Origin of the sequence: Solibacillus sp. R5-41 (assembly GCF_002736105.1) — a bacterium.
Lineage (GTDB): Bacteria > Bacillota > Bacilli > Bacillales_A > Planococcaceae > Solibacillus.
This window is the reverse complement of the sequence record NZ_CP024123.1, coordinates 4,025,343-4,083,013: the sequence shown is the minus strand read 5'-3', so window position 1 is coordinate 4,083,013 and position 57,671 is coordinate 4,025,343. Positions and strand designations below refer to the sequence as shown.

Sequence of the window (57,671 nt, the reverse complement as noted above, 5' to 3'; positions counted from 1 at the left end):
AACCAGTTGGACTGGACAAATGGTCGGTAGCAGAAGTAATTGGTCATTTTAAACCGTGGGATGAATTTATACTCAATCAACGCGTACCTTATTTATTTCAACAAGCTGGTTTACCAAAAGCACCGGATACAAATATTTTAAATAATGAATCCGCAAAAATTTCCAGAGAAAATACAAAGGAATTCATCATTAAAGAATTTGTAAATGCTCGGAAAAGGCTGGTAAAAAATCTAACAGAGGTAAAGGATGAGTTTTGGGAAGATGAATTTATGCTTGGTTCATTCGAATTTACGTTAGCAAGTTATTTTAATGGATTAAAGGAGCATGATATAAAGCACTTTCAACAAATCGCAGGAGTAGTGGATATTGAATGGTAAAAAAGAGTACTAAGTTTATAAATTTTTTCCGAAAGTATGAAATTGCTGGGTGAAAATAATATAGTTAATTGATGGACGGTATGAGTATTTTTTTCATTTCATCTTTTCTAGACCTAGCATCGTTAATGTATGGAGAGGGTGGTGCAAGTAGCTAAAAAATCTATACAGTTAAGGGATTCCCCTAATTCCGCCAGTGTGCAATCCCGACCAAAGTGCAACACAGCCCCTTAAATTAGAAATTCTACAAAAACATTCGTATAATTTACTTAACGACGTTTTGAAAAGGAGTTTAGTAAATGAAAACATTTAGCTTTAAGTTATTTGGCGGTTACAACATTTACATAGATCAAAAAGAGATGAAGATTGAATATTTGGGTGAGAAATGGTGGATTATTACAAAGGCAAAGCCACGTACGAAAGTGATTCCGTTTGAAGGAATTTCACGAGTAGACTATAAAGAGTCTGGCATGACATTCGGTTATGTGCGTCTAATTACGAATGAAAATATAGAATATCCAAGTAGCTCCTATGTGGCGCAGCATGATGAAAATGCATTTATGGTCGAAAAGGATGAACTGGCCAAGTTAAACGAAGTGTTGGATTTACTGAAGAAGCATAATAAAAAAATAGAGTTTGCCCATTTAAAAGCGTAGCCTAGTGCTAGGCTTTTTATTTTGGTATGTAAAAATGATGATAGTCATATTGAGGGGGGGGGATGGACTTATATAAAACGTAAAAGGGAGACCTTTACTGCTTATTCGCAAGCAAGGGACTCCCTTCATAGTTGAACGATTACATATTAGTGTTAAAATCTTTAATCATTTGTTCAATCATTTGGCTCGCGTTTTCAGCTGCTACTCCGACGAAGTCAACATATTTAACATTCGATTCACCGTTAGCATCATCTGAAATTGCACGAATAATTACAAATGGGATGTTATTTAATTGCGCAACATGTGCAATCGCTGCACCCTCCATTTCTACTGCATATGGAGCAAATGTTTTTGCGATTTTTTCTCGTTGTTCATTACTTGCAATAAATTGGTCCCCACTTGCGATTCGGCCTTTGAAAACATGAATATCCTCAGATAACGCTTTTGCTGATTCTTCTGCTAGTTGAATTAATTTCTCGTCAGCTGTAAATACACTTGTTTCCATTCGAGAAATAACACCAGGCTTTTCCCCTAGTGCAGTAATATCTACGTCATGTTGAATAGCATCAGTAGATATAACGATATCTCCTACTTTCACATCCGGGTTTAGTCCACCGGCAACACCTGAGTTAATAAGGTAGTTTACACCGAAATGATCCGCTAACACTTGTGCACATGCCGCTGCATTGACTTTTCCAACACCCGATTGCACTAGTACGATATTTTCTCCATCTAATGTACCTTGATAAAACTCCATTCCTGCAATCTTTTTAGTATTTTCAATTTCCATTTTCCCGCGAAGGATTTCAACCTCTTCACTCATCGCACCAATAATACCAATTACTTTTTCATTCGTTTGTTTGTTTTCACCTATAGTTGTATCTGCACCCTTTTCGCTTACTGAAGATTCATCGTTATTCTTCACATTGTCTGAACAACCAACCATCATTAAAACCAACATTAAAAGAGTGACAACATATTTAACATTTGATTTATTCTTCATTAAAATTCATTCCTCCTAATACACCTAAAACACGAACATTAAAATCATTTGATGTAAAGAATGTTCGCATTTCCTTCGATAGTATATAACAGCAATTGAATAGTTGCAATAGATTATTATCATAAAACTACTTAAATTTATTAACTTTTTCCAACAGAGGTTCTCTACTTTTATAAGTGCAGCTTCAAACCCTGGCTAACACCTCAATGAGTAATGAAGTTCTATCATGTGTAGAGAAAATATTTCTCATATGTAAGGGTAAATATAGTTAATTAACCAATATGTAGGGGAATGTGGGCGTTTATTGTTGAATTTAATATTGCGAAGCCACATTTCTCTATTGCTCCTGAAGGCGAGGGGATTGACTGTTTCGATGAAGAAATTATGCAAGCCGGCTATGAACATAGAAAGAAATATATTAAGATTAAGTGGGATAAAAATGGAAATTGTCCGAACAACCTGTTGAGAATTTTAATTTGGCAATAACAAAAGTTTGGGAGGAACCTACCTTTGCTTGGGAAGGTAGTGAGTCCAATATTACTGCCCAAAAACGGGGAGTTAGGGCTACTCTAAAAATAATAGAAGCTTATAAAGGTAAAAATATTGTTATAGGAACGCATGGTAATATACAAGTTCTTATTATGAATTATTTTGATAGAAAATATGATTTTAAATTCTGGGCTAACCTTGATATGCCGGATATTTACAAACTAACTTTTGAAAATGAAAAGCTAAAAGAAGTTAACCGAATATGGTATAGGGGATAATTGATTGCCCCAATCTAGTGCATATAATAATAAATCTTAACTATGGGGATGGGAATAATGGAAATAAAACGAGTTTTAGAAAATAAAAAGCAGTTTATAGAGTTGTTGCTGCTAGCTGATGAGCAAGAAAGTATGATTGATTGTTATTTGGATAGAGGGGATCTATATGTTTTAGAGGATGATGGAGTGAAGGGCGTATGTGTTGTGACAGATGAAGGGGACGGTCATTTTGAAATCAAAAATCTTGCTACGGACCCTTTACATCAAAGAAAAGGCTATGGCAGGAAAATGATTCAAGCTATGTTTGCTCATTATCAACAAAAAGGGCATACGATGCTTGTTGGAACAGGGGACAGTCCTTTAACAATACCTTTCTATGAATCATGCGGTTTTATTATTTCACATCAACTTGAAAACTATTTCATAAAAAATTATGATCATCCTATTTTTGAAAATGGCAAGCAATTAAAGCATATGGTTATATTGAAAAAGGACTTAAAATAAATCCCCCATTATTTCAATTATTTGTACGGGAGAGAGAAAATAATTCCTAAGTTGATGGTTCAAATTGTTGTGGTATGTTTGTTTTTAACAGGAGCGATGGCCACTGTGCAGGCGCAGCTTTTTACAGATGACTTCAATCAATACATTAATTTCCAATCAAATAACGATAGGTTTTGAAGATGGGAAATTTCATCCAGAGGCATCGTTAAAAGATTGTCTATAAAATTTGAAATTATGTTATGTGAATAAATTAGCAAGTTCCAGGGGAAATGTATTAAGATAAAGGAAAATGCAAAAGGAATGGGAGGCGTTTTGATGAATGTGTGGCTTTTAGCGACAGTCATTGTTCTTATAGTGGCAGTCATTGTGTTTGTAGGATGCATCGTCGCTGTTATTTTTCCATTAAAAAATGTAATTACCGTTATTTTGGCGCATATGCAAGGCATTCAAAAGCAACTTGAGGGAATCCAAACGCAAGCAATTGCATTGACTGCGACGATGGATAAAATGAAAACGGATATAGACTATAAAAAGCAATCGTTTCAATCCGTTGTCCAATCAGTAAAAGATGTTGGAACGGCATTGAATGAGCTAAATGATTCCTCGCAAAAAGCGACAACAGCTGTTGTGAAGCAATTTCAAAGTGATGAGGAAAAGCAAGCGCAAGTAAAACGATGGACGGATACAGCAATAAGCTTGTTAAATCGCAAGGCGAACTGAAAAACTGACTGTTCGAAAAATCGACATAAACAATTGAATAAAAAATGCCACATCAAGTGTAAAAATGATGTGGCATTTTTTAGTGTGTATAACGAATTTAGCACCATAAAAATTGAATAATTAAGGAAAAGTGGATCGATGAAACCTCTTGCGTTCTGTACTACAACAGAAGTTGCTCGTTTGGGAAGTAATTTACTAAAAATGAGCTTTAGACCTTGAAAATACTGATGTCACAAAGTGTTCAAAGAAAGTGCTACAAATATGAATACATTGTGAAATTGTCAACAAATCACTTTCTTTTTATAAAAATCGGAGTAGAATAGGAATCAAGAAACATGTTATATAACAATTAACAAAGTCATTGGGTAATGTAAAAGTGTTCTAGTACACAATTTGGATGTAAAAGGAGAAATGAATCATGTGGATAGTAACGGTATTTAATAATCAAAACGATATTCGTATGTTCGAATACACAAGTAAAAATGAGGCAGCACAAAAATTAGCAAAATACACAAACGCGGTATTATCATATACAAACTAAAAGGAGCGAATACACATGTGGGTAGTAACAGTATTTAATAATCAAAACGACATTCGTATGTTCGAATATACAAGTAAAAACGAAGCATCACAAACATTAGCGAAATATACAAACGCAGTATTATCTTTTACAAACTAATTACGAGAAAGACCTGAGTTCGAAATTCGAATTCAGGTCTTTTTTTAACTTGACTATGAAAGCAAAGCAAGACGATTGAACGGCTCACAATGATAAGGCTGCTTTGCATGTGGCAAATTCCCAAGTATTTTGTGTATCAATTCTGCCAAATGCAAATCAAAATCTTGCTCATACATTTGAATTGCACGCTCAAATTTTTTCATCTCCGTTTCATTATTTAAAATGCTGTATACCTCTAACAAGGAATGGTCGCAGTCGGTAGTTTGAAAAACGAGCTGTGCAGGAACTAAATAATCCATATTAATTTGCTCTTGACCAGGTAATTCGGATTCGATGAAAGTCGGAATTTTTTTCGAAAGAGCCTCTGCTACTGTTACACCACCAGGCTTTGAAATAATGGCATCGACCTGATCATAAAGAGCGTTCATCTGTTCGCGGCTCTCAATATAAGAGAGTGGTGTCACGTTAGGGAGTGAAAGATTTTGAAGCTCCTGTAATAATTTTCTGTTGTTTCCACATAGTACGGAAAACTGAGTATTTCTTAGCCCACAGCATTGGTTGACGAGCGATTTGATATTGCCTAATCCACTATTACCGCCCGCGATTAAAATATGTAACGGGTGCTTTACTTTACGTTTTGTAACAGGACGAATTTCTGGGTGAATGGGAATGCCTGAAATGACGATTTTTTCTTCTGCCACATGAAATTGTTCCATTAAATGTTTGGCTACATGTGTAGAGGGTGCTAAATGTAAATCAACACCATCCTTTGCCCAAACACCACTAGTAAAGAAATCTGTATAGGCATTAATAATCGGAACTTGGGTTTTCCCGGCCTGCTTAAGACGACTAGCGGCATGAGATGGAAAGCTATGTGTACAAATGATTGCCTCTGGTTGTTTTTCCAAAATGATTTTCTCAAGTGCCTGCTGCATCATATATTCAAATGGCTGAAATAACCGAACTTGATAGTCATTTGCATTAAAATTCTTCTTATAAAAACGACTGTAGGAATTAGGATATTGCTGAATCCATGTTAAATAGCATTTAGAAACAATCCGTTCCAATCTTGGCAATGTGTAATGAAAAATATCAATTTTTTCTACGCTAACATGTGGATTTTGCTGATAAATATGCGCTTCTAATGCATCCGCCACCTGATGATGCCCAGATTTCATTTGCATAAAGGGTAGAATTAGAATCATCATTTTCACGTCCTTTTACGAATTAAGATTTTTTTTTTAAGAAGATAGTAAATTCCGAACAGTAGCGCAATCCCAAGCCCGATAAGTGGTAAATATTTATATGGAATATGAAATAAATTGCCGGACATGTAGCCTAATGTAATAAATGGCACTGTCCAAAGAAGTGTCCCAATGAAGCTATAAAATAAAAAGGAAAGCACAGGAATATGAGATAACCCTGCAATATAAGGGTTCATCTGCCTAGCGCCTGGGATAAAAAAACCAATGACTAGTGCCTTTTTATAATTACTTTGATATTTTTCTTGCCAAGCCTGAGCTTGAAATGTATTGAGTTTTAATTGTTTTACCACTTTTTGAAATACGGGCGCCCCTGCATAACGCCCAATGCAATATGCGACAACCATGCCGAGATATGCGCCTAAAAGTGCACCCATAACTGAGGTCATGCCATTCAATTTTTGCGAGTGAATGAAAATCCCAATAATGAATAACAGTGTTTCTTCAGGGGCAGGGATGCCAACAATACCAAAGAACAAACAAATAAAGATGATAATTGCCCCGTATTGCTGTATAAGATTGAGAACATTTTCAACTGTGAACATACTGCCTCTTCCAATCATGCGGATTTGTAAAAGCTTGTCCTTCTTGCATAGCTTGCTCTAAAAAGTGATGTAATGTTTGTAGCATATGGGCAGGTGCATCTTGATCCGCTCCGAAAGTTTGACCGCAATCATGTAAAACATAAATCGCCCCATCGCATCTTGCCTGATGAAGCTGCTGGAGTAATGAGGTTTTGCATGTTTGCACTTTCCAATCACCGAAAATAGAAGTCCACATCATGATTTGAAAATTATTTGCGTTTTTAAGTGTTGCCGCATTGAAATGCCCCCAAGGCGGACGATAAAGTGAGACATGCTCATTTGTAATGCTCTCTAGGATTTGCTTGCTCTTAAATAATTGTTTTATTTGCATAGCTGGTGTCATGAAAAAGCTTGATTGATGCGTATAGTGATGGATGCCAATAACATGTCCTTCTGCCTGCATTCGTCTAATGAGTTCTGGATGTTGTAATGCTTTTTTTGCAACAACAAAAAATACTGCGTTAATTTTATACGTTTTTAGTAAATCTAATAGTAGCGGTGTATATTGTGGGTTTGGACCATCATCAAACGTCAATAATAGACCATTTTGTGATGTAGTTTTTACAATTCGTTTAGAAAAAGTTCGAATGAAAATAGTTGGTAATACGGTGTAGCAAGCCACACTACCGAATGCACCTAGGCCTAGTATGATTTTTTTCATTTGCACCCCCTGAATTTCTATACCCATTACAAGTGAAAGTATGAGTAGCCTGAAAAATCCTTTCATGAAGTCATGTACCAATAATTTGTTTATATGTATGTATATGAAAGAAAATTCTAAATTTACCGTATTATAATGTAAAAATATGTTACAATTTCTATCAACTTACAGGAGGAGGGGTTTGGATGTTTACATACAAAATAGATGAGGAGCTAGCATTAAAGCTCGTAACAATTCAAGATGCACCGAGAATTTTTGAATTAACGGACGTATCTCGCACTTACTTAAAACAGTGGCTCCCATGGCTTGATACAACGAAAACGGTACAAGATACGGAAAATTACATCAAATTTACACATCAAATTTTTGCGAATAATAAAGGGTTAAATACAGCGATTATCTATAAAGGAGAAATCGTTGGTATTGCAGGATTTAATGACATAAATTGGTCGAACCGTACAGCATATATTGGCTATTGGTTAGGGGAGCCTTATCAAGGTTGTGGCATAATGACGCGTGTTGCGAAAGCACTAACGGAGTATGCATTTTCAGAGTTGAAATTGAACAAAGTCGAAATTCGCGCGGCAGAAGGTAATAGTAAAAGTCGAAGTATTCCGGAACGATTAGGCTATGTAAATGAGGGTTGTATCCGAAGTGCAGAATGGTTATATGATCATTACGTCGATCATGTCGTATACGGGATATTGGTAAATGAGTGGAAAAACCAATAAACTACCAAAAAATATTAACAAATAAACTCTCCATTTTCAAAAGAGTTAGTAGTAAGTGAGAATGGAATAAAGAATTGTCCTAATTTATACTGGGCAGTTCTTTTTTTTATTGAATAAAAAACAAAATATCAACAATTCAAACTGTATTGACAGAATATCGCCTTTTAGTAAGAAAATTTAACTTTTATTAGAATATTCTTGTTCGATTGCAATTTAAATGTCGGATTCTCAATTGAAGTTGTGTATAAAAAAGGCACTGTTGTCACAGTTTATTCTTATATAATCAACGATTTTGGTGATTTGAACACTGAAGGTTGACGAATAATCGATAATATAAGATAATTTTAAACGGTAATAATAATTATTTTATAATAATTATAAATACGATAAACTTTTCTATTATTAGGAGGAAATAACACATGGCTTTAATCGGTAAAGAAATTCAAGCATTCTCAGCAAAAGCTTTCCAAAAAGGTGAATTCATCGACGTATCTTCAGAAAACTTCAAAGGACAATGGTCAGTAGTATGCTTCTACCCAGCAGACTTCACTTTCGTTTGCCCAACTGAATTAGAAGATTTACAAAATGAATACGCTGCATTAAAATCTTTAGGCGCAGAAGTTTACTCAGTATCAACTGATACACATTTCACGCACAAAGCATGGCATGACACTTCTGATGCAATTGGTAAAATTGAATATATTATGATTGGTGACCCATCTCACACAATTTCTAAAGCTTTCGATGTTTTAAATGAAGAAGATGGATTAGCAGAGCGCGGTACGTTCATCATCGATCCAGATGGCGTTGTACAAGCATTAGAAATCAACGCAGGTGGTATCGGCCGTGATGCTTCTACTATTTTAAACAAAATTAAAGCAGCACAATACGTTCGTAACAATCCAGGTGAGGTTTGCCCTGCTAAATGGGAAGAAGGTAGCGCAACATTAACTCCAAGCTTAGACTTAGTAGGTAAAATCTAAGTTCTTTCGATAAGAAAATAAATCCTGTAGCAACACTTTAGCTACAAACAAAGCAAGCGGCAAAGAACAATCATTGTGATTGATTTTTGTCGCTCTGTTTTTAAATGGATAACATCCCGTATCATTTTGTGCTAGAAGAGGTATTCTAATTCTTAACAAAGTTCTATTTTTTTTAGGTATTACTCTCTGCCTTTATTTTGAATTGAAATGAGGTGAAAAGCTGACTGTATAGAGAGTGAGGTACTACTGATTCCTTTAAATTGCCCAAATAGTAGGGGCGTGAAAATAAAAATAATCGGTGGAAATCATGCAGCAGCGAAAACATGTTAGATAATCAAATTAAAGCACAATTACAACAATATTTAACAATGCTTGAAGGCGATTTAGTGTTAAAGGTAAGTGCGGGAGATGATAAAGTTTCTCAAAACTTGCTTGAATTAGTAACGGAGCTTGAGAAAATGTCTCCACGTATTACACTCGAGCATACAATTCTAGAGCGTACACCAAGTTTTAGTGTGAATAAAAAAGGTGAAGAAGATTCTGGTGTTGTATTTGCAGGCTTACCACTTGGACATGAATTTACGTCATTAGTACTAGCATTACTACAAGTTTCAGGTCGTGCGCCGAAAGTAGATGAATCGGTTATTAAACGTATACAAGCGATTAAAGAGCCGATGCATTTTGAAACTTTTGTTAGCTTGACGTGCCACAACTGTCCAGATGTTGTACAAGCATTAAATATTATGTCTGTATTAAATCCGAATATTACGCATGTAATGGTCGAAGGTGGCGCGTTCCAGCATGAAGTAACAGAGCGTGACATTATGGCTGTACCAACTGTATTTGCAAATGGTAAGAACTTTGCAGGTGGTCGAATGGATATTGAAGAAATTTTAAATCAAATTGGTAGTAAATCAGATGGCTCTGAATTTGCTAACGTTGAACCGTTTGATGTGTTAGTTGTTGGTGGTGGTCCTGCGGGAGCTGCAGCGGCCATTTACTCAGCGCGTAAAGGAATTCGCACAGGAATCGTATCAGAGCGCTTCGGTGGGCAAGTAAATGATACATTATCAATTGAGAATATTATTGGGACAAAGGCAACAGAAGGCCCAGCATTTGTTTCAAACTTAGAAGCTCATGTTGCCGATTATGCGATCGATGTGATGAAATCTCAGCGTGCAGCGAAAATTGAGAAGAAGGATTTCGTGGAAGTAACGTTAGAGAATGGCGCGGTATTAAAAGGGAAAGCAGTGATCCTTTCTACAGGTGCGCGCTACCGTCAGCTTGGTGTACCTGGTGAGCAAGAGTTTAAAAATAAAGGTGTTGCATACTGTCCACACTGTGATGGTCCTATTTTTAAAGGGAAAAATATTGCGGTTATTGGTGGCGGTAACTCTGGCGTTGAAGCGGCAATCGACTTAGCGGGTATTGTTAACCACGTTACTTTACTACAAGGCAGTGAAGAACTAACAGCGGATAAAGTTTTACAAGAACGTGTACGTAGCTTGAAAAACGTAACGGTTATTACGAATGCTTTCACGCAAGAAATTACAGGTACTAATAAAGTAAACGGTTTAACATATATAGACAAGGTTACAGGCAAGGAACACCATGTAGAACTAGAGGGTATTTTCGTCCAAATCGGTTTACTACCAAATACAGAATTTTTACAAGGTGCAATTACAATGAACGCACATGGTGAAATTATTGTAGATAAGCACGGCGCAACAAATATGCCAGGTGTCTTTGCAGCAGGTGACTGTACAGATGCAGCTTATAAACAAATTATTATTTCAATGGGCTCTGGTGCTACAGCAGCACTTGGCGCATTCGATTATATGATTCGCCATACATCAGGTGAATCCGAATTAATGGGCGTATAATTGAATAGAAGTAGTGGGAGCCTTCGTAAAGAGGGTTCCTTTTTTTCCTTCATTGTCCAGACATTTGATATGATTGTTGTATCAGTACTAGTTACATAAAAATAAGTTGAGGTGACGAATATGATGAAATCCGAAAAAACAGTAAGAACATGCCCACAAGGACATAATTATTATAAAAGCAGTGACTGCCCAACATGTCCTGTTTGTGAAGCAGCGAAAAAACCAACAGCGGGATTTTTAGCAACACTTTCAGCACCTGCAAGAAGAGCGTTGGAGCATGAAGGAATTACGACGTTAGAACACTTATCGGGGTTTTCAGAAAAGGAAATTTTGAAGCTACACGGTGTTGGACCGGCAACAATGCCTACATTAAGAAAAGCACTACAAGATGCCCAACTCGCTTTTCTAACTAAAAAGTAGATGTTGACTAAGGGACCGAAAAAAAATTTAGCGTTAAATGAAAGACAGATCAAGCGCTATTAAGTACGAGATATGTTTTTTCCTTTACGTGAAGTTCACCAATTTTCCACAACAATTTCAGACAGTTTGATTTACAATGAGTTGGATAAGGCTAGAAAGGGGATATTTTAATGAAGATTAAATTATTATCAGTAGCATTGCTCGCGGTAGGTATACTCGCAGCATGTGGTGAGGAAAAAGGGACAGAGGGAGGACAATCTCCAGCACCAGTAGAACCTTCTACGTCACAACCTGAAACTAAAGAACCTACAACGACACAAGGGCAAACAGAGGATATTAAGGCATTAGTAGCAAGTTATAGCTCGAATAAAATAACAGATGAGCAAGCTTCGATTACATCAACACAGTTAATCGTAACGGATAAAGATGGTAATGAGACGACATATGATTTACCAGAGGAAGAGTTTTTCGTTTCGATTGCACCGTATATTAATCAAACACATCCATGTACAAACCATAGCTTAACAGGGTGTCAAGGTGAATTAGTCAGTAAGGAATTTGATGTATTTATTGAAAATGAAAAAGGAGAAATCATTGTAGACGAGAAACTTACGACGTTAGAAAATGGTTTCTTCGATTTATGGCTACCTCGTAATCAGGTATACATTATTCAAATCGAGCATGACGGTAAAAAAGTAGAGGGTGGATTTACAACTTTTGAAGAAGATGGTACATGCATTACAACATTACAGCTTTTATAATGGGGATATAGCCCGTTTAAGAAGCACACAAAAACGCTCGGAGAATATCCGAGCGTTTTTTGGTTATTTGTTTGAAATTCCAGATTGCATTTCATAATTCCTTACGAGCATGCCGTTTGATTTTATCATTCCAAAGTTTTCATAGTAAGGAATTAAGTTATCATCACAGCACAGATCAATCATATAAATATCATCAAGTTCTTTCAACAAGCGTTTTACTAATTCCTTGCCAATACCTGTGTTTTTATACGCTGGTAAAACTTCAAGGAACGGAATGTAGGCTGATAGAACGCCATCACTAATTGCAGTTATAAATCCAACAACTTGATTTGTATCTTCATCGAACGCAATGACCACTTTATTGCTATTTTTCAATAGTTTTAAGTGCGTTTGTGGATTTGGAGGATTAGGCCAATCCACGAAAAAGCCATTCAACATAGTAGACGAAATGCCAACAACATCATTTTTGTATATCATCATATATCAGCTCCTAATTAATTAATACAATTATGAGATAGATGATATATTTCAAAAGTACAGTAACAAAATGTAACCTCCAAACATTTCTTAGACTATTTTAAAGTGAAAGTCTCAAAAATTTAATTTAAGCAAGTGCCCCAGATTGTAAACGATACATCAGCTCATATTTCCCACCTAATGCAACGAGTTCATCATGTGAACCTTGCTCAACAATTTCACCGCGGTCTAACACTAAAATCTTATCTGCATTTTTAATCGTTGAAAGTCGGTGTGCAATGATAAATGTTGTGCGTCCTTGCTTTAAAACGTCCATCGCATGCTGAATAATTTCCTCAGTTTCGGAGTCAATATTTGATGTCGCTTCATCCAAAATTAAAATTGCTGGATCAAAGGCAAGCGCACGTGCGAATGAAATAAGCTGACGCTGACCAGAAGAAAGCGTACTTCCTTTTTCAATAACTGGCTCATCTATGCCATGTTCTAGTTTTGCTAGAACACGATCTCCACCAACTGCAGCAAGTGCTTTTTCCACGGTTTCACGCGAGATACGTTCATCATTTAAGCTAACATTCGTTTCAATCGTACCTGTAAACAAGTAAGGGTCTTGTAAAACGATCCCCATATGCTGGCGAATTGCTTGACGAGGAAGCTTTGTAATATCCTGCCCGTCAATAATGATGCGACCTTTTTGTGGATCATAGAAGCGGAATAATAAATTCATAATCGAACTTTTTCCTGAACCTGTATGCCCAACGAGTGCAATTGTTTCCCCTTGTTTTGCCTCGAATTGGATGTTTTTTAATACGTATTCATCGTTTTTATAAGCGAATGAAACATTATCGAACACAACATTCCCTGTGTAGCGTTCAATACGTGTTTCACTTACATTTTCCCCGGGTTGCTCTAACAGCTCAAATACACGAGAACCAGCAACAAGTGAACGCTCTAGCTGTGAAAATTGGTTCACTAAGTTTGTGATGGGATTAAAAAGACGTGTAATGTAATCAACAAAAGCATATAGCGTTCCTGCAGAAACAGCTTCTGGTAACGTCATCGATTGTGTACCAAAGTAAAATACAAACACAGCAAACATCGCTAAACGTAAAATATTTACTAAGTTATGAGAAGTAGCCGAGTCTAGGACAAGTAATTTACGATGGTATTCGTAATGTTCATTGTTCATTTCATCAAACTCATGCTTCATTTGTTCCTCACGACGGAATGCTTGAATGATTGTCATGCCGTTAATCGATTCATTAATCATGGCATTAATATCCGCAATTTTTGTGCGGATAACATGATTGTATTGAGAGGCATATTTACGGTATAAAATCATCCATGCATACACAATCGGAATTAAAATAAGTGCAACAAGTGCCATTTTCCAGTTTAAGATAAACAGTGCCACATAAACCCCTGCAATAGTAATGAAGCTTGTAGCAAACTGGGAAAGTACTGTCACATAAAGATTACGAATTGCTTCTGTATCGTTCGTAACACGGGCAACAACTTTTCCAGCAGGCAAGTTGTCAAAGTACTCGATTGGAAGCTTTTGAATATGTCCAAAAACATCTTTACGCAATTGCTGTACGACACGGTTAGCCCCGCGCTGTAAGTAGATGTTCATAAAATAACGGAACACCGCTGTCATTACAGCAAGCAGGAAGAATACAGAAAGTAGCCAAATAATCGGTTCAGCCTGTAAGCTACCAGGCGCCATATAGTTGTCAATGATATATTTCGCAATGAACGGTCCCATGATATCCGCTACTACTGCAAGCGTTAATAAGATTAAACCGATTAGTATCGGTGATTTAAATTTTATAGCGTATAAATACAATCTTTTTGATGTACTCATTCGCTCACCTCCTCTAGCTGCTGGCGATCAAATTGCTCTTTATACCAACCACCTAAAGTAAGGAGCTGTTCATGTGTACCACGTTCTACAATCATGCCATCATCTAGCACAATTACCTCGTCGGCATGTTGAATACCTGAGAGACGGTGTGTTGAAATAATCGTCGTTTTACCAGCACGCTCTGTTTGAATATTTTCGATAATTTTTGATTCCGTTTTCGCATCAACAGCAGATAATGAATCATCTAAAATTAAGATTTCCGGATCTTTAATTAAGGCGCGAGCGATCGAAACACGCTGCTTTTGTCCGCCGGATAGGGAAACCCCTTTTTCACCAACAAGCGTTTCAATACCCATCGGTAAATTCGTTAAATCCTTTTTAAAGTCAGCAAGTCGGATTGCTTCATTAATTTCCTCAGATGTTGCATCTTCCTTACCAAACAATATATTTTCACGAATGGTACGTGAGAATAGTGTGTGATCTTGTGGAACATAGCCAATCCAGTCTAAAACTTGTTCTTTCGTCATATTCGAAATGTTCGTATCATTGATGATGATGTTTCCATCACCAAGGGGATACTCACGTAGTAATTGACGAATGAATGTCGTTTTACCCGCACCTGTTTTTCCGACAATGCCAAGCGTTTGCCCTTTTTTCAAGTTCAGTGAAATTTGCTGTAAATTTTTCATTTGAGATAGTGGATATTGGAATGTGAAGTTATCAAATCCAATTGAATTTGGGATCGCATATGATTTTGGCGATGCTGGATTTTGAACATCTGCCTCATACTCAAGCGTCTCTTGAACCCGGTCTAAAGAAGCACTCCCTTGCTGCATCACGTTAATAAGCTCACCAATTGCGAACATTGGCCATACCGCCAAACCTAAATAAACGTTAAATGAAACAAGCTGACCTACTGAAAGCTCCCCATGAGAAACTAGTACAGCCCCATAGCCAAGTGCAATGACATAACAAATACCTGTTCCGATTTTCGTGATCGGCATAAACATCCCGTTAATATAGGCAACGTGCATGTTTTTATTGAAAACATCCTCACTCATATCAGCGAAACGTTGTTCATCCTCTTTTTCTTGAACATAGGCACGAATAACACGTGTACCAGCAACAGATTCTAGAACATTATCGTTCATCTCACCAAATGCATGCTGTGCAGTCATATAACGTTCATGTACGATTTTCCCTAAATATTGAATGATGACGGCCATAATTGGAATTGGTAGCATCGCAAAAAATGTCAGCTTCCAAGAAATAAAGAAGCCCATTGCTAAAATAATAAGCCCCATAAAAACAGTGGAATCAATTAGTGTCATAATCCCGAAACCAGCTGTTAAAGTGACTGAGTTTAGATCATTTGTTGCTTTGGCCATTAAGTCACCCGTACGATTTTTTTCATAAAACGTAGGTGTCATATTTAAAAATTGTTGCATCAACCGTTTACGTAAGATTCGATCGAGTGTAATGGAGCCACCGAATAATTGATATTGCCATACATAGTTAAGTGCATAACTAATTAAAGCTGCCCCTAAGATAAATGCGATATATTTAGCTAAAAGTTCACTTGTCATTTCACCTTCTGTCATTGCATCGATTGCCTCACCTAAAATCCATGGAGGCAATACTTCGACTACACTCGCAATCATAAGTAAGGTGATAGCAATCGTATATTGCTTTCGGTATTGTTTGAAAAACCATTTTAATTTAAAAAGTACGCTAAACATGTTTTAACCTTCTCTCCCCGTAGTTGTAAATGTGCTACCCATCATCTGTTCGATCGTTTCTTAATAGTTTTCTTTGCATACAATTTTTCATAGCAGAGCCCTCCTAAAGTGTTTTTACACTAATGTAGCGTCGAGTAATTTGTTGAATCAATGATTTATCCAACAAAAAAGACACCAATCCGATTTTCCGAATAGGTGTCAAAACGAAAAAGGGCACAGGTAAGTCCATACCTGTGCTACCTTCTGATTACGCGCTTATGCATAACATAATAAGTAGTTTTGGCTTGGACGATATGAAATTGTATAGTTGTGTTGCGAGTTAACAATTACTGTATTCATCATCGTCATAGCCTCCTTTTCCTTTTTACATTATTTAGTGTCCCTTAATATTAGTTGAATGGATTATAACTGTCAATATTTTTTGAAAATATTTTATATTCTGTTTGTATTGTGTTTTACTTTTTATTTTTCTAACATTGTTTTTGAGAGGGGTGAATTTCTTGGAACCAATATTTCATGGAATTATTTTAGCATTTGGATTAATTTTGCCGTGGTGTACAAAATGTGTTTGTTTTTACGCAAGGTGTGATGCAGCCAACGCTTTTACGCGCGTTACCAGCAGCGATTACAGCCGCCATTAGTGATACAATTTTAATTGTGTTAGCAAGTCTAGGTGTATCTTTAATTGTGCTGCAATTCGAATGGTTACGTCTTATTTTATTAATTGGAGGTATTTTATTTCTAGGCTATATAGGATTTATTATTTGGCGTTCTGATCCAGCAAAGATTGAAAATCAGCAGGCGATGCCGATAAAAAAACAAGTACTTTTTGCATTGTCCGTGTCATTACTAAATCCACATGCATTACTTGATACAATCGGTGTGATTGGTACGAATGCTGTGAAATATAGTGGAAATGAACAATGGCTATTTATTTTGGCCTGTGTGCTCGTTTCATGGCTATGGTTTTTGGGTTTAATGTCCACAGGGGCGCTACTAAAAAAGATGAAAATTTCTATGACTGTTTTTGCCTTATTTAATAAAATTTCTGCGCTATTTATTTGGGGAACAGCGATTTATCTTTTAAGTGGCATATTTTAAAGAGGACAGTAATGTTCACGTATTTGAAAAAGTATGATGAATTCGCTATGGTTATTAATAGAAAATTAAATAACAAAAGGAGTTGGATAGTATGAAAAAGTTAGTAATGCTAATGATGGTCATGTTGTTATTGGTGGCTTGCGGAACGGAATCATCGGAGCCAAAAGATAACACACAAGGAAGTGCTAAAGATAAAACAATTGTATTATACAAATCGGATGCTAATGCCGAGTTTACGATGCCGTTTGAAGAAAAATATCCGAGTAAAGATAAAGATTTGGTGAAATTTATATTTGATAAAGTGAATGAGCATGAAGTCGCGCTTATTGATTACAAATTTGAACAAGATAATAAAAGTTTAGTATTAAATTTAGGTGATGATATTTACACAATTCAAGGCTCAGCAGGGGCAAGTATGTTTGTAGAGACATTAGTCAAATCTTATTTTGAAAACTTCCCAAAATTACAGGAAGTCACATTTATTCATAAAGGCTCATACGAATCGATTTTGGATCACATGATGATCGGCGAACCGTATAATCGAGAAAACTTCAAAATGGAGTAAGGGGACTAAGGAAATGAACCAACTTTGGACAAATGGCATCATTTATACAATGGAAAGTGAATTTTCAACAGTAGAGGCGGTCCTTGTAGAAGAAGGTGAAATTCGAGCTGTGGGAACATTTGAAGCATTGAAAAATCAAGCGGATGAAGTTATTGATCTACATGGTGCAACGATGTATCCAGGTTTTGTGGATAGCCATTTGCATATGATAGCCCATGGTGAAAAGCTACAACGTCTCGATTTATCACAGGCAACATCCGCCGAGCAAATACTAGCACTCGTAAGTGAAGCTGCAAAAACACTAGAAGCAGGACAATGGCTATTGGGTGAAGGCTGGAATGAAAATAATTTTTATGATGGGCTTATTCCTACAAAAGAAGAGCTAGATAAAATTTCAAAAGTTCCGATACTATTGACGCGTGTCTGTCATCATGTTGTGCTAGCGAATTCAACTGCTTTAGCTGCCGGCCATATAACAGCGCAAACAAGTGATCCCCTTGGTGGTAAAATTGGACGTCATGCGGATGGGAATTTAAATGGTTTACTGTATGAACTTGCGATTAATATAATAACGGATGCGATACCAAAAGAAGGAGAAGCTTATATAAACTCCTTGGAAACAGCATTGTATCAAGCGGTGGACAATATGCTTTCTCACGGATTGACGGGTGGACATACCGAGGAAATGAGCTACTTTGGTCCCTATACAAACCCATTAACCGCGTATCAGCGCGTCATAGGAAATGTGCAAAACTTCCGTGTTCATCTACTTCGTCATCATAATGTGTTCCAAGAAATGATGGATGCGTATGAAGATGTTCAAGAGTCTTTTGTAGAACTAGGTGCAATGAAAATTTTTGCAGATGGATCTTTTGGTGGTTCGACAGCGGCGTTGCTATCACCCTATGCAAATGATGAAAATAGTAAAGGGATGCTCATTCATACAGATGAACAAATGGAGCAACTTATTAAGCTTGCTCGAGACCATCAGGAAGCTGTTGCGATTCATATGATTGGAGATGCGGGTGTAGAGCAAGTTCTTGCATTGTTAGAAAAGCACCCGGTATTTCCTGGGAAACGTGATCGACTCATTCACTGTTGTTTAGTCACACCAGAACAAATCGAACGAATGAAAAAGTTACCAGTTATTTTAGACTTGCAACCAGCGTTTGTGCCTTCTGATTTTCCGTGGGTGTTAGAAAAAATTGGTTCACAACGCACGTCCTTAGCTTATGCTTGGAAGACATTTATAGATGAAGGTCTTATGTGTGCTGCGGGAACTGATGCGCCGATTGAAGCGATTAGCCCGATGGAAACAATTTATGCTGCCGTAGAGCGTAAAAAATCGGGTGATACCCATGATGGATATATTCCCGAAGAAAAAGTATCGCGCTTTGAGGCAGTAAAAATGTATACAGTAGGCAGTGCGCAAGCTATTTGTAAGGAGCATAAGCGCGGCCAAATTAAAGTGGGTTATGACGCGGATTTCACTATTTTTGACCGCGATTTATTTGCAGGTACGACAGAAGATATGCGGCAAGCCAAAGCATTAAAAACCGTAGTAGCGGGTAATGTTGTCTTTAATAGAAACACAAATTAATAGAAGGTTAATCACAACTTTATTTTATACAGTAAGGTTGTGTTTTTTTAATATTAAAACAAAGTAAGTCTATACAAATTATGTGAAAATAATATTGTAATGCTTAGAATAAATAGGTAAAATATAAAAAACTGAAAATTCAGTTTTAAAAAGGGGGAATGAGAGAATGAAGCTAAATCGTATAGGCATGCTATTATTTATGGTTGTATTCGTTTTAATGTTGGCTGCATGTAACGATGATAAGGATGACACTAAAACAGGGGAAAAATCGGATTCAAGTGTCCAAACTGATACAAATGTTGACGAAACTGTCGAATCAGGCGGCGAGTTAATTGTAGAAGTATTATCAGAAGCAGTTGAGTTAGATCCACATGGCTCGAATGACGTTCCTTCTAATAATGTTCAGCGTAACATCTTTGAAACACTAGTTATTCGTAATTTTGAAACAGGTGATATTGAGCCGTTGTTGGCAGAATCTTGGGAGTACATTGATGAATTAACTTTACAGTTAAAGCTTCGTCAAGGTGTAAAATTTCATGATGGAACAGATTTTAATGCTTCAGCAGTAAAAGCGAACTTAGATCGAATTCTTGATCCAAACATCGCATCTCCTCGCCTTTCAAACTTTGAACCAATTAAAGAGATTGTAATAATAGATGATTACACTGTGCAAATTAAAACAGAAAAGCCATATGGTCCATTATTGTTCACATTAACACACCCAGGTGGAAATATGATGAGCCCAGCAGTTATTGAAGAAGACTACAAGCGTATGGAAAGCGGCGGAGAAGCTCGCGCATACGGAAATGAAAATCCAATCGGAACAGGTTTTGTGAAATTAGATAAGTGGATTCCGGGTCAAGAAATTCGTTTAGTGAAAAACACAGAATATTGGGGCGAGCAAGTAGCCTATGATTCGGTTGTATTCAAAACAGTTCCTGAAAGTCAAACACGTGCAGCAGATTTAGAGGCTGGCTATGCACATATTATTGACCCAGTACAGCCAACTGAAGTACCACTTGTAGAAGGCTTTGCAAATATGATTAATCAACCTTCTGTATCTATTTCATATTTAGGTTTTAATACAGAAAAAGCACCATTTGATAATGCAAAAGTTCGACAAGCTATTTCAAAAGCTTTAGATCGTAAATCTATTATTGATGGTGTTTACGATGGCTTCGGTGTTGCAGCATTTGGTCCATTATCTCCAATGGTTTGGGGCTATACAGAAGATGTGACACACCAAGATACTAATATCGAAGAAGCGAAAAAGTTATTAGAAGAAGCAGGCTTTAAAGATGGCTTCAAAACAACAATTTGGACAAATGACAATCCTCAACGTCAACAAATTGCGATTATATTACAAGAAACATTAAAGCAATTAAAAATTGACGTTTCCATTGAGGTAATGGAGTGGGGTGCATATTTAGAAAAAACATCTAAAGGCGATCATGATATGTTCATGCTTGGCTGGGCACCGTCAACTGGGGATGCAGATGGCGCGCTTTATCCATTATTCCATTCATCGGACATCGGTAATAACAACCGTACACGTTACTCAAATCCAGAGCTAGATAAGCTATTGGAAGCAGGACGGGTGGAAACAGATGATACAAAACGTGAGTCAATTTATAAAGAGGCACAAGAAATTATTAATGCAGAAGCACCAGCTGCATTTGTTCACCATCAAGCTTATTTAACAGGCTACAGTAAAAATGTTTCTGGTTTCTCTGTGGATGCTACGGGAATTTATCAGTTGCACAAAGTGAAAATTTCAAAATAATAATTCCAAAAGCTGTTTTTCATCAGCCCATAGAAAATGCTATCTTGATTTCGATCAAAGATAGCATTTTTTCACGATACAGCCGATTAACTGAAAAATCGATGTGCAATTTTTGTATACTAAATGTATTAGAAAGGAAATGATTCGATGCAGCCCATAGAAAATGTATTACCACCCATTGTTAATCAGCAGACGAAAATACTAATTGTGGGCTCTATGCCTAGCCAGCAGTCTTTAGAAAAACAACAGTACTACGGCAATCCACGCAATCATTTTTGGCCAATAATCGGGGAAATTTTGAAAGTAGTCATTCCTAAAGATTATGATCAGCGCATTCAATTGCTATGTAAGCATCACATAGGTTTATGGGATTCAATTCAAAGCTGCGAACGTAAAGGGAGCTTAGATGCTACGATCAAAAATGAAATACCTAATAATTTTGAATTGCTCTTTTCGCAGTATCCGCAAATCGAACTTATCTTATTTAATGGTGGTAAATCTTTTGATGTTTATAGAAAACGAGTTGGACTTGCGACCTTAAATGGGCGTGCGTATGAAAAAATGCCATCAACAAGTCCGATTCCAGGAAAGAATATTAAAACATTCGAGCAAAAAATAATGATATGGAAGAGCATGGAGCCATATTTATAGCGAAATTAATTGGATTTCGCTATGATTAGAATATTCAATATTGAGGGAGATGATATGTTTGTATCGTAACACAGAAGACTTTATTTCAGATTGGAACGCATCAGCAAAAGGCACGTTAAAGGTAATGCAGGCAATTCCAAATGACAAAATGGATGTTGCCATTGTAGATGGGCATAATTCACTTGGTTGGTTATCTTGGCATTTAGTAGGGGTAGCGGGTGCATTTGGTCATTTTGCAGGACTACAAATTCCAGCACCAGGACCAAATATGAAGCAGCCAGAGACAATGGCTGAGATTATTGAAGCCTATGAAAAAGTTATGGAAGCATACAAAGTTGAGGTTAGCGCATTAACAGCAGAACAGCTTGTGGAAGAAGTTTCAGCGTTTGGTGGGATGATGAAACGTGGACAACTACTACGAGTATTAGTTGATCACCAAACACATCACCGTGGACAAATGACGGTTTTACTTCGCCAATCGGGATTAACAGTACCTCCAGTTATGGGCCCAACTCAAGAAATGCAATAATTATTATGGAACTCCAGGCTAAATTGGCCCGGGGTTTTTGTTTATAGTTTAGTAGAAATTGATTTTGCCTAAACGAGCAGTAAAACTCCCACTTCAATTCAAGCAAGTGTGGGTGGGAGTTTAACTTGCATGTCGCGGATGTAAATATAGGAAGCTAGATTATTTTAAAAAATAATTATATGCATTTTTTATAAGGAGCGTTACAGTAACAACGATAAACAGGATACGTACATAGCCGCTTCCTCGTCGAATCGCAAATTGGGAACCTACAATGGCCCCTGCAATTTGCGCTGCTCCCATAATAAAACCAGCGGCATAATTAATTTGTCCGAGGCTAATAAACATTAAAAGAGCCCCTATATTACTGCCAAAGTTTAATAACTTGGCATTTCCGGCAGCCTTTAGGAAATCATAGCCTACGATTAAAAAAGCAAAAATTAAAAAAGTACCTGTACCTGGACCTAAAAAGCCATCATAAAATCCGATGAGGGTAATAACGATCAAAAATAAAATAAACTTTGTTTTTGAGAGTTTCTTTACCGCTGATATATTGCCCCAATCTTTTTTGAAAATAGTAAAAATAGCAACCGAAGCTAACATAATAAGCATCAATGGCTTGAGTAAATTGGGATCAAGTAAATGAACGATCCATGCCCCAATCATTGCACCGAAAAATGTGAGTGGGAAAAACTTGATGACGGATTTAATATCGAGTTTTCCCGAGCGATAAAATGAAATGGTACTTGTTAAAGAACCCATCGTACCTGCCAGTTTATTCGTTGCGACCGCGGCAGAAGGACTCATTCCAGTGAATAGTAAGGCAGGTAAGGAAATAAGCCCGCCGCCGCCAACAACTGAATCAATAAATGCAGCAAGAAAGCCAAAGCAAATTAAAATAATGATAAGCTGTGGATCTAATTCAAACCCCATATGTAATACCTTCTTTCTATGTAATCCATTGCACCTTAGAGTAATTGATATTATTCTAATATAGAATGTTTGCTAGAGTTCCACTAAGTGAAGATAAAGAAATGCTATCTGAAATATAGAATAAAGTAAATAGAAACAGTGCAAATAGTTGAACGATTTAAAAAATAAGATAACTTTAATAAGTTAGATGATTGGAAATGGAGATATAAAATGAAACAATATGAATTTTTATTATTTGATTTAGATGATACATTGCTCGACTTTAATGCGGCGGAACAAATCGCTTTACCGAAATTGTTTGAAGCACATCAATTCCCACTTACAGAGGAAGTTCGCCAAGTGTATAAAGGAATTAATGCAGAGCTTTGGCAGGCACTTGAAGAGGGACAAATTACGCGAGAAGAATTAATGGAAATTCGATTTGCGAAAACGTTTGAGTATTTCGGAGAAAAGGTAGACGGTCGTGCGTTAGATGCAGAGTTCCGTAGCTATTTAACAGAAAGTAAAGTGTTTGTTGAAGGTGCGTTTGAATTGATTCAATCCATTGCACCGAATTATGAGCTATATATTACATCCAATGGTAGTTCAGATACTCAAGTAAAACGTATGCAAGTAACGGGGCTTGCACCGTACTTTAAACAAGTGTTTGTCTCGGAGGATACAGGCTATCAAAAGCCGATGAAACCATTTTTCGATTATGTTTTTGAACGCATTCCACAATTTGATTCTGCGAAAACGATGATCATTGGAGATTCTTATAGCGCGGATATTATAGGTGGAGCAGGGGCGGGAATTGATACATGCTGGTTGAACCCTACACGTAAAGAGGCGCATGCTATGATTCAACCAACTTATGTGATTGATACACTATCACAATTATATCCAATATTAGAAGGGGCAAACTCTCTACAAAAAATTACGGGAAAACAGTGACTTTTTGATTGTCTCACAAGATTTATTTGTCAAATGACCGAGAGAATGTAGTCCATAGGAGCATAGTAAAGGGTTAAGATATTTGATAAACTAATGGATAACTATGCATATAAGGAGTGAGCACGATGACGTTACTTTTTATGGTCGTACTTATTGCTATTTTAGGCTTTTTTGCGATGAAGACTTATCAACATGACAATACAACCTTTTATAAATTGACGGGTTATTCCTATTTAGATGTGTGGACAAATAAAAAAGTTCGTACATCACATAAGCTTGTAGGGATATTGGATGAAGTGAAAGGTCCACATAAAATAGTAGTAAATGTACAACTTCCTACAAATGAAGCATTACAACCAATTGATGCTGTGTTTATTCATGAAACGGGTATTTATGTAATCAATATACTAGAAATGTCCGGTTGGATTAATGGGCGTGAACAAGATCTTCAGTGGACGCAACTACTACATAAAGATAAATCAAAATTGTTTAATAATCCGGTACATGAAACGAAAAGATTAAACTTTGCTTTACGGGATTATTTAGCTGAAGTGAATGAAGAAGTATTTGAATCACTCGTTTTATTTTCAAATGATTGCTCTTTCCAAAATATCGAGCTCTTTTCTGAGAATGTAGACGTGATTAAATCGTCGGCCATTAAAAAGTGGACGAAAAACTTGCAACAGCAGCGTTTAAGTGAAACGGACATTCAAACAATTTATTCTGCTTTAGAAGGCATGATGCAAGTGAAAAATAACGCACCAAAAGTAAAGAAAACCGTTCTTTCTTCAAATTAAATTTAGCGTAACCAAGTAGATTATAAATAATTTACTTGGTTTTTTTGTGTAAAAAAGGAATTTTTATGATAAATGTTTAATAGAGGGAATTAGTAAGCATTTCTTTGAGGAGGTTTTTTTCGTGAGGTTACAAGATAAAGTTGCCGTTGTAACGGGTGCTGCATCAGGAATGGGAAAAGCAATTGCCATTCTGTTTGCGAAAGAGGGAGCAAAAGTAGTTGTATCGGATTTAACACTTGAAGGGGCGGGCAATACAGTTGCTGAAATTACAGCTTTTGGTGGAGTAGCAACAGCTGTAACCGCTAATGTAGCGATAGAAGCGGATATTCATAAGCTAATTAAAGCCGCACAAAACAGCTATGGTACATTAGATATTTTAGTGAATAATGCCGGTATTATGGATGACTTCTCTCCAGTTGGTGATATAAAAGATGAACTATGGGATAGAGTTTTTGATGTGAATGTAAAAGGGGTAATGCGTGCTACCCGCCAAGCGATGCCAATTTTCCTTGAAAAAGGCGCAGGGACAATTATTAATATTGCCTCTGTTGGTGGTTTATATGGATCACGTGCTGGAGCAGCTTATACAGCAGCTAAGCATGCAGTTGTTGGATTAACGAAAAATACCGCTTTTCAATATGCAACGGAAGGTATTAAATGTAATGCGATTGCACCTGGAGGCGTGAATACAAATATTAGTGCAAGCTTCCAAAATCCTAATGAGCACGGAGTATCACGTGCGATGGCGGGTGCTAATTTTAATCCAAGAAATGGCGAGCCAGAAGATATTGCTCGTGTCGCGTTATTTTTAGCGTCGGCTGATTCTGATTTTGTAAATGGTGTTGTCATTACAGCAGATGCTGGGTGGACAGCGTATTAAAATGTTTTTTTGCTAAACAAATATGTAAGAAGAAAATCGATAAATGAAGGGTGTCATTTTGATAGAAAATCAAGATGGCATCCTTTATTTTATAGGATGTTGGTAAAACATAATTTTTTTTGCTCTATTATCAACTTTTTGACCTCTTGATACGTCTAATGGGTAATACATATTCGGAGGTCAAAAATGAGTAAAAAAATTGGGGCATTTGTTGCGATGCTCGGATTAATGTTTGTAGTTTTTCTACAAATAGACATAGAAGCAAGCCCGCAACCGCAGGGAAATGCACTAAATCTCACACATCCAAGCTTAACCCAACAGCTTGCATTTCTCGCATTTTTAAACGACTCAGCAGATACTATTGATGCGAAACAAATAGCAATCCGTCAAAGTGAAGTAGCACGGATTCCCTTCTATGAGCTGAAGGAATATCGCAACCCAACTGATGTTATCGAAAAAAAGGAAATGGAAGAGCCGCAAAAAAATCCAGATGAAGTTGATCGTGAAAAGAAGAAAATAGCGCTGACATTTGATGATGGCCCTCATCCAGAAGTGACGGAGCAAATATTAGCAGTGCTTCTTCAGTATGATATAAAGGCAACCTTTTTTGTACTCGGACAAAATGTTGAAAAACACCCACAAGTCGTAAGTCGAGCGGCAGAACAAGGTCATGAAATAGCCAACCATTCCTGGAGCCATGCCAATTTTACGAAGCTCTCAGATGAACAAATTACAGAAGAGCTAACTAAAACGAATGAAGCAATTTACAAAGTAACAGGAAAATATCCGAACATGTATCGCCCACCATATGGAGCGACTAATGCTAGTGTGCGCAGCCAAACATCAATGGAAGCCGTCATGTGGAGTGTTGATACAATGGATTGGAAACATCGTACACCAGAGAAAACCGTTGCTTACGTAAAAGAGCAAGCAAAAGACAACGGAATTATATTAATGCATGATATTCATAGTGAAACGGCGGAGTCTTTAGATGCGGTCATTAACTATTTAATCAATCAAGATTATGAATTTGTAACAGCGAGTGAAATAGTAGAATTACAAACATAGTTAATAGCCATCACTTACGGTCCTTCAAGACAATTTATAAGTGATGGTTTTTTTCGTTTGAATTTTTGGTAATGTCCAGGATTATGGTACGATAAAATCGAACAAGTATTAAGGAGAATTTATCATGGGTCTATTATCAAAACGAGAATTAACGATTCAACAAATTAATCAACAAATTCAACTATTTGCCTGTCCTATTTGTAAACAACAAATGGCGATGAGTAAAGAAGGAAAAATGAGTTGCCCAAATAATCATTCATTTGATGTAGCAAAGCAAGGATATATTAACTTATTGCATCGCCCAGTCAATTCGATGTATAGCAAAGCGCTTTTTGATTCACGCCATGCAGTCATTGAAAGTGGATTGTATAATATGGTACAAAAAGCCCTTGCTGAGGAAATTACAGCGCCTACCCCAATTATTTTGGATACGGGTTGCGGGGAAGGCTCTCACCTACATCGAATTTGTCAGCAGCTTGAACAGGCAACAGGTGTCGGCATTGATATCGCAAAAGAAGGCATTATGGCAGCGGGGAAATACTATACAGATGAAATATGGTGTGTTGGTGATTTAGCAAATAGCCCTTACAACGCACAGTCGTTCGATGCCATTTTAAATATCCTCTCACCAGCAAATTATGAGGAGTTTAAACGGCTCTTAAAGCCAGGTGGTAAAGTACTTAAAATTGTCCCACAGAAAAATTACTTAAAAGAATTGCGTATGCAAGCTTTTGCGGATTCTACGAAAGAAAGCTATACGAATGAACAAACGGTCGCTCGCTTTAAGGAAAGCTTTGCAAATACTGTAGTCAAAAGAATTACGTATACGATGCCCTTAAAAGAAGAGCTTGTATCCAAATTGCTTGAAATGACACCAATGGGCTGGCATATTGAACAGAAAGAGAATATTCAGCTTAATGAAATTACGATTGATTTCGATTTATTAATTGGCATGGGGGAATAGATGATGAAAAAGATTTTAGTACTCGGTGGCACACGATTTTTTGGTAAGAAATTAGTGGAGGAATTATTGAAACAAAATCATCAAGTAACGATTGTGACGAGAGGTGTTTCTAAAAACCCATTTGGTGACAAGGTCGAGCATTTGCAAGTAGATCGCCAAGATGAAGATGCGTTCAAAGCTGCTGTAGCAGGTCGCCACTTTGATGTTGTTTACGATAATATTTGCTATTCACCGAATGAAGCGAAGGCATTTTGTAATATATTTAACGGCTCGATTGGCAAGCTCGTATTTACTTCGACACTTTCGACGTATGAAGCAAATGGAAAGCCGCATGCTGAAGGGGATTTTGATCCGTATCACTATGAAATCGTTATGGGAGATACAGCAGACTTTACTTATGGGGAAGGCAAGCGATTAGCAGAGGCTGTTTTTTATAAACATGCAAAATTCCCTGTTGCAGCTGTACGTTTCCCGATTGTCATGGGGGAAGATGATTATACGAGACGCCTACATTTCCATATTGAGCGTATTGTAAATAATGAACCAATTGGCTTTGTGAATATGGATGCTGAAATGTCATTTATTCAAGCGTCCGAAGCAGCAAAATTTTTAGCTTGGGTTGGATTGAATGATATAGAAGGACCAATCAATGCAACGGCGAATGGGAGCATTTCATTAAAACGATTAATTGAACTCATTGAAGAAACAACAGGCGAACGTGCGAAAATAGCGCTGCTTGGAACAGAAGAAATTCGTTCTCCATATGCGATTCCTGCAACATGGTATATGACAACGGAAAAAGCACAGCAAGCCGGTTTCACATTTAGCGAGTTAAAGGATTGGCTCCCTACTTTAGTAGATGCGATTGTAAAGACGACGCCAAAAAAGTAGACATTGTATTAAAGGTCATTTTTCGCTTACAATAGTGGGAGAATAAATATAAGGTAGGATTCGAACGTGTATAAATTTATCGCAAGTATTATCAAAGCAATTTTAGGTGTCAATGGAGCAAAAGCTAAAGTTTATGGCCTTGAAAATGTACCAAAAGAAGGCGGATTTGTTATTGCCTGTACACATAATGGCTATATTGATATATGTAATTTAGGAATATCAGTATTGCCTCGTGAAATTCATTTTATGGCAAAAAAGCAGCTTTTCGATATTAAAGGGTTAGGCTGGCTCATTACAAAGTTAAATGCTTTTCCGGTAGATCGTGAAAATCCAGGTCCAAGTGTTATTAAAGTACCGCGCCAGTTAATTAAGGACGGTAAGATTGTAGGTATTTTCCCGAGTGGCACACGTAGCTCAGAAAATACGGAATTAAAAGCGGGCGCAGTGACGATTGCACAGCTTGCAAAAGCACAAATTGTCCCAGCAGCTTACATTGGTCCGAAAAATGTGAAAGCAGTATTTAAGCGTGAAAAGGGCTATCTCGTTTACGGGAAACCATTTTCTGTTGAAGGTGGTAAAGAAGGACGTGAAGAATCAATCCGTCATTTAGAAGCTGAGCTAGAACGTTTAACTAATGAATTAAAAGCCAAACATGCATGAGCACTCTCAATTTAGAGAGTGTTTTTTCTTATGATTAATACGAATATCCCATTCACCATAAAAGTTGGAATTTTCTGTTGAACGTAGATAAATTTTTGCGTAGTAATTTATCTTTTTTTACTCTTTATGTATAATAATAAGTATAAATAATATTTTACCTTGCTTCAGCAGAAGTCTTCTTCCACAATAAGTGTGGGATGATTGCAATATGCACTAAATTCGGTAGGGGTTCAAACTCCAGCTGAATCAAGTTAATGCCTCGGTGGTTGTCATAGATTTTTAAGGGGAGCTTTTCGAGCGTGCTCGAAAAATCTGGACGCAATTACGCCAAGGCGTAGTTGGTTAACTGTTTTCAAAAAGGGAAACGTTACTTTATATATTAAGGAAGAGAGTGAATAATGTGGGCCGTAAATGGAATAACATTAAAGAAAAAAAAGCAGGTAAAGACGCAGCAACAAGTCGTATCAACGCTAAATTTGGTCGCGAAATTTATGTAGCAGCAAAATCGGGTGAGCCAAATCCAGAATCAAACCGCGCACTAAAAACAGTATTAGAGCGTGCAAAAACGTATTCTGTACCGAAACATATTATTGAAAAAGCGATTGATAAAGCAAAAGGTGGCGGCGAAGAGCAATTTGACGAGCTGCGTTATGAAGGCTTTGGTGTAGGCGGTACAATGGTAATCGTTGATGCATTAACGAATAACGTTAACCGTACAGCTTCTGAAGTACGCGCGGCATTCGGTAAAAACGGAGGAAATATGGGTGTCAGTGGTTCTGCAGCTCATATGTTCCAAGCAACAGCTGTATTTGGAGTAGAAGGTAAATCAGAAGATGAGGTACTAGAAATCTTAATGGAAGCCGATTTAGATGCGCGCGATATTATAGATGAAGAAGGTACGATTATTGTGTATACAGAGCCGGATCAATTCCATGCAACACAAGAAGCCTTTAAAGCAGCGGGTGTGGAAGAATTCGCCGTTGCTGAATTGACAATGTTACCAATGACAGAAGTAGAATTAGCGGGCGATGACTTAACAAAATTTGAAAAAATGGTCGATGCGTTAGAAGAGTTAGAAGATGTGCAACGTGTTTACCACAACGCCGATTTAGGCGAATAAGAAAATACTCCTAAAAATCCGGAAGTGTATTTACATGCTTCTGGATTTTTTTTTAGATATTACATTTTCAATCACGGTTGAGCAATAACATAAGTCTCGGAAAAGTGTAGTGTGATTTTTTATATAGTTTTGTAAATATAACTAAGATATACTAATTTGTAATTTGTCAAATTAATAGAAAAATTCAGCTTCCGTAGGGAAAAATCTATTGTATTGCAAATGATACATACTAGAGGGGAATAATACAGTTTCGATAGGATGAGGGGTGGAAGGATGGCGATTCACCTTGTAGGATAAAGTTATACAAGAAAATATTTGCAATTATTAGATTAATAATGAATAATTAAGGTGATTTCGGATTCCGAATAAATTAATGGGGTGACATGATGAATACATTTGAAAATTTTGAATATAAACGTCCAAATCTGGATGAGATGAAAAAGGATTCAGCGGCGTTAATCGAACAGTTTAAAGCGGCATCAACAGTAGAAGAACAAAGCGTAGTGATTGAAAACTTTAATAACATGCGAAACGGATTTTCAACGATGGCAAATCTTGTTTATATTCGCGCGTCGGTTGATACGAACGATGCTTTTTATCAAGCAGAACGAGATTTTTTTGACGAGGTAAGCCCCGTAGCAGAGGAGCTAACTTTTAACTATTATACGGAACTAGTAAAATCACCATTTCGCGAGCAGTTAGAAGAGAAATGGGGCACGCAATTATTTGCACTAGCTGAAAATTTATTAAAAGGTTTCTCGCCAGAAGTGATCGAGCTATTACAAAAGGAAAACAAATTAACTTCTGAATATAGCAAGCTTGTGGCCTCTGCGCAAATTGAATTTGATGGGCAAACATTAACGCTGGCACAGTTAGGGCCTTACGGAGAATCAACAGATCGCAGTATGCGTAAAGCTGCACGTGAAGCAAGCGCGGACTACTTTGCAGGCAATAAAGAGCAGTTTGACTCAATTTACGATCAATTAGTAAAGCTACGTCACGAAATTGCGACAAAGCTAGGCTTTAAAAACTATGTGGAATTAGGTTACGTGAACATGAATCGTATTGATTATGATGCAAGCATGGTAGCCAATTTCCGAGAGCAAGTGCGCCAATTCATTGTGCCAATTGCTACGAAGCTATACGAGCGTCAAGCAGAGCGTATTGGAGTAGATGACTTTAAGTTTTACGATGAAGGCTTATCATTTTTAACAGGGAATGCTACGCCTCAAGGGGATGCAGACTGGATTGTAGCGAATGGTAAAAAGATGTATGAGGAACTTTCGAATGAAACAGGGGAATTTTTCAACTTTATGATTGACCATGATTTAATGGATTTAGTTGCGAAAAAAGGAAAAGAAGGTGGCGGTTATTGTACATTTATCGAGGATTATAAAGCGCCTTATATTTTCTCAAACTTCAACGGAACATCTGGAGATATCGATGTTTTAACACATGAAGCTGGGCATGCTTTCCAGGTATATTCAAGCCGTGATATTGGCATTCCAGAATATTTATGGCCAACGTATGAGTCTTGTGAAATTCATTCAATGAGTATGGAATTTTTCACATGGCCGTGGATGGAATTATTCTTTGAGCATCAAACAGAAAAATATAAATTCACGCATTTAAGTAGCGGCTTATTATTTTTACCTTATGGGGTTGCGGTGGATGAATTCCAACATGTTGTTTATGAACATCCAGAAATGACACCAGCAGAGCGTAATGCGGCATGGAAAGAAATTGAACAGAAGTATTTACCGCATCGTAAATATGATAGCCATGCGTATTTAGAATCGGGTGCTATGTGGCAACGTCAGCAGCATATTTACAATAGCCCATTCTATTATATTGATTACACATTAGCGCAAATTTGTGCCTTCCAATTTTGGAAACGTTCACGTGAAGATTTTGATGCCGCATGGAAAGATTATGCGAATTTATGCAGCCTAGGTGGTTCACAATCATTTACAGGTCTTGTACGTGAAGCGGGATTGATCTCACCATTTGAAGAGGGCTGTGTAGAATCAGTTATTGAAACAATTGAAGACTATTTAAATTCGGTAGACGATAAAAAATTATAAAAATAAAGAGTCCGCTCAAATTATTTGAGCGGATTTTTGTAATTCGTCCCACTTTGTGGCATTCTTAGACATAACTACCTAAGAAGAATTTAGTGAAAGGGAGAAAGTGAGATTATGACGAGAAAATTATGGTTCCAAGTGGGCGTTGGGATACTCATTATGCTATTAATTGTAAAATACTTCATTGAAATCCATCCCATTTTTAATCCAATTATCATTATATTTAAGACGATTTTAATTCCGCTACTGCTCGGTGGTGTACTTTACTATGTGACAGAACCATTGCAAAGATTTTTAGAAAAACGAGGGATGCCGAGGTGGGGAAGTTTAACGACGATTGTTCTCCTTCTAATTGGCGTATTAACAGGGCTATTATTATTAGTTGGCACACCCGTTGCGGACCAAGTAAATAATCTTGTAGAAAATGCACCAACGATTGCTTATCAAACAGAAGAGGCAATCAATTATGTATTAAATAATTGGGAATACCTACCACCTCAAATTGGGGAGTTTGTAGAAACGATTACGAGCTCCATTCAAAATATTGCGGTTGTGAGTAGTAAATATCTTGTGACGATTGTAAGCGGTGCGGTTTCAGCGACGTTTACATTAATATTAGTACCGTTCTTCTTTATTTTTATGTTGAAGGATCATGAGAAGTTTGCGCCACAAATTTATAATGTGTTTTCGGGTGAGCGTCGTACATGGTTAAAAAAGCTATTGGAAGATATTGATAAAGTATTAAGAAGTTATGTACAAGGACAAGTACTCGTTAGTTTTTTGCTCGCTTTAATGATGTTCATTGGATACCTCATTATTGATTTAGAGTATTCCATATTACTCGCGATTTTTTCATTTTTCATGAATATGATTCCGTTTATTGGTCCATGGATATCGCTTGTACCAGCTGTTATTGTGGCGCTCATTCAGGATCCGATGTTGGTCGTATGGGTAAGTGTTATTACATTAATTGCTCAGCAAGTTGAAAGCAATTTAATTACCCCGAATATTATGGGGAAATCATTGGATATTCATCCGCTAACGGTTATTTCTTTAGTGCTTGCTGCGGGAAATATTGCGGGCTTTATTGGGATTTTAGTAGCCATTCCGACGTATGCAGTCATTAAAGTTATCGTGCAAAATATTTATCACGAGCGTAAAAAGATTAAAGAAGCAGCAACAAAAACTGTGTAATTTCTTCCAGAGGGAGTGTAAATATCCGCTGAAAGAAATTAAGCCTCCGGCGGATGTCACGGATTCGACTTTGTGCTTGCACAAAGCCGAATCCGGACACAATTATGCCAAGGCATAATTGATAAATGTGGAGCCTGTGTGACAAACGTGGGCTTCTCTTTTTTATTTACGACGAACACGTTATACTTAATAATTGAGAATGAAACATTAAAGGAGCAAACAATGCTAACATTTGAACAAAAGCAAGCCATCATCGAAACATTTCCAACGCTAACGAAAAAAGAAATTTCGTTAAAGCGTTTAAATTATCACTTTGAAGCAAGTTTATATGAAAAATCTATAGTGGTAGAGAAGCTTCACCCGAACGGCAACGGTTTTGTCTTTATCGGGGATTTATTGAAATACGAAAAGGAAGCCAATGACAAAGGACTTGTGAATATTCGTGATTATAGTGAGGCGGCATTACGCGCAATTCTTACAGACGCAATTGACTATTTATCAGAGGAAATCGATGATTCGCCAGTTATTGAAATTTGGGCTTCTCGTGAAGGAACGAAACTAGAGCTGGAATTTAATAATCGTTCATGGAATATTTATCATCAGCGCAATTTGGAAGAATCATTTGGAACGCGTGAGGATGCGGTAGCCTATTTACGTGAAGAGGGATTCCGTCCTTCAAAATAAAAAAGTGAGGGGATAAAGTATGGCACAAGCAGAAACATCAAAAGAAGTTTCAGGTAAAAAAATGGCGACCGTTATTATCGGGACAATTATTATTGCATCGGTTGTTATTGTAATCGTCATTCTAGCTTTTTATATGTTATGGGAACCAAAGAAAAAAATAGAAAAGCAAGACGATGAAACAAAAGAGCCAAGCTATACAAAATCAGCTATCCACCATTATGAGCAGCTAATTAAAATTAGTTAACGTAAAAGGCAGAAATGTTGTTCAATCAACGTTTCTGCCTTTTGTTCGTTATTTCTTATTTTTCGTAAATGGTAGCCACCAGTTCCAGTCGCCAAATAGTTTCATAAAGCTTGGTACGAGCATGAGACGGATAATGGTTGCATCAATCGCAACGGCAATGGCAATTCCGACACCAATTTGCTTAACCGGCATAACATCTGTGAAAGCAAATGCGCCTGTAATAACAATCATAATTAACGCTGCAGACGTAATAATTTTACTCGTTGAAACAAGTCCGTCCACTGTTGCTTTTGTATTGCTAGAGCCTTTTAAATATTCTTCTTGAATACGCGAAATTAAGAAAACTTCATAGTCCATACTTAGTCCAAATACGAGACAAAATACGATTACGGGAATGATGAGTACAATCGTTCCTTCTGATAAGCCAAAATGACCGTATTGGAAAATGTATACGAGAAGTCCAAATGTAGAGCCAAGTCCAATAATGTTCATAATGATGGCCTTCAATGGAATTAAAATGGAACGGAAAGCAAACAGTAAAATAATAAATGTAGAAGTAATAATGATTGTTAAAGCAAGAATAATTTTATTTGAAATTTCATCAAAGATTTCTTGACTGAACTTCGAATGCCCCGCTATCCCAATTTCCACACCTACATCCTTTTTAGACCATTCGCGGACAAATTGCTGCGCCTCTGAGGAGGCACCGTCCGCTGTTAAATAAGCAACTAAATACATTTTATTATGCTGGACAAATTTTTCAGCGATTGGATCCAGTGCGCCCGGTGCCTGTGGATTACTATTGGCCATTTCCCACATATCAACTGAATCCATATTCGCGACTGTAAACATTGAAGTGACACTTTTTACAAGTGGATCCGCGAGCAATTTTTCTTGAATTTCAAAAATCTTTTCACGACCTTCAGTAGAATCCCAATCGGAATCGTTTTCAGCTAGTAAAAAAACGGGTGTTTCAGAGCCTATGCCAAATTGTTTATTTAGTGTGTCATATGTTTGTCTTGCATCATACGAGGCTGGCAAGGAATCCGTTGAAGGAATCGTTAAATCAATATCTTTAATTGGTACCATCGCGATGCCTAAAAGTCCAATAGCTACAAAAATAATAAGCACGGGACGTTTCATAACAAATGCCGCAAAGCTTTGCCAACGGGAAGTAGTTGATTTAATGCGCAAAATTTGACCCTTGTTTAGTCGGTCACCTATCAAGACAATGCTTGCTGGCAGTAAAGTTAAACCAGATAGCACAGCTAAAAATACGACAATTGTGCCTCCGAGTGCGATGTTTTGGAAAATTTCTACTTCAATGACGACCATTGCACCTAGGCCAATCATGACACAGAGCGCGGAAAAGATAATGGAGCGTCCAGCTGTTTGAATAGCCGTTTGTACGGATTGAACGACTGAAAAATTCACACGTTCTTCACGATAGCGGTTAATGAATAGTAAGGCAAAATCAATGGAAAGTGCCAAACCAAGCATCGGTACAATATTCAATACAAAAATGGAAAGATTAAACGTATCGCCTAATAATGTAAGTATGCCAAGTGCAATGATTACCGTAGCCCCACCAATAAAAATCGGTAAAAGTGAAGCAACAACCGTACCAAATGCAAGTAGTAAAACAATTAATGCGATCGGAATGCCTATTGCTTCGGCCTTAATTAAATCATTTTGGCTGGCTACATTAATGTCTTTTGAAATGACAGGCTCCCCGGTAATGGAAATTCCCTTTTCATCGCCAATAACGGTACGAATCTCGTCAATAATTGGGAAGTAATCGTCAATCGTATTATCAAATTCGAGCAATGCATAGGCATAGCTGTCTTGATTAAGTTCCTCCACTCCGATTGGAGAGGTTATCGATTGCATTTGATCAATTTTCTCAAGCTTTTGTAACATACTTTCGATTTCTGCATCTGTTTTATTTTTAAATAGCACAAAGATTGTTTTAGCAGGGATATCGAATGTTTCTGAAAGCTCTTCGGTCACACGAATATGTTCATCATCTACAAAAAAGCCATCACCTTGCAATTTAGTAGGAAGTTGAATGGCAAAGTAAATCATTATCATAAAGAAAAGAATCCAAATGACTATAATTGGCTTTGCAAATTTCGTGATGAAATGTGCGAGTTGCTTCATAAATATTCCGCCTTTCTATTTCTCATACTACTAGTGTAATAGATTTTAAGTGGGAATGTAAAAATTGATGTAAATTATTTCAAAAGAACAAGATAGTAATAACAGATTCTTTCCGAAAATGGATGTTATGAAGTATAACAGTAATAGAGAGAGTAGAAAAATTTTGTGGATTTTTGAAAAATAAAAAAACATTCCGAATGGAGATTTTTCGGAATGTTTTTTATATAGGGCTCAATATTGTAAGTTAAAAGAATAGATTTAGTACGGAGTAAATAACTGCCGACATGACAGCAGAAATCGGCATTGTTATAATCCATGTTGTTACAATTTTACGAGCAATTCCCCAGTTAACGCCCTTTACATTTTGAGCGGCACCAACACCCATGATCGCAGATGAAATAACATGTGTAGTTGAAACGGGAAGATGAATTAATGTTGCACTGAAAATAATCGAAGCAGAAGAAAGGTCTGCCGCTGCACCGTTTACAGGGCGAATCTTCATTATCTTACCGCCTACTGTTTTAATGATTTTATAACCACCAATAGAAGTACCTAACCCCATTGCTATCGCACAGGCTAAACGCACCCAGCCTTGTACATCATCAGTCGTTTGCCAGTTTGCAGCAATTAAGGCCATAGTAATAATACCCATTGCTTTTTGCGCATCATTTGTACCGTGTGTAAAGGATTGAATGGCTGCTGTGAAAATTTGCATAATGCGGAATCTTTTGTTTGTTTTATAAAGGTTTAAATCTTTAAATAAAAATTTGAACAAGGACATCATTAAATAACCAGTAACAATTGCAATGATTGGTGAAACAAGTAAAGCGATAATAATTTTACTAAAGCCACTGTAATTTAAAACGCCAAATCCTGAGGCAGCAACTGCAGCACCAGCTATCGAACCAATTAGTGTATGCGATGAACTGGATGGGATGCCGAAGTACCATGTGACTAAATTCCAAGTGATAGCGGAAAGTAAAGCTGCTAAAATAACGACCGAGCCAATAAGTGGTGCCTCAGGCGTCGATAAAGCAAATGGATCAACGATGTCTGATGCAATCGCTTTTGCTACACCAACAAATGTAATGGCTCCTAAGAAATTCATAACCGCCGCCATTAAAACGGCAACACGCGGTGGCAATGCACGTGTTGAAACGGAAGTAGCAATTGCATTTGCTGTATCATGGAAACCATTAATAAAGTCGAATGCTAAAGCACATATTACGACTAAAACTGTAATGATTAAAAGTGTATTCAATATAAGGACTCCCAAATATTATGCATTGCGCATAATGATAGTTTCAATCGTGTTGGCTACTGTTTGACAATAGTCAGCAATTTCTTCTAGTTGTTCATAAATATCTTTAAATTTAATTAAACGGATTGGATCTTTTTCATTTAAAAACAATTGCTTAATTGATGAGCGTAATACTTCATCGCATTCGCGTTCGTAATCTTTAATAAGAATCGCATGCTGACGCATTCCTACAAGATCCTTCTTATTTAGTAAATCCATTGCTTTGACGATTTCATCAGCTGATTTGACAATATAGCTTAGGAAATTACGCATTGATTCATCTATCTCTACTAATGAAAACATTTCAAAGTGCGCAATCGTGCCTTCAGTGCCATCTAAAATATCATCCATGCGAATCGCTAGCGCTAAAATGTCTTCCCGTTCAATAGGTGTCATAAATGATTTATTAAGCATGACGATTAGTTCATGAATTAATTTATCACCAGCTGTTTCATATTGCTTCATGCGGACGCTAATTTCTTTTAAATCAGAGACTGTTTCAATGCGAAAATCATTCGCGTAATGGACAGCTTGGCGCATGTTTTCAGCAATTTTATGAAGGGCTGAAAAGAATGGATCTTGTTTTTTTGGACTAAACATGGAATGCCTCCTGAATATATATTATTGATCGTATCTAAAAAATTACTCACTAATCATAACAAAATCTTTGCAATTTCGACACAAGAATTACTTCAAGCGAACGAATCTTTACAATTTTGTAACAAATGAGCATAGCATAAATTAAACGTTTAAAAAGAGGTGCTTAGCATTTCTTAACAAATTTCAGGGAAATCACCACTTAGTTAAGAAAATCCCGGAGTTCATTTTCTAAAAACGGTGTTGCTTTTAAAAATTGTACAAATTCATCATATTTTTTTCGTTGTCCATGTGTAGGTACCTTACCGGTGAAATACGCTCGAATTAAAATGTTTTTAGGTGTATTTTCCATATCAATAAATTCCAATAACTGCGTTTCATAGCCAACGAGCGATAAAATTTCAGCACGGATTGAGTCGGTAGCAAGTGCAGCAAAACGTTCTTTGATTAGACCGTGCTGCGTCATAATATTTAATTCAGAAACATGTAATTGACGATTCAGCTCATGTTGACAGCAAGGAACACTTAAAATAACTTTTGCGCCCCATTTGACAGCACGCGCTAAAGCCATATCCGTCGCAACATCACAGGCATGCAGAGTAACGACCATATCTACAGAAGTTTCGTCGTTATAATCATTGATGTCCCCAACTTGGAACTCTAAATCTTCATAGTGCAAATCTTGTGCAATCCGATTACATTCCTCGATTACTTCTTTTTTCAAATCGAGCCCTGTAACACGAATATTGAATCCTTTTTCGATTTTTAAATAATGATAAAGGGCAAACGTTAAATAGGACTTTCCTGAACCAAAATCTAAAATGCGGATTTGACGATCTTTTGGTAAATGGGCAAGGGAGTCATCAATAAATTCAACAAAACGATTAATTTGCTTAAATTTATCGTATTTTTGTTTTTTAATTTGCCCATCCTCTGATTGAACACCTAGACGCACTAAAAACGGATAAAGGTGTGATTCATCAAGTAAATACTGTTTTTTTCGGTTATGTGATAAATTGATTTGTTTTGTTGATGAAGCTTGATCCGACTTCCAAAGGACTTTATTTTTTTTCGAAAGCTGAATTTGAACGGTTTGCTCTGAAAACTCAGCATGCATTTGACGAAACTGCTCAAATAATTGATCAAGTTGCTGCTGTAAATTTTCGAGTAGGATGTTTTCGTGCTTTAAAATACGCTCATACTGATATTCAAGCTGAATCATGTAAGCGCCACGTAATTCGACTGGTTTTAGTCGGATACGCTTAAGTTCATTGGATTTTTGGCGAGGCTGACTAATCGTTGCCTGTACGAGTGATTTTGAGTTAAAGAGCGTAATGAGTTGCTCCTTCATTTGTTGGAATTCCATAGTTACCGCCTTTTCTTAGGTAGCTGTTTTTTCTACTTAGTATGTATAAACAGCTCTTATAGTGTTCCTTCTATTTTATCATATAGAATCTTTTTGATGCGATTGTACAGGTTTTTTGATTGTATGTTACGATAAAAACAAATAAAGAGTCGTTTTTAACGCGTGAGGAGGCAACATAGTGAATTCAATGAAAGACGTTGAAACTTTAGTAGAAAAGGGCATATTAGTAGGCGTAAATTTACAAAAGGATGATCATTTTGATTATTCAATGGAGGAACTCGCCAATTTAGCAGATGCCTTAAATGTTGAAGTGGTTGGTAGGGTCACGCAAAACTTGGAACGTGTCACACCATCGCATTATGTGGGGACAGGTAAAATTGAAGAAATTAAAGCATTTTTTGAAGAAGCAGATGCGAATATTATTATTTTTAATGATGAGCTTTCACCATCTCAAATTCGAAATTTAGAGCGCGATTTGGCATGTAAAGTAATTGACCGTACAATGCTTATTTTAGATATTTTTGGAAGACGTGCCAAAACGCGTGAGGCACAGTTACAAGTCGAGCTAGCTCAATTACAATATATGCTGCCGCGTTTAGTTGGGCTACATGCTTCGTTATCACGTCAAGGTGGAGGAACGGGCGGGGGCTTTAAAAACCGTGGTGCTGGTGAAACGAAGCTCGAGCTCGATCGTCGTAAAATCGAGGACCAAATTGCAAAAATAAAACGAGACTTAGAAGTGGTAAAAGAGCAACGAGAAACACAGCGTAAGCAGCGCCGAAAAAATGCGATACCTGTTGTTTCAATTGTAGGTTATACGAACGCAGGAAAGTCGACAATTATGAATCAGCTCCTTACTAAGATTGGCCAAGATGAAACGAAGCAAGTATTTGAAAAAGATATGCTATTTGCAACGCTTGAAACTTCTGTTCGTCAAATTGAGCTTGCGGATAATAAATCCTTTTTATTAACAGATACAGTCGGGTTTGTTAGTAAACTTCCTCACCATTTAGTGAAGGCTTTCCGTTCGACATTAGAAGAAGCACGGGATGCGGATTTACTTTTACACGTCGTCGATGTTTCGAACGAAGAATACCGTTTTATGATGGATGTGACAAATGATACGTTAAAAGCCGTTGGAGTTGAAGATGTGCCAACACTTTATGTATATAATAAGTCGGATTTAGCTAATTTAGAATATCCGCTCGTAAGTGGTGATAATATTTGGATTTCAGCAAAAGAGGACGTTGGTTTAGATGAGCTCGTACAGTTGATTCGCACGCAAGTTTTTGCAGATTATAAAACGTGTAAAATGCTCATTCCGTATGATCAAGGTACTGTCGTCTCATATTTAAATGAGCATGCGGCGATTTTAGAAACTGCTTATGAAGAAGAAGGAACTTTGCTCACAGTTGAAGTGCAGGACGCGGATTATCAAAAATACGAGCGATATATAATGAAATAAAAAAGTTATGTACTGTAAAAGAGTGAGTGTGGTATATAATGGTATAAAGTGAATATTCAATCATCGGGATGATTCCCCCGTGTTGCGAATGTTGAGCGCTTACACAATGTGAAATTAAAATTGTAGAAACAGCAGTGATTGTTGTTGCTGAGGTAAGTGTTGACGCACAAGAACGATTCGTGCAAGCGATTATTGAGGAAGTAGGGAAAGTCTTTTCTTCCTAAATTTCCATCCTCCCAAGGCATTATTGAATGCAAATCGCCTAATTATGGGTGCAAAGATTTTAGCACAAACAGCTTTACTCGCATGAAAAAAAGTGAAGAATGGGGAAGGTGGACATTATGTTAGAATCAGTAATTGTAAAGGAATTAACAACGATTGAACAAATTGAAGAGGCGAGAAATTTAGAGCATGATATTTGGGCAGTTGGCAGTATTCCGATGCATCAAACGCTTGCCACAATTCGAAATGGCGGGATTGTATTAGGCGCTTATCTTAACGATGAACTAATCGGCTTCAACTTTAGTTGCCCTGGCTTCATGGAAGAGAAAGTATATTTGTATTCACATATGATTGGAATCAAACGAAATTATCGCGAGCAAGGTGTAGGCGAGCTCATGAAAATTTATTTAAAGGATCTTGCTATAGCACGAGGGTATCGAAATTGCCGTTGGACATTTGACCCGCTTGAAGGGCGTAGTGGGTATTTAAACTTTACAAAGCTACGTGGTTATAGCGACACGTATATACCAAATTGTTACGGAGAAATGGAAGACCCGTTTAACCGCCTTTTACCAACAGATCGACTTTTTGTTGAGTGGCAACTTGTAGATAATGATTATTTACGTTGGGATACAAAAGTCGAGGAATTATTAGAGGAGGCAGTGCCTGTAGTGGAGTGGTCACTCAGTACAGATGGCTTGCCGATGCTTGATAAAGAACAGCAATTTATGCAGCAGGAAGCTTTTATAAAGGATTCCTATACATTACCGATTCCTACGCATTTCCAAAAAATAAAAGTTGAAAGTCCAGCACTTGCAGAAGATTGGCGCTATAAAACACGCCATATTTTACAAGCGATGTTCGATCAAGGCTATAAAATTATTCACTTATCAAAATACAATGAGCATATCGGTCATTATTTACTCGTAAAGCGATCTCTATTTGCTCTATAATAAGGAAAAAATTCAATCCGTGGGGCGGTTTCATTCTCCACGGATTGTTATTTTCGTTCAGAAGAAAACTCTCATCTCTGTAGATGGTGAGATGGATACGGTGTTTTGAATTTTTTCATTGGGTGATCAAATGCTCGATGTACAGTGGAGCTCTGGCTAAAGGAAGGGAACAAAGGCTAAACCCGTCACGTCCTGTGGCAACGCCTGAGTGACCAACATCGTGTTGGCATAAAGGAGAGAAATGAGATGAAATTGGTTGAAGTTATAATTTATCAGCTTGAAATGTGTATGAAAACTCCATTCACAACGAGTCTTGGAACAATGCAGAATAAGCGTTTTATAGTCATTAAGGCAAAGGACGAAACTGGTGCAATTGGCTGGGGGGAAGGGGTGGCATTTGAAGAACCTTCTTATACAGAAGAAACACTAAAAACATCATTACATATGTTAGAGGACTTTTTAATTCCGCGATTATTAGGGCAACAATTAGCGCATCCAGATGAGGTATATGAACTATTTCGTCCAATTCGTCGTAACAACATGGCAAAAGCGGCTATTGAAGGTGCGGTGTGGGATATTTATGCTCAGCTAACAAATCAAACACTAGCTAAAGCACTTGGGGGCATTACGGAAAAAATTGAGGTAGGCATTAGCATTGGATTGCAACCAACAAATGAGCAATTAATCGAAACCATTCGTGATTTTTTAGAGCAAGGCTATAAACGAATAAAGGTCAAAATCAAACCTGGGAAAGATATAGCGTTAATTCGAACGATTCGAGATGCCTTTCCAACTGTGCCATTAATGGCCGATGCGAATTCATCTTATACACTAGAGGACATCGAATTATTAAAGCAACTCGATGAATTTCAATTAATGATGATTGAACAGCCGCTTGCCCACGATGACTTAATTGATCATGCAACGTTACAGCAGCAAATTCAAACACCGATTTGCTTAGATGAAAGCATTACTTCTTATGAAGATGCACGCAAGGCTATTCAGTTAGGGAGCTGCGGCGTAATCAACATTAAAATTGCACGAGTTGGCGGAATAAGCGAAGCAAAGCGCATCCATGATTTATGCAGTGAACATGGCTTACCTGTATGGTGTGGCGGCATGCTTGAAGCGGGGATTGGAAGGGCACAAAATGTCGCACTCACAAGTTTATCCAACTTCACAATGCCTGGAGATACAGCCGCTTCTGAACGTTATTGGTATGAGGATATTATATTACCTGAAGTTATAGTAGAAGATGGCTACATAACAGTACCAAGCACAACAGGTCTCGGCTATAAAGTAAACGAGCAAGCAATTGAAAAATATTGCACTGAGAAAAACGTATTTAGAATATAGTAGTGACAGGCCGTACAGATTTGTAACAACAAAGCTGTGCGGCTCCTGTGCTTAGCAAGTCAAAATAAGCAAATAACTTATTAGATTCCTTATAAGAATCCCCCTAAAAGAAAGTACATTAATCCTTCAAAAAATAATCTCCATTCTTATAAACCTTGAATTCTCTAAAACAATCGAAAATACAGTAGATTTCTTGAATAAGTCCTTTCGTCTGTGCTAATCCATAACAAATGAAGAAAAGTTATTAAGGACTGTTTGATTTTCTAGTACTACCTAGCTATAATTGAAACAGATAAAGATGATAATCATTTTCAATGAGAGTCATTAAAAAAAGAAGGAAAACAGGAGAATGACATGAGATTATGGTATTTGATTGTCGCTACTGTTGTTCTATCATTCATTTCGTTATTTCTAGGTGCCAAGGACATTACACCACTTGATTTGCTTGATTTTACATCAGAAGAGACAGAAGTCTTCTTAATTAGCCGTATACCGCGCTTGATTGCAATCATATTAGCGGGTGTCGGCATGAGTATAGCTGGTTTAATCATGCAATCTTTAAGTAGAAATAAATTTGTATCTCCAACAACTGCAGGAACAGATGATGCGGCAAAATTTGGTGTGTTAATTGCGATGATTTATACAGGTGGGACACAATCTGAAAAAGTTGTGCTAGCCTTTATTTTTGCATTATTAGGTACAATGCTATTCATGCAATTGTTAAACCGAATTAAGTTTAAAGATGCAATTTTTATCCCCCTTGTAGGGATAATGTTTGGAAATATTATTTCTTCCATGACGACGTTTTTTGCTTATAAGGCAGACATTTTACAAAACGTTTCAGCCTTTTTAATGGGGAGCTTTACATTAGTTATTAAAGGAAACTATGAATTATTATATTTAAGCGTCCCTGTTATTATCATAACGTATCTTTATGCAAATCGTTTTACAGTTGCAGGTATGGGAGAGGACTTTGCGAAAAACTTAGGTGTTCGTTATAACCTTGTTGTAAATTTGGGGCTCATTTTAGTAGCACTTATTTCAACAACAGTTATTCTAACAGTCGGTTTAATTCCGTTTGTCGGATTAATTATTCCAAACATCGTATCGATTTATAAAGGGGATAATTTAAAGAAAACATTACCGCATACAGCAGTACTAGGTGCATTATTCCTATTGGCATGTGATATCGTTGGTCGAATTTTAATATATCCATATGAAATCCCTATTAACTTAACAGTCGGTGTAATCGGCGGCGTGATTTTCTTAATCATGTTGTTTAGGGGGCGTTCATATGCGTAAAACAGGATTGAAATTAGCCATTTTAGCGATTGTGGCAATCGGTTGTATCGCTCTTTATGGTTTATATGATATTAAAGGTAGCTTTGACTATGCGTTTCCACGTCGAATGATTCGCGTCTTGGCAATGATTGTAACCGGTGTAGCTATTGCGTATTCAACCGTTGTATTCCAGACGATTACACATAACCGAATTTTAACGCCTTCTGTCATGGGCTTAGATTCAATGTATATGGTTGTGCAAACATGTATTTATTTCTTCTTAGGATCTTCTTCTATATTAGTATTAAATAAATATTTTAACTTTGTAATTTCAATTGGAGCGATGGTATTATTCGCACTGATTTTATATCGTTTCTTATTTAGAGCAGATAAGCAGCCAATTTATTTTTTATTACTTATCGGAATGATTTTAGGAACATTACTTGGTAGCGTGACGACATTTATGCAAGTTGTTATTGATCCGAATGAATATACAAGTCTGCAAAATAAAATGTTTGCAAGCTTTAATAACGTTAATGGTGACCTTGTATGGGTAGCAGCGGGTATTTTAGCGATTGCCTTTATATATGGGTATACGATATTAAATAAGTTAGATGTTATGTCTTTAGGTCGCGATACAGCAATTAACCTGGGCATTAACTATGATCGTATTGTGATGAATGTACTTATTTTATCTTCTGTATTAATTGCAACATCTACAGCGCTTGTAGGTCCAATCCTATTCTTTGGATTAATTGTTGCCAACTTAGCGTATCAATTTTTTGCAACGTACAAGCATTCGGTGCTTATAGTGGGGGCAAGTTTAATTAGTATTATTGCATTAGTCGGTGGGCAATTTATTGTCGAGCATCTATTCGAATTTAGTACAACATTGAGTGTTATTATTAACTTCATTGGTGGCATTTACTTTATTTATTTACTATTAAAAGAGAGTAGGTCAGCAGGATGATTCAAGTAAAAGGATTAAGCAAATACTTCGGTAAAAAAGCCGTTGTAGAAGATGTACATGTAACGATAGAAACAGGTAAAATTACATCATTCATCGGGCCAAATGGTGCTGGAAAATCGACGCTACTTTCGATGGTGAGTCGTTTATTAGATGCAGATACAGGTGAAATATTACTGGATACAGCAGATGTACGTAAAATGAAATCCGAGGAATTTGCAAAACGTGTATCGATCTTAAAGCAATCAAATTTTATGAATGTACGTTTAACGATTCGTGAGCTTGTGTCATTTGGGCGTTTCCCCTATTCACGTGGTCGTCTTACAGCAGAAGATAATGGGCATATAGACCGTGCGATGGAGTATATGAACTTAGTGGACATGAGTGACAAGTTTTTAGATGAGCTTTCTGGTGGTCAACGTCAGCGTGCTTTCATTGCAATGGTCATCGCACAAGATACAGAATATGTGCTATTAGATGAGCCTTTAAATAACTTAGATATGAAGCACTCGGTTCAAATTATGAAAATTTTACGTAAGCTTGTAGATGAGTTAGGGAAAACGGTTATTATCGTATTGCATGATATTAACTTCGCATCGGTTTATTCCGACCGTATTGTGGCTTTAAAAGATGGACGTATTGTCAAAGATGGTCCAACAAACGAAATCATTAATTCTTCTGCATTAAAGCAAATTTATGATATGGACATCCCTGTTCAAGAACAAGATGGCTGCCGTATTTGTGTTTATTTTAATTCTCATTAGAGCGTAATGTTTATGTGAAAATGCCATTTTGATTCAGTCGAAATGGTGTTTTTCTTTTTTGAATAGTATGATGTGGGATTCTTTAAATAAGGACATGATGCAACGTTATTTTCATTTTTACCGAGGAAATAAAAGGGAAATATTTATTTAAAATCAAAAAAATCCCTCATAATGTACTTTTATTATAATAATTGATTTAATTTACAAAACTAGTTGACACTGAGAATCAATCTCGATATAATGAGTACTGTTCAAATGATAATGATAATCATTGGGAACTTAAATGAATAAAACGAATTTACATATATGAATAGGAGCGATTTACAGATGAAGAACTGGAAGTTAATGACTGTTATTTTATCAATGCTTGTTTTAATGTTAGCTGCATGTGGTTCAAATGATGATGCCACTTCAAAGGATTCAGAGAAAGAAAACTCTGCTAAAACAGAGGACACGAGTAAAGAAGAGGTTGCTTCAGCATACCCAATGACAATTAAATCAACAGATTCAAACTATGCAGATGTAACGTTTGAAAAAAAACCAGAAAAAATTGTAGTATTTGACTATGGTTTCTTAGATACATTAACTGCATTAGACGTTGAAGTTACAGCTGTTGCAAAAGGGAACTTCCCAAAACATTTAAGCCAATATGCGGATGACAAATATGCAAACGCAGGTGGATTAAAAGAGCCATTATTTGAAGATATCGCTGCAATGAAACCAGATGCAATTTTCATCTCTGGTCGTCAAGGAGATGCGTATGAAGAATTATCAAAAATAGCACCAACTGTATTCGTTGGTACTACAAGCACGGATTACTGGAATACATTTAAAGCTTCAACTCAAATCGCTGCAGATCTTTTTGGTAAGCAAGCTGAAGTAGATACAAAGATTGCTGAAATTGAAGCAGCTATTGAAGAAGTAAAATCAATCTCTTCTAGCTCAGATGAAAAAGCATTAGTAACACTTTACAATGAAACAATTTCTGCTTATGGCCCAGGTGAAGGTTCACGCTTTGGTTTCGTACACAACGTTTATGGATTCCCAGCTGCGGATGATACATTAGAAAACTCAACGCATGGTGCACAAATCAGCTATGAGCAAATTTTAGAAATTAACCCAGATATTTTATTCGTAGTTGATCGTATGGCCGCTACGGGTGAAGAATCAAACATTTCAGAAGCATTTAATAATGATTTAGTAAATAAAACGAACGCTGCTAAAAACGGTAAAATCGTATACTTAAACGGTGCGCTTTGGTACTTAGCAGGTGGCGGTTTAACTTCTGAGCTTGAAAAAGTAAATGAAATTATTAACGCTTTAAAATAATATAAATAGGCCGTCCTTCTAATTGAAGGCGGCTTTTTTAAAATAGGGGGCTATATAATAATGTTTGTACAAATTCGTAAATGGACGTTAACGGAAGGCAATGCAGATAAAATTATTGAACGATTTAGCCAAAAACCAGATGAAGGCCCATCTATATTAGAAAGGCAACCAGGCTTTATCGGACGTGAACTATTACAAAAAAAAGTTCGCCGCGGTGAAGATGAGGTAGTCATGATTATTCGCTGGGAATCTGAAGAAGTATGGAAAAATTGGGAAAAGAGTCCCGAGCATATTGCAGGACATAAAGCAAAAATTAAAGAGCATGGTGGTAAGCCGCCAAAACCAGAATTCGTTATTTCAATGGAAAATACGAATTATACAGTAGTTGAATAATAGACAGAAGCAACAGTGAAATACTCCCTGTTGTTTTTTTGATGGAATGAGCAGTAGGAAACTTTAAATCATTTTTTATCGTTTACTATGTATATGATAAGATAATGTTAGCATATTTAATATTAGGAAGTAGGAATTTATGTGAAAAAATGGGCTTATCCATTAGCAATTGTAACGGGCATTATTTTTATCGTAATGGCATTCACTTATAATACGACGGCAATGAATGCGTTTGATGATAAAATAGCTACATTACTAACTGGAAATGAATTCATTATTTTATTTCATTATATTGGAGAGCCGATATTTGTAGTAGCGGTTGGATTGATTGCTTTTCTTTATTTATGGAAACGCGAGCGAAACTATCATGGCATGATCTTCATTTTGCTTACATTTGCAGTAGGTAGCGCACTAAATCAAGTATTAAAAAGAATTTTTGAACGTCCTCGTCCGGAAATCATAGATCAGTTGACTTCTTTTAGTTTTCCATCAGGGCATTCAATGTCGGGTGTACTGTACTTATTTACACTTGCATTTATTTTTTCACAAATCGCTAAGGAAAAAAAGAAAATTCAAATCGTTTGGATTGCTGCTATCCTATTAGCTTGTTTAATAGGACTATCACGGATTGCAGAAAGCCGCCACTTTGCAACGGATGTTATTGCAGGATGGAGCATGGGCTACAGTTGGTTCATTGTATGTGTTATTTGGTATGAATCAAGAAAAAAGAAACTTAAGAAAAGGAACACCTAATTATCATTTAGGTGTTCTTTTTTTGAGTCAAAAGTTGGTCTTTTGCATAAGATGTTACTATAGCGAAAAATGTTGCTCTCGGGAAACATTTAGTTTATAATCATATTAATAAATAGATGAAGAGGGGAATTCTATGGACGAAAATGTTGTTTTTGCGTTAGGTTTAACACTCTTTGCAGGGCTTGCAACAGGTGTCGGTAGTTTATTAGCATTTTTCACTTCAAGAACGAATACAAAATTTTTATCTGTGGCCTTAGGTTTTTCTGCGGGCGTTATGATTTATGTTTCTTTAGTTGAAATTTTTGTCAAAGCAAAAATTTCATTAACAGCTGCATTAGGTGCTACACAAGGTTATTGGATGACACTCCTCGGTTTCTTTGGGGGTATATTATTAATTGCCTTAATAGACCGTTTCATCCCGAAATCTAATAATCCACACGAAGTTCGTACAGTTGAGGATGTAAATGCAGTACAGATCAAGCAAGGAATAGATGAAGAGCGATTAATGAAGATGGGGCTATTTACTGCCCTCGCTATTGCTATACACAACTTTCCGGAAGGTATTGCGACGTTTATGGCCGCGCTACAAGATCCGAATGTAGGTATAGCCATTGCGATTGCGGTAGCTATTCATAATATCCCAGAAGGAATTGCGGTAGCAGTACCTATTTATTTCGCGACAGGCAATCGTCGTAAAGCGTTTAAATTATCATTTTTATCGGGGCTAGCAGAACCAGTGGGGGCATTCGTTGCATTTTTAGTTTTAATGCCATTTTTAAATGATGTGATTTTTGGAATCATATTTGCTGGTGTTGCGGGGATTATGGTATTCATTTCATTAGATGAATTATTGCCCGCAGCTAAAAAATATGACGAGACCCATTTATCCATTTACGGGTTAGTAGCTGGTATGGCTGTTATGGCAATTAGCTTAGTTTTATTAACTCCTTAAAGCCTCAATGTCTTTTAAATTGCTTGTAGTGGAACTCTGGCTAGGAACGCCGCGTCGTGCGGCAACGCATGAGTGACCAACATCGTGTTGGCCCAAAGCACCGGTGGATGTCACAATTATTTAGAGGAGTTTTTCTGTCTTGGAAAAATATGGACGCAATTGCGACGAGGCGTAAATGATATTGATACGAAAAACATCATTTTGATTAATCGTCAAAATGATGTTTTTCGTGTGTAGGTAAATACATGTAAATTGATTAGGATGCAGCAGTTACATTTTCAGATGCAACGGTGAAGCATGTGTTGTTATGTTCATTTTTTTCGATTTCATCTAGCATTGCAACAGCAAAGTCTGCGTAACTAATATAACTATTGAATTGCGAATTAAGGAGCATTTGATTCTCGCCTTTAATGTAATGCCCTGTACGAGGACCTTCCGAATCAAACATGGCAGAAGGAATAAAATACGTCCATTGAATAGATGAGTTTTCTAGATTTTGTAAGTTTTGTAATTGTGCCTTAGAAGTATCGAGAAGGTCCTGTGGATACTCCTCATCCTCCATTAAGCGCTTTGTTTTTTCATCGTCAACAAATAAGCAACCGGAGCATCCAATGATAAATAACTTTTGTGATGTCCCCTCGAGTAAGGTGATTAAATGATTCCCTGCTGAAATATGAAGATGTTCTTCCCCTGATAACGGAGCGAAAGCATTAATAATAATATTAAACGGTGCTAAATCATCCTTTGTTAAATTAAATAAATCTCTTTCAATGATTGAGACATCCTCGATGGATAGATTGGCTGCATTTTTTAGAATGGCCGTAACATCTAGTTGTCGTAATAATGCTTCATTAAGAAGATGTGTTCCAGCTTTACCCGCAGCCCCAATAATAGCAATTTTCATCTACAATTCCCCCTTTCACATAGGGTAATTTATACCCCAAATTGGTGAAATCTATGCGGGTAATTAAATAAAAGGAGCATTTTGATGTTAACCAAAATGCTCCTTTTAATATAGCGACTTTATAAAAGTTCAGTCACCGTAATACCCTCATTATCGGCGCTTGTTAAAACAATGTCATGCTCAGGGAATTGTGTGCGCATCGTACTTACAAACTGATTCGCAATCGTAGTCGGGACTATTGAAATAAGTGTCGGGCCAGCGCCACTTAAAGCTGTTCCATACGCACCAGCTTGCTTTGCGGACTCTCGAATTTCTATATAGTTTGGAATAAGCTTTGCTCGGAATGGCTCGTGGAATAAGTCAGCTTCCATATATCGACCGATACGCTCATAATCTTTTGCAACGAAAGAGGCTGCAAGCATGTTTGCATGGGCACTTGCACGGACGGAATAGCCACGGTCAAGTTGATCAGGCAAAACATTGCGTGAATCGGCTGTTTTTAATTCAACATCTGGAATAAAAACAACAAATGCCACGTCTAAATCATTAATACGAATGGTATCTACAATGCCGCTTTCATCCATAGAAGAAATGGTTAATCCACCTACAACAGAAGCCGTTGCATTGTCAGGATGACCTTCTATTTGCGATGAAATATTCAACTTGTCTTGTGTCGACAAATTGAGCTCACATAAAATATTCGCTAGTTCTATGGCAGCCACAATCGCAGCGGCACTACTACCTAAACCTCTCGCAAGAGGCAGCTCACTCTTCATTTCTATTTTACAAGGGCGTAAGGTGCGTTCATATTGAAGAGCCACTTGCTTAGCAATTTGATAAATTAAATGCGTTTCTACGGTCGTATCCATTGGAACATTTTCCCCAATATGAACAAATTCCCACTCGTCTTGTAAACTTACATTTAATGTTAAGTAAAGTGATAGACTAAGCCCAATTGAATCAAAACCAGGACCTAAATTGGCTGTGCTACCAGGTATTGAAATTTGCCATTTTGTTCTCATAGTGAAAATACGCCTTCGATATAGCTACGAATTTCTTGCTCATCATTTTTTAATGAAACAAGATCAACTGAAGAAACATTCATTGCAGTATCAGGATCTTTTAAGCCATTTCCAGTAAATACAGTAACGACACGACTACCTAGTGCAATTTTACCTGCCTTTACTGATTTTATCACACCTGCTAATGAAGCAGCTGAACCAGGCTCAACAAAAATACCTTCTTTACCAGCGATTAGTTTGTATGCCTCTAAAATTTCCTTGTCTGTTACGGAATCGATAATACCGCCAGATTCATCACGAGCCGCTTCAGCGAACTTCCAACTAGCGGGGTTTCCTATACGGATTGCAGTTGCCACAGTTTCCGGATTTGCAATGGGTTCGCCTTTTACGATTGCCGCAGAACCTTCCGCCTCGAAACCATACATTTTTGGTAAGCCACTTTGTTTTGCTTCATTATATTCCTTGAAACCTTTCCAATACGCTGTAATATTCCCCGCATTTCCTACTGGAATACATAAATAATCAGGTGCTTTGCCTAATTGATCTACGATTTCGAATGCTGCCGTTTTTTGGCCTTCAATTCGGAATGGGTTTACAGAGTTTACAAGTGCAATCGGAGTTGTTTCTCCAATTTTTCGAACAATATTTAATGCATCATCGAAATTTCCGTCAATTTCAATGATTTTAGCACCGTACATACAAGCTTGAGCCAGTTTTCCTAGTGCCACTTTGCCTTTTGGAATGACAACGATGGACTGAATACCAGCGCGTGTTGCATATGCTGCTGCGGCTGCTGAAGTATTCCCTGTCGATGCACAAATGACAACTTTTGAACCTTCTTCAATAGCCTTTGCTACAGCAAAAACCATACCGCGGTCTTTAAATGAACCAGTTGGATTTGCCCCTTCAATTTTACCGTACAATTCAATTCCTAATTCCTTTGATAAGTTGACTAAATGGATGAGCGGTGTATTCCCCTCATTTAAAGTTAATGCAGGTGTATTTTCAGTTACGGGTAAAAATTGTTTATATTCTTCTATAAGACCTTTCCACATAGAAAATTAGCTCCTTTTGTTCTCGTAGGATGAACATTTGTTTTTATATACAAGACATTTTAAACCTATAGCTAGGTGATTTCAATAGGAAACGAAAAATTGTCTAAACTATTCGATAAATAAATTGAGAGTTGTCACTTTTAAGAAACAATTGTATAGTATTATTAATATGACACATGTAAAGACACGTAGAAGGGATATGAGTAAAGTGGAAGCAAATAATAGTCAAACAAAGCCCCTTTCACGTAACAAGCTTTTAGGTGTTGCAGGTGTAGGATGGATGTTCGATGCAATGGATGTTGGTATTTTATCCTTTGTTATTGCAGCATTGGCAGTGGAGTGGAATTTAAATAGTACTGAAATGGGGTGGATTGGAAGCATTAACTCCATCGGTATGGCAGTTGGTGCACTAGTATTTGGTGTGTTAGCAGATAAAGTGGGACGCAAACAAATTTTTATGTGGACACTTATTTTATTTTCAGTTGCTAGCGGATTATCAGCGTTTACAACAACACTCACTGCATTTTTAATATTACGCTTTTTTGTGGGGATGGGACTTGGAGGAGAACTACCAGTTGCGTCAACATTAGTTGCTGAAAGTGTAAAGGCAGAGGAGCGCGGAAGAGTAGTCGTTTTATTAGAAAGTTTTTGGGCAGGTGGTTGGCTAATTGCCGCAATTATATCTTATTTTGTTATTCCAGCAGAATTTTGGCCGATTGATGGTTGGCGTGTTGCATTATTATTAACGGCATTACCAGCATTTTATGCAATCTATATTCGTATAAAATTACCGGATTCACCACAATTCAGGGTAAAAGCTGAATCAAAAAAACGATCTATCTTTCAAAACATATCGGAAGTATGGTCAGCAAAATACGCTCGTTCTACTTTGATGTTATGGATTTTATGGTTTGCAGTTGTATTTTCATATTACGGCATGTTCCTTTGGTTACCGAGTGTAATGGTAGGTAAAGGATTTGATTTAATCTCAAGCTTTAAGTATGTGTTAATTATGACGCTGGCTCAGTTACCAGGTTATTTTACAGCTGCTTGGTTTATCGAAAAGTTTGGTCGGAAATTTGTATTAGTTACTTATTTATTAGGGACAGCAGCAAGTGCCTTTGTATTTGGTGGCGCAGAAACGGTAACAGCATTATTAATTTCAGGTATGCTTTTATCTTTCTTTAATTTAGGTGCTTGGGGAGCATTATACGCTTATACTCCTGAGCAATACCCAGCGATTGTCCGTGGAACTGGAGCAGGAATGGCGGCATCAATCGGACGTGTAGGTGGTATTTTTGGTCCGTTATTAGTAGGTACATTGCTGACGAAGGGCTATGATATTAGCTACATTTTCACGATTTTCTGTGTGGCCATTGTTATTGGCGTGTTGACCGTTATCTTTTTAGGAAAAGAAACAAAACAAACAGAGCTACTATAAGTAAAAATGATAGGAAATAGCATGAAATTAAAAACTCACCATTTCGAAATTTGAGATGGTGAGTTTTTTGATGTGGAGTCAGTTGATTACCATGATAGGTTTACTCCATGCCAACTCAACCAAATCACACCTATTAAAAATGATACTTTTAACATAGAGGATTATTTGATTGAGGTGGAAAATAGTGTATAAATTTTTGGTGTGTTCTATGTAAAATAGCCTGTTGAAAATTAGGTTTTTTGTCTTAATTTTGTCTTTGTTAAACATGAAATATGCATTATGTTAATACCTATTAATATAATAAGTATAGTATATTCTTATTAATTCTCTATTTAATTTTAAAAACATTACAATTTTTTGTCAATTTTATACATATAGTACTTAATTCTCTGTGAAGATACAGTTTTTTCAGAAAACTCGTTGAATTCGATTAATATTCATGTTAATGTATTTTTTATTGTATAGAGAATATGGAATTAGGATTCGGGAAGCAATTGGTTGAAATTAAATAGAGAAAGGGTAGAGATATAGGATGAGAATTTGTGAAGAAATAAAGAAGAAATTTATTCACTTATCAAAAGGGCAACGTAAAGTGGCTCAATTTATAATGGATAATCCAAATGTTGTCGCGACACAAATTGCTTCTGAAGTTGGAAGACAAGCGGGTGTGAGCGAATCAACTGTCATTCGCTTTTGCTATGCGATGGACTTATCTGGATTTAGTGATTTGCAAAACAAAGTCAGAGAAAATCTGATTCATAACGGCGAAACGTCACTTAAGAAAAAATCAGCTCCAGTTTCAAAAGTAGAGAATAATGTCTGCTCGGCTATTGTTAAACAAAATATTGATGGCATTTCAAAGACATTTAATCAGCTGAACGAACAGCAATTTGAAGAAGTCGTTCAACTTTTGCACAGTACAAAAAAGGTGCACCTTTTAGGATTTAGACAATCAGCTCCTGCGTCATTTTGGTTATATAATAACATGGCTATGTTGCGAGATCATGTTTATTTTATTGAGCATGAAGCGGATAAAATTGTTCAACAGCTTACGTTAATGGATGAAGATTCGTTACTCATTATCATCTCGTTAGACGATGAATACGAGGATATTATTACAACTGTTGAAATTGCTAAAAGAAAGAAAGTCAAAATTGTTGCGATTCGTGATAAAAAGCTTATTGCTGTTAAAGAACCCGCGGACAAAGTATTGATTGTGCCTTCAGCTCAAGAAGGTGGCGCAACATGTACAATTGTTATTTTCGCATTGCTACATGCATTAGTAGAGTCAATGGTCATTCAAAATCCAAAGCAATATGAAGGGTTTCGTAAAAAACTAATTAAAGAATATAAAAGTGCAAAATTAATTGAAATTGGTAAACGATAAAAAAACGTAAAGGTGTAGGTGCCGTTACGTTTTTTGTATGTATTACAATTCGTGATGAAAATAGTAACGGTTGATTTGCTTTCATCAATTATAATCTTCTATTTTTTTCAACGACACGAATATGTTAAAATAGAGGACGAAATAGTTTTTATTATAGGAGGCTCAATTATGAGTAAAGTTTTAGTTTTCGGACATAAAAATCCAGATACAGATACAATTACATCCGCGATTGTATATGCGTATTTAAAGCAACAAATGGGTGTGGATGCAGAAGCAGTTCGCCTTGGTGAAATTAATAATGAAACGCAATTTGCGCTAAATAAATTCGGCTTTGAAGCACCTCGTTTAATTGGAAATGTAAAAGACGAAGCACAGCAAGTTATTTTAGTAGATCATAATGAATTCCAACAATCTGCAGAGGGTATTGAAGCGGTACAAATCACAGAAGTAATCGACCACCATCGTATTGCAAACTTCCAAACAGCAGATCCATTATATTTCCGTGCTGAGCCAGTAGGGTGTACAGCAACGATTTTAAATAAAATCTTCAAAGAAAATGGCGTAGAGATCCCAGCAAATATCGCTGGCTTAATGTTTTCTGCCATCGTTTCTGATACATTATTATTCAAATCACCAACTTGCACAGACCAAGATGTAAAAGCGGGTGAGGAGTTAGCAAAAATTGCAGGCGTTGATGCTGCAGAGTACGGCTTAGCTATGTTAAAAGCGGGTGCTGACCTTTCGGATAAATCATTGGAGGACCTTCTATCATTAGATGCAAAAGGCTTCGAGTTCGGTGCTTTTAAAGCAACTGTTGCACAAGTGAATGCAGTAGATATTGAGGATGTCCTAGGTCGTCAAGAAGAGTTAGTAAACTTATTAAATAAAGATGTTGCAGATAACGGATTAGATTTATTCTTCTTTGTTGTAACAGATATTTTAAACAATGATTCTACAGCAGTTGCGGCTGGACAAGTTGCAGAAGCAGCAGCAAAAGCATTTGGTGCAACAATCGAAAACGGTCGAATTGTACTTCCAGGTGTTGTATCACGTAAAAAGCAAATCGTTCCTGTGTTAACTGAAGGATTAAAATAATAAAAAAATCCGGTGCTTTCTCGAAATTAGAGGTAGCACCGGGTTTTTTTCATATCGAAATGTGAGGTAATTTTCTACATTTCACCTTGCCCATGTTTTAACTTTTTCATGTCTAATGGATAAACGGCCGGACCTTCAATTACTTGTCCGTGTTCATCATACCGTG

The 57,671-nt window shown here is 36.9% G+C and carries 58 protein-coding genes and 2 pseudogenes (2 of these 60 cut by a window edge); 44 read left to right on the top strand and 16 right to left on the bottom strand.

The genetic code is table 11. The features are described 5' to 3' along the window. Together CSE16_RS20165 and CSE16_RS20160 are read left to right on the top strand one after the other, a co-directional pair. Positions 1-377 carry the 3' portion of a DinB family protein gene (locus CSE16_RS20165; RefSeq protein WP_099425521.1) on the top strand. Its footprint begins 94 nt before the window's first position, so 377 of the gene's 471 nt are visible here — the last part of the coding sequence; the start codon falls outside the window, past its left edge; its stop codon occupies positions 375-377. Positions 378-673: 296 nt separating this feature from the next. After that, the gene (locus CSE16_RS20160; protein WP_099425520.1) at positions 674-1,030 is read left to right on the top strand and encodes a hypothetical protein; all 357 of its coding nucleotides are present in this window, start codon (positions 674-676) and stop codon (positions 1,028-1,030) included. Between the two features lie 139 nt (positions 1,031-1,169). Here the strand turns inward: CSE16_RS20160 and CSE16_RS20155 are convergent, their stop codons facing one another. Beyond that, on the bottom strand, positions 1,170-2,033 hold the full coding sequence (locus CSE16_RS20155; protein ID WP_253896127.1) for a 5'-methylthioadenosine/adenosylhomocysteine nucleosidase: 864 nt from the start codon (positions 2,031-2,033) through the stop codon (positions 1,170-1,172). A 291-nt stretch (positions 2,034-2,324) separates the two neighbouring features. Between CSE16_RS20155 and CSE16_RS21615 the strand changes: the two genes are divergently transcribed. The 6 genes and pseudogenes from CSE16_RS21615 to CSE16_RS22100 all read left to right on the top strand — a co-directional run bounded on the left by CSE16_RS21615 (position 2,325) and on the right by CSE16_RS22100 (position 4,703). Next, a complete protein-coding gene (locus CSE16_RS21615; protein WP_099425519.1) occupies positions 2,325-2,519 on the top strand; it encodes a hypothetical protein in 195 nt (64 codons plus the stop codon). After that, positions 2,480-2,800: pseudogene (locus tag CSE16_RS20145) on the top strand (histidine phosphatase family protein); the annotation flags it as partial. The gene CSE16_RS21615 and the pseudogene CSE16_RS20145, both read left to right, overlap by 40 nt. Before the next feature lie 57 nt (positions 2,801-2,857). Continuing rightward, a complete protein-coding gene (locus tag CSE16_RS20140) occupies positions 2,858-3,304 on the top strand; it encodes a GNAT family N-acetyltransferase (RefSeq protein WP_172954410.1) in 447 nt (148 codons plus the stop codon). Positions 3,305-3,619: 315 nt separating this feature from the next. Then, entirely contained in the window at positions 3,620-4,024 is a 405-nt protein-coding gene (locus CSE16_RS20135; RefSeq protein ID WP_157764868.1) for a DUF948 domain-containing protein, read from the top strand. Positions 4,025-4,442: 418 nt separating this feature from the next. Continuing rightward, positions 4,443-4,565 carry a hypothetical protein gene (locus CSE16_RS22105; RefSeq protein ID WP_256376306.1) on the top strand — a complete coding sequence of 41 codons (123 nt, stop codon included), beginning with the start codon at positions 4,443-4,445 and terminating at the stop codon, positions 4,563-4,565. A gap of 15 nt (positions 4,566-4,580) precedes the next feature. After that, entirely contained in the window at positions 4,581-4,703 is a 123-nt protein-coding gene (locus tag CSE16_RS22100) for a hypothetical protein (protein ID WP_256376305.1), read from the top strand. 53 nt (positions 4,704-4,756) lie between these two features. Here CSE16_RS22100 and CSE16_RS20130 read toward each other — a convergent pair whose 3' ends face one another. From CSE16_RS20130 to CSE16_RS20120, 3 genes are read right to left on the bottom strand one after another with little or no spacing between them, the layout of a single operon-like run. Next, positions 4,757-5,911: an MGDG synthase family glycosyltransferase gene (locus CSE16_RS20130; protein ID WP_099425517.1), complete on the bottom strand. Its 1,155-nt coding sequence runs from the start codon at positions 5,909-5,911 to the stop codon at positions 4,757-4,759. Between the two features lie 2 nt (positions 5,912-5,913). After that, positions 5,914-6,510, bottom strand: coding sequence for a DedA family protein (locus CSE16_RS20125; protein WP_157764866.1), 597 nt, complete (start codon positions 6,508-6,510; stop codon positions 5,914-5,916). Then, complete coding sequence (locus CSE16_RS20120) at positions 6,497-7,210, bottom strand: polysaccharide deacetylase family protein (protein WP_099425515.1); 714 nt, start codon at positions 7,208-7,210, stop codon at positions 6,497-6,499. Before CSE16_RS20120 ends, CSE16_RS20125 begins: the two co-directional genes overlap by 14 nt. Before the next feature lie 185 nt (positions 7,211-7,395). Here CSE16_RS20120 and CSE16_RS20115 point away from each other — a divergent pair, with 185 nt between their 5' ends. The 5 genes from CSE16_RS20115 (at position 7,396) to CSE16_RS20095 (ending at position 11,988) form a co-directional block, all read left to right on the top strand. Then, positions 7,396-7,941, top strand: coding sequence for a GNAT family N-acetyltransferase (locus CSE16_RS20115; protein WP_099425514.1), 546 nt, complete (start codon positions 7,396-7,398; stop codon positions 7,939-7,941). A 419-nt stretch (positions 7,942-8,360) separates the two neighbouring features. Next, the gene (gene ahpC, locus CSE16_RS20110) at positions 8,361-8,924 is read left to right on the top strand and encodes an alkyl hydroperoxide reductase subunit C (RefSeq protein WP_099425513.1); all 564 of its coding nucleotides are present in this window, start codon (positions 8,361-8,363) and stop codon (positions 8,922-8,924) included. A gap of 323 nt (positions 8,925-9,247) precedes the next feature. Then, a complete protein-coding gene (ahpF, locus tag CSE16_RS20105) occupies positions 9,248-10,807 on the top strand; it encodes an alkyl hydroperoxide reductase subunit F (protein ID WP_099425512.1) in 1,560 nt (519 codons plus the stop codon). Positions 10,808-10,930: 123 nt separating this feature from the next. Continuing rightward, positions 10,931-11,227, top strand: a complete 297-nt coding sequence (locus CSE16_RS20100) for an RNA polymerase alpha subunit C-terminal domain-containing protein (protein ID WP_099425511.1) — start codon at positions 10,931-10,933, stop codon at positions 11,225-11,227. A 170-nt stretch (positions 11,228-11,397) separates the two neighbouring features. After that, positions 11,398-11,988, top strand: a complete 591-nt coding sequence (locus CSE16_RS20095; protein ID WP_099425510.1) for a CueP family metal-binding protein — start codon at positions 11,398-11,400, stop codon at positions 11,986-11,988. 63 nt (positions 11,989-12,051) lie between these two features. On the opposite strand, the gene CSE16_RS20090 is transcribed toward CSE16_RS20095, so the two are convergent. The 3 genes from CSE16_RS20090 to CSE16_RS20080 form a co-directional block, all read right to left on the bottom strand. Beyond that, the gene (locus tag CSE16_RS20090) at positions 12,052-12,465 is read right to left on the bottom strand and encodes a GNAT family N-acetyltransferase (RefSeq protein WP_099425898.1); all 414 of its coding nucleotides are present in this window, start codon (positions 12,463-12,465) and stop codon (positions 12,052-12,054) included. Between the two features lie 127 nt (positions 12,466-12,592). Beyond that, positions 12,593-14,326, bottom strand: coding sequence for an ABC transporter ATP-binding protein (locus tag CSE16_RS20085; protein ID WP_099425509.1), 1,734 nt, complete (start codon positions 14,324-14,326; stop codon positions 12,593-12,595). Further along, entirely contained in the window at positions 14,323-16,065 is a 1,743-nt protein-coding gene (locus tag CSE16_RS20080) for an ABC transporter ATP-binding protein (RefSeq protein WP_099425508.1), read from the bottom strand. Before CSE16_RS20080 ends, CSE16_RS20085 begins: the two co-directional genes overlap by 4 nt. A gap of 500 nt (positions 16,066-16,565) precedes the next feature. On the opposite strand from CSE16_RS20080, the pseudogene CSE16_RS20075 reads away from it, so the two are divergent. The 6 genes and pseudogenes from CSE16_RS20075 to CSE16_RS20050 all read left to right on the top strand — a co-directional run bounded on the left by CSE16_RS20075 (position 16,566) and on the right by CSE16_RS20050 (position 22,294). Further along, positions 16,566-17,166 (top strand): annotated as a pseudogene (locus CSE16_RS20075) (LysE/ArgO family amino acid transporter). 91 nt (positions 17,167-17,257) lie between these two features. After that, entirely contained in the window at positions 17,258-17,731 is a 474-nt protein-coding gene (locus CSE16_RS20070) for a fructose-2,6-bisphosphatase (RefSeq protein WP_099425507.1), read from the top strand. Positions 17,732-17,744: 13 nt separating this feature from the next. Then, the gene (locus CSE16_RS20065; RefSeq protein WP_099425506.1) at positions 17,745-19,331 is read left to right on the top strand and encodes an amidohydrolase; all 1,587 of its coding nucleotides are present in this window, start codon (positions 17,745-17,747) and stop codon (positions 19,329-19,331) included. Between the two features lie 166 nt (positions 19,332-19,497). Continuing rightward, complete coding sequence (locus tag CSE16_RS20060; protein ID WP_099425505.1) at positions 19,498-21,114, top strand: glutathione ABC transporter substrate-binding protein; 1,617 nt, start codon at positions 19,498-19,500, stop codon at positions 21,112-21,114. Between the two features lie 147 nt (positions 21,115-21,261). After that, positions 21,262-21,765 carry a DNA-deoxyinosine glycosylase gene (locus tag CSE16_RS20055; protein ID WP_099425504.1) on the top strand — a complete coding sequence of 168 codons (504 nt, stop codon included), beginning with the start codon at positions 21,262-21,264 and terminating at the stop codon, positions 21,763-21,765. A 58-nt stretch (positions 21,766-21,823) separates the two neighbouring features. Continuing rightward, positions 21,824-22,294 (top strand): DinB family protein, encoded by a 471-nt coding sequence (locus CSE16_RS20050; protein WP_099425503.1) that lies wholly within the window; start codon positions 21,824-21,826, stop codon positions 22,292-22,294. A 159-nt stretch (positions 22,295-22,453) separates the two neighbouring features. On the opposite strand, the gene CSE16_RS20045 is transcribed toward CSE16_RS20050, so the two are convergent. Beyond that, entirely contained in the window at positions 22,454-23,224 is a 771-nt protein-coding gene (locus CSE16_RS20045; RefSeq protein ID WP_099425502.1) for a TSUP family transporter, read from the bottom strand. Positions 23,225-23,434: 210 nt separating this feature from the next. Here CSE16_RS20045 and CSE16_RS20040 point away from each other — a divergent pair, with 210 nt between their 5' ends. The 12 genes from CSE16_RS20040 (at position 23,435) to CSE16_RS19985 (ending at position 34,743) form a co-directional block, all read left to right on the top strand. Next, complete coding sequence (locus CSE16_RS20040; RefSeq protein WP_099425501.1) at positions 23,435-24,157, top strand: YjjG family noncanonical pyrimidine nucleotidase; 723 nt, start codon at positions 23,435-23,437, stop codon at positions 24,155-24,157. 125 nt (positions 24,158-24,282) lie between these two features. After that, a complete protein-coding gene (locus CSE16_RS20035; protein ID WP_099425500.1) occupies positions 24,283-24,954 on the top strand; it encodes a nuclease-related domain-containing protein in 672 nt (223 codons plus the stop codon). A 121-nt stretch (positions 24,955-25,075) separates the two neighbouring features. Then, the gene (locus tag CSE16_RS20030; RefSeq protein WP_099425499.1) at positions 25,076-25,834 is read left to right on the top strand and encodes an SDR family oxidoreductase; all 759 of its coding nucleotides are present in this window, start codon (positions 25,076-25,078) and stop codon (positions 25,832-25,834) included. Between the two features lie 186 nt (positions 25,835-26,020). Further along, positions 26,021-26,902 carry a polysaccharide deacetylase family protein gene (locus CSE16_RS20025; protein WP_099425498.1) on the top strand — a complete coding sequence of 294 codons (882 nt, stop codon included), beginning with the start codon at positions 26,021-26,023 and terminating at the stop codon, positions 26,900-26,902. Between the two features lie 124 nt (positions 26,903-27,026). After that, positions 27,027-27,866 (top strand): putative RNA methyltransferase, encoded by an 840-nt coding sequence (locus CSE16_RS20020; RefSeq protein WP_099425497.1) that lies wholly within the window; start codon positions 27,027-27,029, stop codon positions 27,864-27,866. A gap of 3 nt (positions 27,867-27,869) precedes the next feature. After that, complete coding sequence (locus CSE16_RS20015; protein WP_099425897.1) at positions 27,870-28,757, top strand: NAD-dependent epimerase/dehydratase family protein; 888 nt, start codon at positions 27,870-27,872, stop codon at positions 28,755-28,757. 66 nt (positions 28,758-28,823) lie between these two features. Further along, positions 28,824-29,417: a lysophospholipid acyltransferase family protein gene (locus tag CSE16_RS20010; protein ID WP_099425496.1), complete on the top strand. Its 594-nt coding sequence runs from the start codon at positions 28,824-28,826 to the stop codon at positions 29,415-29,417. A gap of 400 nt (positions 29,418-29,817) precedes the next feature. Further along, positions 29,818-30,537 carry a YebC/PmpR family DNA-binding transcriptional regulator gene (locus CSE16_RS20005; protein ID WP_099425495.1) on the top strand — a complete coding sequence of 240 codons (720 nt, stop codon included), beginning with the start codon at positions 29,818-29,820 and terminating at the stop codon, positions 30,535-30,537. A 386-nt stretch (positions 30,538-30,923) separates the two neighbouring features. Further along, entirely contained in the window at positions 30,924-32,621 is a 1,698-nt protein-coding gene (locus tag CSE16_RS20000) for a M3 family oligoendopeptidase (protein ID WP_099425494.1), read from the top strand. 114 nt (positions 32,622-32,735) lie between these two features. Continuing rightward, entirely contained in the window at positions 32,736-33,815 is a 1,080-nt protein-coding gene (locus CSE16_RS19995) for an AI-2E family transporter (RefSeq protein ID WP_099425493.1), read from the top strand. Positions 33,816-34,037: 222 nt separating this feature from the next. After that, positions 34,038-34,499, top strand: a complete 462-nt coding sequence (locus tag CSE16_RS19990; protein WP_099425896.1) for a hypothetical protein — start codon at positions 34,038-34,040, stop codon at positions 34,497-34,499. Between the two features lie 19 nt (positions 34,500-34,518). After that, positions 34,519-34,743 carry a hypothetical protein gene (locus CSE16_RS19985; protein WP_099425492.1) on the top strand — a complete coding sequence of 75 codons (225 nt, stop codon included), beginning with the start codon at positions 34,519-34,521 and terminating at the stop codon, positions 34,741-34,743. Between the two features lie 48 nt (positions 34,744-34,791). On the opposite strand, the gene CSE16_RS19980 is transcribed toward CSE16_RS19985, so the two are convergent. The 4 genes from CSE16_RS19980 to CSE16_RS19965 all read right to left on the bottom strand — a co-directional run bounded on the left by CSE16_RS19980 (position 34,792) and on the right by CSE16_RS19965 (position 40,166). Next, a complete protein-coding gene (locus tag CSE16_RS19980) occupies positions 34,792-36,903 on the bottom strand; it encodes an MMPL family transporter (protein WP_099425491.1) in 2,112 nt (703 codons plus the stop codon). A 244-nt stretch (positions 36,904-37,147) separates the two neighbouring features. Then, positions 37,148-38,164: an inorganic phosphate transporter gene (locus CSE16_RS19975; protein WP_099425490.1), complete on the bottom strand. Its 1,017-nt coding sequence runs from the start codon at positions 38,162-38,164 to the stop codon at positions 37,148-37,150. Between the two features lie 18 nt (positions 38,165-38,182). Beyond that, complete coding sequence (locus CSE16_RS19970) at positions 38,183-38,803, bottom strand: DUF47 domain-containing protein (RefSeq protein WP_099425489.1); 621 nt, start codon at positions 38,801-38,803, stop codon at positions 38,183-38,185. Positions 38,804-39,002: 199 nt separating this feature from the next. Further along, positions 39,003-40,166 (bottom strand): class I SAM-dependent methyltransferase, encoded by a 1,164-nt coding sequence (locus CSE16_RS19965; protein WP_099425488.1) that lies wholly within the window; start codon positions 40,164-40,166, stop codon positions 39,003-39,005. A 187-nt stretch (positions 40,167-40,353) separates the two neighbouring features. On the opposite strand from CSE16_RS19965, the gene hflX reads away from it, so the two are divergent. The 10 genes from hflX (at position 40,354) to zupT (ending at position 50,601) form a co-directional block, all read left to right on the top strand. After that, positions 40,354-41,631 carry a GTPase HflX gene (hflX, locus tag CSE16_RS19960; protein WP_099425895.1) on the top strand — a complete coding sequence of 426 codons (1,278 nt, stop codon included), beginning with the start codon at positions 40,354-40,356 and terminating at the stop codon, positions 41,629-41,631. A gap of 341 nt (positions 41,632-41,972) precedes the next feature. Continuing rightward, positions 41,973-42,806, top strand: coding sequence for a GNAT family N-acetyltransferase (locus CSE16_RS19955; protein WP_099425487.1), 834 nt, complete (start codon positions 41,973-41,975; stop codon positions 42,804-42,806). A 246-nt stretch (positions 42,807-43,052) separates the two neighbouring features. Beyond that, entirely contained in the window at positions 43,053-44,162 is a 1,110-nt protein-coding gene (menC, locus tag CSE16_RS19950) for an o-succinylbenzoate synthase (RefSeq protein ID WP_099425486.1), read from the top strand. A 354-nt stretch (positions 44,163-44,516) separates the two neighbouring features. Beyond that, the gene (locus CSE16_RS19945) at positions 44,517-45,464 is read left to right on the top strand and encodes an ABC transporter permease (RefSeq protein ID WP_099425485.1); all 948 of its coding nucleotides are present in this window, start codon (positions 44,517-44,519) and stop codon (positions 45,462-45,464) included. Continuing rightward, the gene (locus tag CSE16_RS19940; RefSeq protein WP_099425484.1) at positions 45,457-46,413 is read left to right on the top strand and encodes an iron chelate uptake ABC transporter family permease subunit; all 957 of its coding nucleotides are present in this window, start codon (positions 45,457-45,459) and stop codon (positions 46,411-46,413) included. The genes CSE16_RS19945 and CSE16_RS19940 overlap by 8 nt, the downstream gene beginning before the upstream one ends. Then, complete coding sequence (locus CSE16_RS19935; RefSeq protein WP_099425483.1) at positions 46,410-47,174, top strand: iron ABC transporter ATP-binding protein; 765 nt, start codon at positions 46,410-46,412, stop codon at positions 47,172-47,174. Before CSE16_RS19940 ends, CSE16_RS19935 begins: the two co-directional genes overlap by 4 nt. 327 nt (positions 47,175-47,501) lie before the next feature. Beyond that, entirely contained in the window at positions 47,502-48,503 is a 1,002-nt protein-coding gene (locus tag CSE16_RS19930; RefSeq protein WP_099425482.1) for a siderophore ABC transporter substrate-binding protein, read from the top strand. Between the two features lie 60 nt (positions 48,504-48,563). Next, positions 48,564-48,896, top strand: coding sequence for an antibiotic biosynthesis monooxygenase family protein (locus CSE16_RS19925; RefSeq protein WP_099425481.1), 333 nt, complete (start codon positions 48,564-48,566; stop codon positions 48,894-48,896). A 141-nt stretch (positions 48,897-49,037) separates the two neighbouring features. Further along, positions 49,038-49,649: a phosphatase PAP2 family protein gene (locus tag CSE16_RS19920; protein WP_099425480.1), complete on the top strand. Its 612-nt coding sequence runs from the start codon at positions 49,038-49,040 to the stop codon at positions 49,647-49,649. Positions 49,650-49,782: 133 nt separating this feature from the next. Continuing rightward, the gene (gene zupT / locus CSE16_RS19915; protein ID WP_099425479.1) at positions 49,783-50,601 is read left to right on the top strand and encodes a zinc transporter ZupT; all 819 of its coding nucleotides are present in this window, start codon (positions 49,783-49,785) and stop codon (positions 50,599-50,601) included. 256 nt (positions 50,602-50,857) lie between these two features. Here zupT and CSE16_RS19910 read toward each other — a convergent pair whose 3' ends face one another. The 3 genes from CSE16_RS19910 to thrC all read right to left on the bottom strand — a co-directional run bounded on the left by CSE16_RS19910 (position 50,858) and on the right by thrC (position 53,582). Then, positions 50,858-51,505 carry an NAD(P)-dependent oxidoreductase gene (locus tag CSE16_RS19910; RefSeq protein ID WP_099425478.1) on the bottom strand — a complete coding sequence of 216 codons (648 nt, stop codon included), beginning with the start codon at positions 51,503-51,505 and terminating at the stop codon, positions 50,858-50,860. A gap of 119 nt (positions 51,506-51,624) precedes the next feature. Further along, positions 51,625-52,527 carry a homoserine kinase gene (thrB, locus tag CSE16_RS19905; RefSeq protein WP_099425477.1) on the bottom strand — a complete coding sequence of 301 codons (903 nt, stop codon included), beginning with the start codon at positions 52,525-52,527 and terminating at the stop codon, positions 51,625-51,627. Continuing rightward, positions 52,524-53,582, bottom strand: a complete 1,059-nt coding sequence (thrC, locus tag CSE16_RS19900; protein ID WP_099425476.1) for a threonine synthase — start codon at positions 53,580-53,582, stop codon at positions 52,524-52,526. Before thrC ends, thrB begins: the two co-directional genes overlap by 4 nt. A gap of 199 nt (positions 53,583-53,781) precedes the next feature. On the opposite strand from thrC, the gene CSE16_RS19895 reads away from it, so the two are divergent. The 3 genes from CSE16_RS19895 (at position 53,782) to CSE16_RS19885 (ending at position 57,505) form a co-directional block, all read left to right on the top strand. Then, entirely contained in the window at positions 53,782-55,023 is a 1,242-nt protein-coding gene (locus CSE16_RS19895; RefSeq protein WP_099425475.1) for an MFS transporter, read from the top strand. A 532-nt stretch (positions 55,024-55,555) separates the two neighbouring features. Next, positions 55,556-56,410 carry a MurR/RpiR family transcriptional regulator gene (locus CSE16_RS19890; protein WP_099425474.1) on the top strand — a complete coding sequence of 285 codons (855 nt, stop codon included), beginning with the start codon at positions 55,556-55,558 and terminating at the stop codon, positions 56,408-56,410. A gap of 168 nt (positions 56,411-56,578) precedes the next feature. After that, a complete protein-coding gene (locus tag CSE16_RS19885; RefSeq protein WP_099425473.1) occupies positions 56,579-57,505 on the top strand; it encodes a manganese-dependent inorganic pyrophosphatase in 927 nt (308 codons plus the stop codon). A gap of 74 nt (positions 57,506-57,579) precedes the next feature. Here CSE16_RS19885 and CSE16_RS19880 read toward each other — a convergent pair whose 3' ends face one another. Then, positions 57,580-57,671: the 3' end of an FAD-dependent oxidoreductase gene (locus tag CSE16_RS19880; RefSeq protein WP_099425472.1), read on the bottom strand. Its footprint extends 1,297 nt past the window's final position; 92 of the gene's 1,389 nt are visible here — the last part of the coding sequence; its start codon lies beyond the right edge, outside the window; it ends in the stop codon at positions 57,580-57,582.

Excerpts from the sequence above, each read along its gene's own strand:
- CSE16_RS19895 (WP_099425475.1), top strand. The coding sequence starts at position 53,782 with ATGAGTAAAGTGGAAGCAAATAATAGTCAAACAAAGCCCCTTTCACGT.
- CSE16_RS19925 (WP_099425481.1), top strand. The coding sequence starts at position 48,564 with ATGTTTGTACAAATTCGTAAATGGACGTTAACGGAAGGCAATGCAGAT.
- CSE16_RS19935 (WP_099425483.1), top strand. The coding sequence starts at position 46,410 with ATGATTCAAGTAAAAGGATTAAGCAAATACTTCGGTAAAAAAGCCGTT.
- CSE16_RS19995 (WP_099425493.1), top strand. The coding sequence starts at position 32,736 with ATGACGAGAAAATTATGGTTCCAAGTGGGCGTTGGGATACTCATTATG.
- CSE16_RS22100 (WP_256376305.1), top strand. The coding sequence starts at position 4,581 with ATGTGGGTAGTAACAGTATTTAATAATCAAAACGACATTCGTATGTTC.
- CSE16_RS20025 (WP_099425498.1), top strand. The coding sequence starts at position 26,021 with ATGAGTAAAAAAATTGGGGCATTTGTTGCGATGCTCGGATTAATGTTT.
- CSE16_RS22105 (WP_256376306.1), top strand. The coding sequence starts at position 4,443 with ATGTGGATAGTAACGGTATTTAATAATCAAAACGATATTCGTATGTTC.
- CSE16_RS20020 (WP_099425497.1), top strand. The coding sequence starts at position 27,027 with ATGGGTCTATTATCAAAACGAGAATTAACGATTCAACAAATTAATCAA.
- CSE16_RS20040 (WP_099425501.1), top strand. The coding sequence starts at position 23,435 with ATGAAACAATATGAATTTTTATTATTTGATTTAGATGATACATTGCTC.
- CSE16_RS19955 (WP_099425487.1), top strand. The coding sequence starts at position 41,973 with ATGTTAGAATCAGTAATTGTAAAGGAATTAACAACGATTGAACAAATT.
- CSE16_RS20135 (WP_157764868.1), top strand. The coding sequence starts at position 3,620 with ATGAATGTGTGGCTTTTAGCGACAGTCATTGTTCTTATAGTGGCAGTC.
- CSE16_RS20090 (WP_099425898.1), bottom strand. The coding sequence starts at position 12,465 with ATGATATACAAAAATGATGTTGTTGGCATTTCGTCTACTATGTTGAAT.
- CSE16_RS19890 (WP_099425474.1), top strand. The coding sequence starts at position 55,556 with ATGAGAATTTGTGAAGAAATAAAGAAGAAATTTATTCACTTATCAAAA.
- CSE16_RS20140 (WP_172954410.1), top strand. The coding sequence starts at position 2,858 with ATGGAAATAAAACGAGTTTTAGAAAATAAAAAGCAGTTTATAGAGTTG.
- CSE16_RS19985 (WP_099425492.1), top strand. The coding sequence starts at position 34,519 with ATGGCACAAGCAGAAACATCAAAAGAAGTTTCAGGTAAAAAAATGGCG.
- zupT (WP_099425479.1), top strand. The coding sequence starts at position 49,783 with ATGGACGAAAATGTTGTTTTTGCGTTAGGTTTAACACTCTTTGCAGGG.
- ahpC (WP_099425513.1), top strand. The coding sequence starts at position 8,361 with ATGGCTTTAATCGGTAAAGAAATTCAAGCATTCTCAGCAAAAGCTTTC.
- ahpF (WP_099425512.1), top strand. The coding sequence starts at position 9,248 with ATGTTAGATAATCAAATTAAAGCACAATTACAACAATATTTAACAATG.
- CSE16_RS20065 (WP_099425506.1), top strand. The coding sequence starts at position 17,745 with ATGAACCAACTTTGGACAAATGGCATCATTTATACAATGGAAAGTGAA.
- CSE16_RS20125 (WP_157764866.1), bottom strand. The coding sequence starts at position 6,510 with ATGTTCACAGTTGAAAATGTTCTCAATCTTATACAGCAATACGGGGCA.
- CSE16_RS20080 (WP_099425508.1), bottom strand. The coding sequence starts at position 16,065 with ATGTTTAGCGTACTTTTTAAATTAAAATGGTTTTTCAAACAATACCGA.
- CSE16_RS20035 (WP_099425500.1), top strand. The coding sequence starts at position 24,283 with ATGACGTTACTTTTTATGGTCGTACTTATTGCTATTTTAGGCTTTTTT.
- CSE16_RS19965 (WP_099425488.1), bottom strand. The coding sequence starts at position 40,166 with ATGGAATTCCAACAAATGAAGGAGCAACTCATTACGCTCTTTAACTCA.
- CSE16_RS19945 (WP_099425485.1), top strand. The coding sequence starts at position 44,517 with ATGAGATTATGGTATTTGATTGTCGCTACTGTTGTTCTATCATTCATT.
- CSE16_RS20130 (WP_099425517.1), bottom strand. The coding sequence starts at position 5,911 with ATGATGATTCTAATTCTACCCTTTATGCAAATGAAATCTGGGCATCAT.
- CSE16_RS19980 (WP_099425491.1), bottom strand. The coding sequence starts at position 36,903 with ATGAAGCAACTCGCACATTTCATCACGAAATTTGCAAAGCCAATTATA.
- menC (WP_099425486.1), top strand. The coding sequence starts at position 43,053 with ATGAAATTGGTTGAAGTTATAATTTATCAGCTTGAAATGTGTATGAAA.
- CSE16_RS20000 (WP_099425494.1), top strand. The coding sequence starts at position 30,924 with ATGAATACATTTGAAAATTTTGAATATAAACGTCCAAATCTGGATGAG.
- CSE16_RS20085 (WP_099425509.1), bottom strand. The coding sequence starts at position 14,326 with ATGAGTACATCAAAAAGATTGTATTTATACGCTATAAAATTTAAATCA.
- CSE16_RS20155 (WP_253896127.1), bottom strand. The coding sequence starts at position 2,033 with ATGAAGAATAAATCAAATGTTAAATATGTTGTCACTCTTTTAATGTTG.
- CSE16_RS20115 (WP_099425514.1), top strand. The coding sequence starts at position 7,396 with ATGTTTACATACAAAATAGATGAGGAGCTAGCATTAAAGCTCGTAACA.
- hflX (WP_099425895.1), top strand. The coding sequence starts at position 40,354 with ATGAAAGACGTTGAAACTTTAGTAGAAAAGGGCATATTAGTAGGCGTA.
- CSE16_RS19990 (WP_099425896.1), top strand. The coding sequence starts at position 34,038 with ATGCTAACATTTGAACAAAAGCAAGCCATCATCGAAACATTTCCAACG.
- CSE16_RS20015 (WP_099425897.1), top strand. The coding sequence starts at position 27,870 with ATGAAAAAGATTTTAGTACTCGGTGGCACACGATTTTTTGGTAAGAAA.
- CSE16_RS20120 (WP_099425515.1), bottom strand. The coding sequence starts at position 7,210 with ATGAAAAAAATCATACTAGGCCTAGGTGCATTCGGTAGTGTGGCTTGC.
- CSE16_RS20070 (WP_099425507.1), top strand. The coding sequence starts at position 17,258 with ATGAAAAAGTTAGTAATGCTAATGATGGTCATGTTGTTATTGGTGGCT.
- CSE16_RS19885 (WP_099425473.1), top strand. The coding sequence starts at position 56,579 with ATGAGTAAAGTTTTAGTTTTCGGACATAAAAATCCAGATACAGATACA.
- thrC (WP_099425476.1), bottom strand. The coding sequence starts at position 53,582 with ATGTGGAAAGGTCTTATAGAAGAATATAAACAATTTTTACCCGTAACT.
- CSE16_RS20045 (WP_099425502.1), bottom strand. The coding sequence starts at position 23,224 with ATGGGGTTTGAATTAGATCCACAGCTTATCATTATTTTAATTTGCTTT.
- thrB (WP_099425477.1), bottom strand. The coding sequence starts at position 52,527 with ATGAGAACAAAATGGCAAATTTCAATACCTGGTAGCACAGCCAATTTA.
- CSE16_RS19970 (WP_099425489.1), bottom strand. The coding sequence starts at position 38,803 with ATGTTTAGTCCAAAAAAACAAGATCCATTCTTTTCAGCCCTTCATAAA.
- CSE16_RS20095 (WP_099425510.1), top strand. The coding sequence starts at position 11,398 with ATGAAGATTAAATTATTATCAGTAGCATTGCTCGCGGTAGGTATACTC.
- CSE16_RS19940 (WP_099425484.1), top strand. The coding sequence starts at position 45,457 with ATGCGTAAAACAGGATTGAAATTAGCCATTTTAGCGATTGTGGCAATC.
- CSE16_RS19930 (WP_099425482.1), top strand. The coding sequence starts at position 47,502 with ATGAAGAACTGGAAGTTAATGACTGTTATTTTATCAATGCTTGTTTTA.
- CSE16_RS21615 (WP_099425519.1), top strand. The coding sequence starts at position 2,325 with ATGTGGGCGTTTATTGTTGAATTTAATATTGCGAAGCCACATTTCTCT.
- CSE16_RS20100 (WP_099425511.1), top strand. The coding sequence starts at position 10,931 with ATGAAATCCGAAAAAACAGTAAGAACATGCCCACAAGGACATAATTAT.
- CSE16_RS19910 (WP_099425478.1), bottom strand. The coding sequence starts at position 51,505 with ATGAAAATTGCTATTATTGGGGCTGCGGGTAAAGCTGGAACACATCTT.
- CSE16_RS20055 (WP_099425504.1), top strand. The coding sequence starts at position 21,262 with ATGCAGCCCATAGAAAATGTATTACCACCCATTGTTAATCAGCAGACG.
- CSE16_RS20160 (WP_099425520.1), top strand. The coding sequence starts at position 674 with ATGAAAACATTTAGCTTTAAGTTATTTGGCGGTTACAACATTTACATA.
- CSE16_RS20060 (WP_099425505.1), top strand. The coding sequence starts at position 19,498 with ATGAAGCTAAATCGTATAGGCATGCTATTATTTATGGTTGTATTCGTT.